The following is a 57,671-nucleotide window of genomic DNA, read 5'->3' on the forward strand; positions in this document are numbered from 1 at the left end:
TGCAGCGCTGAATATGCTGTATATCGATCCGCAGAACAGCAGCCAGATTATTGCTGAGCAGGTGATCCCGGAAAATGAGGGCGGGTGGTGGATTCGTGAAGTCGGCCTGTTTGATGAAACAGGTGCGCTGATTGCTGTGGGAAACTGCCCGGAGAGCTATAAGCCGAAGCTGGCGGAGGGCAGCGGACGCACGCAGACCGTGCGTATGATACTGATTACCAGCAGCACCGATAACATCACCCTGAAAATTGACCCTGCAGTGGTTCTGGCAACCCGCAAATATGTGGATGATAAGGTGCTGGAGCTTAAGGTGTATGTGGATGACCTGATGGCAAAACATCTTGCTGCTGTTGATCCTCATTCGCAGTATGCACCAAAGGCCAGTCCATCATTCACGGGGACGCCGAAAGCGCCGACGGCGGTGGCAGGAAATAATTCCACCCAGATTGCCAACACTGCCTTTGTGCAGGCGGCAATTGCCGCGCTTGTTGATTCCTCTCCAGGAGCGCTGGATACACTGAACGAACTGGCTAAAGCGTTAGGCAACGATCCTAACTTTGCTACTACCGTAACTAATGCGCTTGCCGGGAAAATGGATAAATCGGCTAACGGTGCAGATATTGCTGATGTTGCTGTATTCCTTAACAACCTTGGCCTGGGGGCCGGTTCTGCTTTGCCTGTGGGTGTGCCAATTCCATGGCCACTTGCTGCAGCACCTGCAGGATGGCTCAAGTGCAACGGGGCGGCCTTTACCGCTGTGCAGTACCCAAAGCTGGCCCAGGCCTACCCTGGCCTGAAATTGCCCGACTTACGTGGGGAATTTTTGCGTGGCTGGGATGACGGACGTGGGGTTGATTCTGGCCGTGGAGTATTTACCAGTCAGACTGAGGATTTCAAAGCGCACCGCCATGAGTCCTATTTCTATGCAGGGGTGAATCGAACGGAAATTCCTTTAATTAACCTTAGCAACTCGGACGAAATGTTAACCCTGAGTTCATCAGTAAATGCACTCAATCCGACTGATATTGACAACACAGGAACGCTTATCGGGCAGGATGATTACAACTGCGTGCAGGAAGGAACAAAAAACACCAGGCGAACAGCTACTTCGTTAAGTTCAAGCATTGTGGGGGGAGCAGAAACGCGTCCGCGCAACATTGCCTTTAATTACATCGTGAGGGCCGCATAATGCAGACTGCAATAATAGAAAATGGTTTTGCCATCGTGGCAGGTGAGATTGTTGTATTCAATTACGACAGTCAAACGCGGGTTCATTTATCTCAGTCTACCGAATACCTGCCGGTAGGTGTCAGCATTCCCGCAAATTCCTGCACTGACAAACCTCTAACCGCAAAGGATGGATACGTGGTCTGCCGAAACAGAAAGCTGACCGGGTGGGAGTACCTGGCTGATCATCGCGGTGAAATTGTCTGGAGTATCGAAACAGGCGAACCCCTACAAATTACTGTGCCGGGCGATTATCCCGCAGATATCACGCTTTACGAACCCGCTACACCATACGATAAATGGAACGGTGAACGCTGGGTTACAGACAAGACTGCGCAGCAGGAGGCGGAAATTTCGGCAGCTAACGCCACCAAGGCCGCGCTTGTTAAAATCGCCAGCGAGCATATCGAACCCTTGCAGGATGCGGTTGATCTGGGTATGGCGACGGACGACGAAAAAGCCAGGTTTAACGCATGGCGAAAATACCGTGTTTTGTTGGCCCGAGTAGATACCAGTACCGCTCCCGCCATCATTTGGCCTGGTATTCCGGGATAAATCGAACGCCCTTTATCAATAAGGGCGTTTTTATGGATTTAAAAAATAATAACTGGTTGAAAGTTGGGGTGCTTATAGGAATATAAAGAGAGCAATAAATGCCGAGGTGTAAATGAACTTAATTCCTGCGTGTGAGGTGACGCGATTGAAAATAAGGGGTTTGTCTCTTCTCAGGAAGTAATAAATGTTCAAAGTGATGTATGTTAGTAGTCCGATGCAAAATATTGAATATAGAGTAAGGAAGAAATCTTTCAAGGTTGCATCTGACTCACTTATAAGTAGCGCAGGTAAGGATACTGAAAGTACCAATAAAAGAGATACTGATAGACCACCGACCCATAGCAGTAGCTCACAGGTGATCTTCCTTACTATCATACCCATTTTTGAAAAAAATGTGTCTCCATCCCATCTATCTGGTTTCGAGTGTTTAATTTCTTTGAGGAAAAAGGCTAATAAGACTACGTAAAGTAAAAATTCCCAAACAAAATTTAATTTATCTAGTTCATTGTGAATTAAAGGAATAGCGTAATTTTTGAGAGCAAAAGATGGATTATTAAAACTGATATAGAAAACCAAAACTGTGAATGTCGACCATGCTCCTACGCGAAACAACATTTCTCTTTTCACAGATTCTTTCAGCCAGCTATCAACAAAGTTGTCTTCTGCTTTCATGAATTAAACGAAACCTCTACATGCATTGTGTGGATGACAGGACAATTCGAATCAAATGCTTCCTCAACTTCCAACATGCAGCATAACAGCACCCCTGTAAACCGGAGAATTGCCTTATGGCTCAGGATTACCACCACGGGGTGCGCGTTGTTGAAGTCAACGAGGGCACCCGATCTATCACCACGGTGAGCACCGCTATCGTGGGCATGGTCTGCACCGGCGATGATGCTGATGCGTCCGTATTCCCTCTCAATAAGCCGGTTCTGCTGACGGATGTGCTGGAGGCCAGCGGTAAAGCAGGCGAGTCCGGCACGCTGGCCCGTTCGCTGGATGCGATTGCCGACCAGTCAAAGCCCGTAACGGTTGTTGTGCGCGTGGCGCAGGGCGAAACCGAAGCGGAAACCACCTCCAATATTATCGGTGGCGTCACCTCCGACGGTAAAAAAACGGGGATGAAAGCGCTGCTTTCTGCGCAGTCGCAGCTGAAAGTTAAGCCGCGCATTCTCGGTGTGCCGGGGCACGACACGCAGGCGGTAGCCACTGAGCTGATGAGTATTGCGCAGAGCCTGCGTGGATTTGCCTACCTGTCTGCCTATGGCTGCAAGACGGTGGAGGAAGCCATTGCTTACCGGGACAATTTCAGCCAGCGAGAAGGGATGCTGATCTGGCCTGATTTCATCAACTTTGACACCGTTCTTAAAGCCGATGCGACGGCTTACGCCTCCGCACGTGCGCTCGGTCTGCGCGCCAAAATCGACGAACAGACCGGATGGCACAAAACCCTGTCCAACGTGGGTGTGAATGGCGTCACCGGTCTTTCCGCTGATGTGTTCTGGGATCTGCAGGACCCGGCAACGGACGCGGGACTGCTGAACCAGAATGACGTCACCACGTTGATCTGCAAAGACGGCTTCCGCTTCTGGGGTTCCCGCTGCCTCAGTGACGATCCATTGTTTGCGTTTGAGAACTACACCCGCACGGCGCAGGTGCTGGCTGACACGATTGCAGAGGGGCATATGTGGGCGGTGGATAAGCCACTGAATCCGTCACTGGCCCGCGACATTATCGAAGGTATTCGCGCCAAATTACGCAGCCTGGTAAATCAGGGATACCTCATCGGGGCTGACTGCTGGCTGGATGAGTCAGTGAACGATAAAGACTCTCTGAAAGCCGGGAAGCTCACCATCGACTACGACTACACGCCTGTGCCGCCGCTTGAAAATCTGATGCTGCGCCAGCGCATCACCGATCGCTACCTGGTCGATTTTGCCAGCCGTGTCAGTGCATAAGGGGGATACATGGCATTACCACGCAAGTTAAAACACCTGAATCTGTTCAACGACGGGAACAACTGGCAGGGGATCGTTGAGTCCCTGACTCTGCCGAAATTCACCCGCAAGTTTGAGAAGTATCGCGGCGGCGGTATGCCGGGCGCGGTAGATGTGGATATGGGGCTGGATGACGGCGCACTGGACACGGAATTTTCAATCGGCGGCACCGAACTGTTGTTATTCAAGCAGATGGGCAAGGCAACCGTTGATGGCATCCAGTTGCGTTTCACCGGCTCTATTCAGCGTGACGATACCGGCGAAGTTCAGGCCATTGAGCTGGTTGTGCGCGGGCGTCATAAAGAAGTGGATTCCGGCGAGTGGAAAACCGGCGAGAGCAGCACCACCAAAGTCAGCAGCACCAACAGCTACGCGAAGCTGACCATTAACGGCGAAGTGCTCTATGAGGTTGATCTGGTCAACATGATTGAAATCGTTGACGGCGTGGACCTGATGGAAGCACACCGTAACGCCCTTGGCCTCTGATTTAACTTAACGGCGCGGTGATCCGCGCCAGTATCTGATTAACAGGAAACGAACATGAGCGACAAGCTGACTGAAAAAACCGTACAACTGGATACGCCAGTCATGCGCGGTAAAACCCAAATCACCGAAATTGTGCTGCGTAAGCCGCAGTCCGGTGCGCTGCGCGGCACCCGCCTGCAGGCCATTATGGATATGGACGTGGGGGCCATGATGACAGTGATCCCGCGTATTTCCACCCCAACGCTGACCGCACAGGAAATGGCTGAACTGGACCCCGCCGATCTCACCGCGCTGTCGGTCGAGGTGGTGACTTTTTTGTTGAAGAAGTCGGTGCTTGCCGGTTTACCGACAGCCTGACGATTGATGACCTGGTGGCGGATATCGCCACCATCTTTCACTGGTCGCCGTCCATCACTGACGTTATGCCGCTGACAGAGGTGCTGGAGTGGCGGCATAAAGCGATTCAGAGAAGCGGGGCCAGCGATGAGTGACAATAACCTGCGTCTGCAGGTGATTCTGAATGCGGTTGACAAGCTCACCCGCCCATTTCGATCCGCGCAGGCCAGCTCAAAAGAGCTGGCTGCCGCCATTCAGCAAAGCCGCGCCCGGCTGAAAGAGTTAGATTCTCAGGCGGGCAGAATTGATGGCTTCCGTAAGGCCAGCGCGCAGCTGGCAGTCACAGGTAACAGCCTTAAAGCCGCCCGCGAAGAAGCGGCAAAACTCGCCACGCAGTTTACTGCGACCAACCGCCCGACGGCAGCTCAGGCCAGGCTGCTTGAGCAGGCTAAAAATCGCGTCACCGATTTACAGGGAAAATATAACGGGCTGCGTCAGTCAGTGCAGCGTCAGCGCCTTGCGCTGAATGAGGCAGGGCTTGATACAAAGAAACTGAGCAGCGCACAGCGTGAGCTACGGCAGAACGCCGATGAAACCCGACTGGCACTGGAACGACAGCAAAAATCCCTGAAACGCCTGGGTGAACAGCAGGCGAGAATGAATGCGGTTCGTGATCAGTATTCGCGCCGTCTTGAGGTTCGGGATCGTATAGCCGGAGCCGGAGCCACCACCACCGCTGCCGGGCTGGCAATGGGTGCGCCGGTTATGGCTGCAGTGAAAAGCTACGCCAGCATGGAAGATGCCATGAAAGGCGTGGCAAAGCAGGTAAACGGGCTGCGGGACGATAACGGCAACCGTACAAAACAGTTTTATGACATGCAGGATGCCATTAAGGCTGCCAGTGAGCAGCTGCCGATGGAGAATGGCGCTATAGACTATGCCGCGCTGGTTGAAGGGGGCGCGCGCATGGGCGTGACCAACCAGGACGATCCTTACGAAGACCAGAAACGTGACCTGCTGGCCTTTGCATCCACGGCGGCAAAAGCTGCAACGGCCTTTGAGCTGCCCGCCGATGAGCTGGCGGAAGGATTGGGGAAAATCGCGCAGCTCTATAAAGTGCCGACGCGCAATATTGAACAACTGGGCGATGCGCTGAACTACCTGGACGATAACGCCATGTCAAAGGGTGGGGACATTATCAACGTCCTGCAGCGTATGGGGGGCGTGGCTGACCGCCTTGACTTCCGAAAGGCTGCTGCGCTGGGTTCAACATTCCTTTCTCTTGGGGCTGCCCCGGAAATTGCCGCCAGCGCCTCTAATGCCATGGTGCGTGAACTGTCCATTGCCACCATGCAAAGTAAGCGCTTCTTTGAAGGTATGAACCTGCTGAAACTCAATCCTGCGGAGATTGAAAAGCAGATGACTACCGATGCCATGGGCACCATTCAGCGGGTTCTGGAGAAGGTCAACAATCTGCCGCAGGATAAACGCCTGTCAGCCATGACAATGATTTTTGGTAAAGAGTTTGGCGATGATGCGGCAAAGCTGGCTAACAACCTGCCGGAGCTGCAGCGTCAGCTGAAACTCACATCAGGCAGTGGTGCTAATGGCTCGATGCAGAAAGAATCCGACATTAACAAGGATTCATTGTCTGCGCAGTGGTTGCTGGTTAAGACTGGCGCGCAAAACGCTTTCAGCAGTCTGGGGGAAACGTTGCGCCAGCCGCTGATGGATATTATGGGCATGGTTAAGGGCGTGACCGGGGCGCTGCGTCGCTGGGTGGAGCAGAATCCCGTGCTGGCTGGCACGCTGATGAAAGTGGCGGCGGCTACGGCGGCTGTCACTGTCGGGCTGGGTACACTTGCCGTGGCAGTGGCTGCTGTGCTGGGGCCGATTGCGGTGATTCGGTTTGGCCTGTCTGTGCTGGGTGTCAAAACATTACCTTCCGTTGCTGCAGCGGTAACACGTACTGGCGGTGCCCTGTCATGGCTGGCAGGTGCGCCACTTTCCCTGTTGCGTCGGGGTATGGCGTCATCCGGTGGCAGTGTCGGGTTGCTGAGTGCCCCGCTTAATTCCCTGCGTCGCTCAGCCGGAATAGCGGGTAATGCACTGAAAACGGTGGCAGGTGCGCCGCTAGCCGTGTTCCGTGCCGGTACGTCAGGCATCCGTAATATTATCGGTATGGTGATGAACCCGCTGGCGGCGTTGCGGGGTGGGCTGACAGCTACCGGTGGCGTATTGCGTTTTCTTGTTTCTGGTCCGCTGGCATTACTTCGCGGCGCGCTATTTGGTATTTCCGGCTTGCTGGGTGCGCTGCTCAGCCCGATAGGGCTGGTTGTGGCTGCGCTGGCTGGTGTGGCGCTGGTTGTGTGGAAATACTGGCAGCCCATCAGTGCATTTCTGGGGGGCGTGGTGGAAGGGTTCAAAGCCGCTGCTGCACCCATCAGCGCCGCCTTTGAGCCGCTCAGACCCGTGTTTCAGTGGATTGGTGACAGGGTGCAGGCATTGTGGGGCTGGTTCAGTGATTTGCTGACCCCGGTTAAATCCACTTCCGAAGAACTGAACAGCGCAGCTGCAATGGGGCGCCGGTTTGGTGAGGCGCTGGCGGAAGGTCTGAATAGGGTGATGCACCCGCTGGAGTCTCTTAAATCCGGTGTGTCATGGCTACTGGAAAAGCTCGGTATTGTCAGTAAGGAGGCGGCAAAGGCGAAACTGCCTGCGCAGGTCACGCAGCCGCAATCCGCCACGGTGAACAGTGACGGCAAAGTGGTGCTGCCGCCAGGCGGGTTCCCGGCTTACGCAGGGATGTACGACACGGGCGGGATCATTCCACGCGGGCAGTTTGGCATTGTTGGAGAAAATGGCCCTGAAATTGTGAACGGACCGGCAAATGTCACCAGCAGGCGGCGTACTGCTGCGCTTGCCTCTGTCGTTGCTGGCGTGATGGGGGGAGCTGCGACACCTGCAGAAGCGGCTCCGCTTCATCCGTTCAGTCTGCCTGCGAGGGCATACCAGACGCAGCCAGTGAAGGCTGACAGCCCGCCGTCAGTTATTCGTTATGAGATAAATGCGCCCATTCATATCGTCGCTCAGCCGGGACAGAGTGCGCAGGATATTGCCCGTGAAGTGGCACGCCAGCTTGACGAGCGGGAACGCAGGGCCAGGGCAAAAGCGCGCAGCAATTTCAGCGATCAGGGGGGATATGAATCATGATGATGGTGCTGGGCTTATATGTATTTATGCTGCGTACTGTCCCTTATCAGGAACTGCAGTATCAGCGCAGCTGGCGACATGCCGCCAACAGCCGGGTGAATCGCCGCCCGTCAACGCAGTTTCTTGGCCCGGATATTGATTCACTGACACTGTCCGGGGTTCTGCTGCCGGAAGTGACCGGAGGCAGGCTGTCATTACTGGCGCTGGAGTTGATGGCAGAGCAGGGTAAAGCCTGGCCTTTGATTGAAGGCAGCGGAACCATTTACGGCATGTTTGTTATTGAGAGTCTGAGCCAGACAAAGACGGAGTTTTTTGCCAGCGGTATGCCCAGGCGCATTGAGTTTACGATCACCCTTAAACGGGTTGATGAATCGCTGTCTGACATGTTCGGGAGCCTGAGTGACCAGCTCAGCAACCTGCAGGACTCTGCTGCCTCTGCGATTGGGGGGATTAAGAACACCGTAGGAGGATTGCTGCAGTGAACGTTAATTCTGATCTTCTGAATCTGAACAGCAAAAGCCCGGCTTTCAGTATCGTCATTGAAGGTAAGGACGTGACGACCGTGCTGGATACCCGCCTGATGAGTCTGACGCTGACCGATAACCGGGGCTTTGAAGCGGACCAGCTTGATCTGGAGCTGGACGACGCCGACGGGCTGATCGCCCTGCCGCGACGTGGGGCAGTGATTCAGCTGGCGCTGGGCTGGAAAGGCCAGCCGCTTTTCCCTAAAGGGGCTTTTACTGTGGATGAAATTGAACACAGCGGTGCCCCTGACCGGCTGACCATCCGGGCGCGTAGCGCAGATTTCCGTGAAACCCTCAATACACGGCGCGAAAAATCATGGCATCAGACAACGGTGGGGGAGGTGGTAAAGGAAATAGCCGCCCGGCATAACCTCAAAATGGCGCTGGGTAAAGACCTGACGGATAAGGCGCTGGATCATCTGGACCAGACCAATGAAAGCGATGCAAGTTTTCTGATGAAACTGGCGAGACAGTATGGGGCGATTGCTTCCGTTAAGGACGGGAATCTGCTGTTTATCCGGCAGGGACAGGGAAGAACGGCGAGCGGCAAGCCGCTGCCGGTTATCACCATCACGCGCAAAGCCGGTGACGGTCATCGGTTCACCCTTGCTGATCGTGGTGCCTATACCGGTGTTATTGCCAGCTGGTTGCATACGCGTGAACCCAGGAAAAAAGAGACAACCAGTGTTAAGCGTCGTCGAAAGAAAACCACCACACCCAAAGAGCCGGAAGCAAAACAGGGCGATTATCTGGTGGGAACGGATGAAAACGTGCTGGTTCTTAATCGTACCTACGCCAACCGGAGCAATGCAGAGCGCGCAGCAAAAATGCAGTGGGAACGTCTGCAGCGTGGGGTTGCTTCATTTTCCCTGCAGCTCGCTGAGGGGCGGGCTGATCTCTATACGGAAATGCCGGTGAAGGTGACGGGGTTTAAGCAGCCGATCGATGATGCAGAATGGACCATTACCACCCTGACGCATTCTGTCAGCCCGGATAATGGATTTACGACCAGCATGGAGCTTGAAGTAAAAATAGATGAGTTCGCAATGGAATGATTAGTTCCAAATTGCGAACAATGATGTATCATTATTGCGAACTGGTTAATAATGAGGGCTGATTATTATGATGAATTGTCCTATGTGCGGGCAGGCTGCACATACCCGAAGCAGCTTCCAGGTTTCCAATGAAACCAAAGAACGCTACAACCAGTGCACTAACATCGAGTGCGGGCATACTTTCGTGACGCATGAGACTTTTGTGCGATCAGTATGCCGGCCGCAAAAAATCAGCGCCGCACCGCCACATCCGCAAGGAATGCAGGAACAATTAGCCTACTGATATTGACCCGCCGCTGGCGGGTTTTTTATTGATTGCTGTCGCCATAACAAAAGCGCTGCCGCCACTTTGTCGCCACACATGAAGAAGAAGTTATCTAAGTGGTTGATTGGAAAGGGGATGAATTTCAGGCAACAAAAAACCCATCAACCTTGAACCAAAATGGCGGGGTTGATGGGCTCCACAAATTGGGGACATCAAAGAAAAGCAGTGGCAATAGTTATGACTGACGCCTTGAAGAAAAGTTCTGCTTACCTGCAAAAATTTTTCAATTAAGGGAAAATTTCAGCGCTAACCAAGGCCAGGCCAGACAATGACGATGAGTGTCCCCGCTAATGTCAGAAGAACGTTAGCAATCGCGTAAGTCCCGGCATAGCCTAACGCAGGGATGTTGCTGCGTGCGGTGTCGCTGATGATTTCCATTGCTGGAGCACAGGTACGTGCGCCCATCATGGCACCAAACAGCAGGGCACGGTTCATGCGCAATACGTAAGCACCAAACAAGAAACAGATGACAACCGGAACCAGGCTGACTACCAGACCGGCAATCAACATTTGACCACCGACGGCACCCAAGCCATTACCAATGCCACTGCCTGCGCTTAAACCGACGCCTGCCATGAATACCATCAGGCCAAACTCTTTCACCATATTCAGCGCACCCTGTGGGATATAGCCAAATGTGGGGTGGTTGGCTCGCAGGAAGCCCAGCATGATCCCAGCGAACAGCAGTCCAGCCGCATTCCCGATGCCGAAGCTGAAATTACTGAACTGGAAGGTGATCATCCCGATCATCAGACCGATGATAAAGAAGGCGCAGAAGGCCAGCAGATCGGTCACCTGACTGTGAATGGAAATGAAGCCGATACGATCGGCAATGGTTTTCACGCGACGAGCATCACCGCTGACCTGCAACACGTCGCCTTTATTGAGTACGACGTTGTCATCAATAGGCATTTCAATCTGGCTGCGGATCACGCGGTTCAGGAAACAACCGTGGTCGGTCAGTTTCAACTGGGCCAGGCGACGACCAACGGCATTGTGGTTTTTCACCACAATTTCTTCAGTGACGATGCGCATATCGAGCAGATCGCGATCGAACACCTCTTTACCGTTACGGAAGCTGGGATCGAGGCGAGCATGGGCGTCCGGATAACCCACCAGGGCTATCTCATCGCCCATTTGCAACACCGCATCACCATCCGGGTTGGCCAGAATGCCGTTGCGACGGATGCGTTCAATGTAACAACCGGTCTGGCGATAAATACCCAGTTCGCGCAGATTCTTACCATCAGCCCATGCCACCAGCTCCGGGCCCACGCGGTACGCGCGGATCACCGGCAGATAAACCTTACGGTTGGCGTCAGTGTCCAGACCACGCTCACGTGCAATTTGTTGGGCGCTGGTTTGCAGGTCCTGATGCTGAAGTTTCGGCAGGTAGCGCGCACCGACAATCAGACTGACCAGTCCAATCAAATAGGTGAGGGCGTAACCCAGGCTCAGGTTATCGAGAGCGCTTGAAAGTTGTGTCCCTGTCATTCCTGAATGGCGCAAGGTATCACCCGCGCCGACCAGCACCGGCGTTGAGGTCATCGAGCCAGCCAGCATACCCGCCGTCAGGCCGATATCCCAGCCAAATAGCTTACCCAGCCCCAGCGCGATCAGCATTGCGCTACCGACCATCACCAGGGCAAGCATTAGATAATTTTTCCCATCGCGAAAAAAAATCGAAAAAAAGTTGGGACCGGCTTCGACGCCGACGCAAAAAATAAACAGCATAAAGCCGAGATTTAATGCATCGGTGTTAATACTAAAGTGCTGCTGACCTAATAATAGGGAGACCACTAAAACGCCAATGGAATTACCGAGTTGGACTGAACCCAGACGTAATTTGCCCAGACACAGGCCCAGAGCCAGGACCACAAATAATAACAGGATGTAATTCCCATTTAACAAATCTGCGACGTTTATATTCACGGAGACTAACTTCTTGTTTACTAGTAAGCTATTGAAAGAAATGGCAATTTACGCTAATGTTTTTGCCAGAAATTAAGGGGCGATAGCATCGTACACAGCCCCGAATAATGCAGCATAACAATATATGCGGTTAGTTTAATCTCATTACGTATCAACGGCTATAAGAATCGTGTGGGTGTGTTTTTGGCATGGAATGCCGAGTTACTTTATCTGACTGGACGCCTGCGGGCGAAAAGAGTGTTCGATAGAGAATGTGTCAGGAGGAACGATTGAAACATAAGCAAAGTTGGGCGAGTGCGGTCTGCTGCTTTGTGCTCTTTATTGTGGTGTGTCTTTCATTAACGCTGAACGTGAAAGGGGCATTCAGAGCGGCAGGGCATCCTGAGGTCGGATTGTTGTTTTTTATCTTACCTGGTGCAGCAGCAAGCTTTTTTTCCCATCGTCGGGAAGTGCTCAAACCCCTGCTTGGTGCAATGTTGGCGGCGCCGTGCTGCCTGTTACTGATGCGGTTCGTTTTTATGCCGACGCGTTCATTGTGGCAAGAGCTGGCGTGGTTGTTTAGTGCGGTGTTTTGGTGCGCGCTTGGCGCATTATGTTTTTTATTTATCAGTAGCTTATTCAATCAGCATCAACGGCGGAAAAAGAACTGATGACGCCCTCAAGGTGAGGGCGTAGAAACCGCTATCAGGCGAACAGATTCATGTTCTCTTTTGCCCAAGCTTCAAAATCCGTGCAGCCGCCGATGTGTTTTTGATCGACAAAAATCTGCGGAACGGTTTCAACTGGCTTACCTACCGTCTTTTCCAGATCTGCTTTGGTAATTCCTTCAGCATGGATATCAATGTAGCGGAAGTTAAAATCTTCATGCTCACTGCTTAATTTTTCTGCTAATTCTTTTGCGCGCACGCAATACGGGCACCCTGGGCGACCAAAAATAACGGCAAACATCTCTTTCTCCTCGAACTTATCAGGCCGGATGGCAATACTTGTTATGATGCCGCGATTTGTGACGGATGGAAAGCAGGTTCAGCCTGTTGCTTTGATATCCTCAAGCTATATCTGTTAAACACGGCAAGCCGGAACGTTTTATAATGGAAGCCATTTCGCCGGGAGGCCGCGTATGCGCACAATTGGTGTATTACCCAAAAGCGTATTGATGCTGGAAATAATTGGGATGGTTTTGTTATCGCTGGCGCTGCTATCGCTTAACGATTACCTCACCTTGCCCGCACCGCTTAACAGCCCGTTAGCCTGCGTGGTGATGATATTTCTGGGCATACTGCTGATGCTCCCTGCTGCGGTGGCGTTGATGTGGCGTGTTGCTCAATTGCTGGCACCGCAACTGATGTCTCGCGCACCCGGTGATTCAACTGATTCAGACAGAGACAAAAGAGATGACTCCAACCATTGATTTACTTCGCAGCCACCGTTCCATTCGCCATTTTACTGATGATGCCATTTCGGATGCACAGCGTGAGGCGATTATTGCCGCCGCTCAGGGAACGTCAAGCTCCAGTTTTCTACAGTGCACGACGATCGTTCGCATAACGGATAAATCCCTGCGTGAATCACTGGCTACCTTATCTGGCGGCCAAAAGCATGTGGCTCAGGCCGCTGAGTTCTGGGTGTTTTGCGCTGATTTTAACCGTCATATGCAGATTTGCCCTGACGCGCAACTTGGGCTGGCGGAACAGCTGCTGCTGGGCGTGGTTGATACTGCAATGATGGCGCAAAATGCATTGACGGCGGCAGAGTCGCTGGGACTTGGCGGCGTGTTTATTGGCGGTTTGCGTAACAATATTGAGCCGGTCACCGAACTGCTGAAGCTTCCGCAACATGTTCTGCCGCTCTTTGGATTGTGCCTCGGCTGGCCTGCGGATAACCCGGATATCAAGCCGCGGCTGCCCGCGTCGCTTGTGGTGCATGAAAACCAATACCAGCCACTCAACAGCGATGTTTTGGCGCAATATGATGAGCAGCTCGCGCAGTACTATCTGACCCGAGGAAGCAATACCCGTCGCGACACCTGGAGCGATCATATTCGCCGTACCATCATTAAAGAAAGTCGCCCCTTTATCCTGGAATATTTGCATAAACAGGGATGGGCCACGCGCTAAAGATTTTAACCCAGTGTATGATACGCCAGCTTTTACCAGGTCATTCAGAGAGGTGCAGGGTGAAAATTGCCATTTTGTCCCGGGACGGAACGCTCTATTCTTGTAAACGCCTGCGTGAAGCGGCGATGCAGCGCGGTCACCTGGTTGAAGTTATCGATCCCCTTTCTTGCTATATGAACATCAGCCCGGCGGCATCCTCTATTCATTACAAGGGCCGTCAGCTTCCCCATTTCGACGCGGTGATCCCGCGGATTGGTTCCGCGATTACCTTTTATGGGACGGCGGCGCTGCGCCAGTTTGAGATGCTGGGTAGCTATCCGTTGAATGAATCGGTAGCGATTACGCGAGCGCGCGATAAGCTGCGTTCGCTACAACTGCTGGCGCGTCAGGGAATTGATTTACCCATCACCGGAATTGCTCACTCTCCGGACGATACCAGCGACATGATTGACATGGTTGGCGGTGCGCCGTTGGTGGTGAAACTGGTTGAAGGCACCCAGGGGATCGGCGTGGTGCTGGCGGAAACGCGGCAGGCTGCAGAAAGCGTGGTAGATGCCTTTCGTGGGGTGAATGCCCATATCCTGGTTCAGGAATATATCAAAGAAGCGAAGGGGCGGGATATCCGCTGTTTCGTGGTGGGCGATGAAGTAGTGGCCGCCATTGAACGACGTGCTAAAGAGGGCGATTTTCGATCTAATCTCCATCGCGGTGGGGTGGCGACTATTGCGAATATCACGCCGCGCGAAAGAAAAATTGCGCTCAAAGCCGCTCAGACCATGGGGCTGGATGTTGCAGGTGTTGATATTCTGCGTGCAGAACGTGGGCCGCTGGTCATGGAGGTTAACGCATCTCCGGGTCTGGAAGGGGTCGAGAAAACCACCGGGATAGACATTGCCGGCAAGATGATCCAGTGGATCGAGCGCCATGCTACGCCTGAATTTTGTCTTAAAATCGGCGGCTAAACACAATATCGATTGCGATCGTGGTATGACACGCTCTTTTTGCGTAAGCTGTGCCGGTATTTTTTTCATCAATAGAGGTCGCACATTATTATGACATCACTGGTCGTTCCCACTCTGGATACGTTGCGTCAATGGCTCGACGACCTGGGCATGAGTTTTTTTGAATGCGATACCTGTCAGGCGCTGCACTTGCCACACATGCAGAATTTTGACGGCATCTTTGATGCAAAAGTTGATTTGGTCGATAACGTCATTCTGTTTTCTGCGATGGCGGAAGTCAGACCTTCTGCATTGCTGCCACTGGCAGCCGATCTGTCTGCGATCAATGCCAGTTCACTGACTGTGAAAGCGTTTCTGGATATGCAGGATGATAATCTGCCAAAGCTGGTGGTTTGCCAGTCTTTATCCGTTACGCCGGGCGTAACGTTTGAGCAGTTTGAATGTTTTGTTCGCCAGAGCGAAGAGCAAATATCGATGGTGATCCTCGAAGCCGGAGCGCATCAGCTGTTATTTAATGCTGAAGAAGATGCGCAAAACAGCACCGCTGAAATTCATTTCCTCCATTAATTCTTCCTGAATCTGGACATATATTGCGCAGCCGCTGCCAGAGCGGTTGCGTATTGCCTGTTTTTATTCTGCATTTAACCTTTCATTAAAGAATTATTCACCTCGATTCAGCGCCTTCCGCTTTATGTCATAGACAATTCTTGCATAAAAAATTGATAAAAGACGTTTTTTAATCTGGGCTATATCCACAATTCCTGGCTAAAGTTATTCTTGCGAAGCTTACCAACGTCATCATTTAAACAACCCCTTGTGACCTGACCTGTGGCCACAATGTGTGTTGAATGCATCGGCGGATGCCAGCGAGCAACAGCGGCATGAGGAGAGGTCTCTCTTTTCATCGGTGCCGCATGAAAGAATATGCACGTTTCTTGCATATCATTAGAGTGTGACATTTTTGTTCGTTTGTTAACGAACTTTCAGAAGGAAAGAGATTATGACCGCCTTAAATAAAAAATGGTTATCAGGCCTGGTTGCGGGCGCTCTGATGGCTATCTCTGCCGGTACGCTCGCTGCTGAACAAAAAACGCTGCATATTTATAACTGGTCTGATTATATTGCCCCGGATACGGTGGCTAATTTTGAAAAAGAGACCGGAATTAAGGTTATCTATGACGTATTTGATTCCAATGAAGTGCTGGAAGGTAAGCTCATGGCTGGCAGTACCGGCTTTGACCTTGTTGTTCCATCCGCCAGTTTCCTTGAGCGTCAACTGACTGCAGGCGTCTTTCAGCCGCTGGATAAGAGCAAATTGCCGGGCTGGAAAAACCTCGATCCTGAACTGCTAAAGCTGGTGGGTAAACACGATCCGGACAACAAGTTTGCGATGCCGTACATGTGGGCCACGACCGGCATTGGCTATAACGTGGATAAAGTCAAAGCGGTGCTGGGGCCGGATGCGCCGGTTGATAGCTGGGATTTGATCCTTAAGCCAGAGAATCTGGAAAAACTCAAAAGCTGCGGCGTCTCTTTCCTTGATGCTCCCGAAGAGGTGTTCGCCACGGTGCTGAATTATTTGGGTAAAGACCCAAACAGTACCAAAGCGGATGATTACACCGGGCCGGCAACGGATCTGCTGCTAAAACTGCGTCCGAATATTCGCTATTTCCACTCCTCGCAGTACATCAACGACCTGGCAAACGGTGATACCTGCGTCGCGATCGGCTGGGCCGGGGACGTATGGCAGGCAGCAAACCGTGCGAAAGAAGCGAAAAATGGCGTCAATATCTCATTCTCCATTCCTAAAGAAGGTGCAATGGCGTTCTTTGACGTGTTCGCGATGCCAGCCGATGCGAAAAACAAAGATGAAGCCTATCAGTTCCTCAATTACCTGCTGCGCCCTGATGTGATTGCGCATATCTCCGACCACGTGTTTTATGCCAATGCCAACAAAGAAGCGACGGCTCTGGTCAGCCCTGAAGTTCGTGACAACCCGGGTATCTACCCGCCTGCAGATGTTCGCGCCAAGCTGTTCACACTGAAAGTACAGGATCCGAAGATCGATCGTGTACGTACCCGCGCATGGACGAAGGTAAAAAGCGGGAAATAAACCGATGTTTGGGACATGACCCGGCAGGATTTTTGCCTGCCGGGCAGCGTTGAACCCGGACACATATAACCCGGCAATACGCACCGTTATGGTGCGTTATTTGCACCGTTTCTTTGTTTTATGCCGGAGAGCACCTGAGTGAATGATGCAACCCCACGCCCACAAGCGAAAATCCGCAAGGCGCTGACCCCGCTGCTTGAAATTCGCAATCTGACCAAGTCATTTGACGGTCAGCACGCCGTTGATGACGTCAATCTTACTATCTACAAAGGTGAAATATTTGCTCTGCTCGGCGCGTCCGGCTGTGGCAAATCGACTCTGCTACGGATGCTGGCGGGATTTGAACTGCCGACTACCGGGCAAATCATGCTGGATGGCGTCGATTTAGCGCATGTCCCGCCTTATCTGCGTCCGATTAATATGATGTTTCAGTCCTATGCCCTGTTTCCGCACATGACGGTGGAGCAGAACATTGCCTTTGGCCTCAAGCAGGACAAGCTGCCGAAGGCTGAAATCGCCAGTCGGGTGAATGAGATGCTGGGACTCGTGCATATGCAGGAGTTCTCCAAACGCAAACCGCACCAGCTTTCCGGCGGTCAGCGTCAGCGTGTGGCACTGGCGCGCAGCCTGGCAAAACGTCCAAAACTGCTGCTGCTGGATGAGCCGATGGGAGCGCTGGATAAAAAACTCCGAGACCGCATGCAACTGGAAGTGGTGGATATCCTCGAACGCGTCGGGGTGACCTGCGTGATGGTGACACACGATCAGGAAGAAGCCATGACGATGGCGGGACGTATTGCGATCATGAACCGTGGCAAATTTGTCCAGATCGGCGAGCCGGAAGAGATCTACGAACACCCGACTACGCGCTACAGCGCAGAGTTTATCGGTTCGGTAAACGTTTTTGAGGGACTGCTAAAAGAACGCCAGGAAGATGGCCTGGTGATTGAGTCTCCTGGACTGGTGCATCCGCTGAAAGTGGACGCCGATGCGTCTATTGTCGATAACGTCCCGGTATACGTTGCGCTGCGCCCGGAGAAAATCATGCTCTGCGAAGCCCCTCCGCCAGAGGGTTATAACTTCGCGGTAGGCGAAGTGGTACACATTGCCTATTTGGGCGATTTGTCGGTGTACCACGTACGTTTGAAAAGCGGCCAGATGTTGAGCGCCCAGCTACAAAATGAGCATCGTTATCGCAAGGGATTACCAACCTGGGGTGACGAAGTCCGTTTATGTTGGGATGCGGACAGCTGTGTGGTGTTGACGGTTTAAGGAGCGAAGATGAGTACACTTGAACCTCCGGCACGCGTGGATAAAGCAGGGCGATTCACGCTGTTTATGTCGCGGCTGCAAATGAAGCACGGGCGCAAGCTGGTGATCGCGCTGCCGTATGTGTGGCTGCTGCTCCTGTTTCTGCTGCCTTTTCTGATCGTCTTCAAAATCAGTTTGGCTGAAATGGCGCGCGCTATTCCTCCCTATACGGACCTCGTTTCATGGGCTGACGATCAGCTATCCATCACGCTCAACTTAGCCAACTTCCTGCAGTTAACGGACGATCCGCTCTATTTCGATGCCTACCTGCAATCGTTACAGGTGGCGGGAATTTCGACAATCTGTTGCCTGCTGCTGGGATACCCGCTGGCATGGGCCGTCGCGCACAGTAAACCCTCAACGCGTAATATTCTGCTGTTGCTGGTGATCCTGCCGTCCTGGACCTCGTTTTTAATTCGCGTATATGCCTGGATGGGGATCCTAAAAAACAACGGCGTGCTGAACAACTTCCTGATGTGGTTGGGCGTCATCGACCAACCGTTGACGATTTTGCACACCAATCTGGCGGTCTACATCGGTATTGTTTACGCCTATTTGCCCTTTATGGTGCTGCCGATTTATACCGCGCTGACCCGTATCGATTACTCGCTGGTGGAAGCGGCGCTGGATTTAGGTGCCCGGCCGCTGAAGACCTTCTTTAGCGTGATTGTGCCGTTGACCAAGGGCGGGATTATCGCCGGGTCAATGCTGGTATTTATTCCGGCTGTTGGCGAGTTTGTGATCCCGGAACTGTTGGGCGGCCCGGATAGCATCATGATTGGTCGCGTGCTGTGGCAGGAATTTTTCAATAACCGAGACTGGCCGGTGGCTTCTGCTGTCGCGATTATTATGCTGCTGCTACTGATTGTGCCGATCATGTGGTTCCACAAATATCAGCAAAAAAGCGTGGGGGAACACGGATGAATAACTTACCGGTCGTTCGCTCGCCGTGGCGTATTTTTATCCTGGTAGTGGGCTTTACCTTCCTGTACGCGCCGATGCTGATGTTGGTTATCTATTCGTTTAACAGCTCGAAGCTGGTGACGGTCTGGGCGGGGTGGTCAACACGTTGGTATGGCGAGCTTTTTCACGATAGCGCGATGATAAGCGCCGTCGGCATGAGTTTAACGATTGCTGCGGGTGCTGCGACGATGGCGGCAATCCTTGGCACCATCGCCGCCGTGGTAATGGTGCGCTTTGGTCGTTTTCGTGGTTCGAATGGTTTCGCTTTTATGATCACCGCGCCGCTGGTTATGCCAGATGTCATTACCGGTTTGTCGCTGCTGCTGCTGTTTGTAGCGTTGGCTCACGCCATCGGCTGGCCAGCGGATCGCGGTATGTTGACCATATGGCTGGCGCACGTCACTTTCTGTACGGCATATGTGGCGGTGGTGATTTCTTCACGTTTGCGCGAACTGGATCACTCCATTGAGGAAGCGGCGATGGATCTCGGCGCCACGCCGCTGAAGGTCTTTTTCGTCATCACCCTGCCGATGATTATGCCGGCCGTGATTTCCGGTTGGTTATTAGCCTTCACGCTGTCACTCGATGATCTGGTTATTGCCAGCTTTGTCTCTGGTCCTGGCGCCACAACGTTACCGATGTTGGTGTTCTCCAGCGTACGTATGGGGGTGAATCCGGAGATCAACGCCCTGGCGACGCTGATCCTTGGTGTGGTAGGAATTATCGGATTTATCGCGTGGTATCTGATGGCGCGAACAGAAAAACAACGGATCCGCGATATCCAACGTGCAAGACGCGGCTGAAAAAACTAAAATCTGCCAACCTGTCTATACGGCGCAGCTGTGGTGGCTGCGCCGTTTTCATGGAAGACGACGCGTTGGGATTTTTTAAGAAATCATCCACATCACATGCTCGCTTAAACGTCCCTGCTTTGGTGCAGGTGGCGGCGCTGGCTATTATCATGATCCGCTGTCTCGATCTGTTGATGATTTTTAATACGCTTGGGTTTCGTGGAACCAGTGAGTTTATTCATCGCAGTGTGCAGACCTGGAATTTGACGCTGGTGTTTCTGGGCAGTCTGGTGCTGCTATTTATCGAAATTTACTGCGCATTTTCGCTGGTAAAAGGACGGAACTGGGCACGCTGGATCTATCTGTTGACCCAGATTATCGCCAGCGTCTATCTGTGGGCTGCTTCGTTGGGCTACGGATATCCAGAATTGTTCAGCATTGCGGGGGAGTCCAGACGCGAAATCCTGCATACGCTGGTGATGCAAAAACTGCCGGATATGCTGGTATTGCTGCTGCTGTTTGTTCCTGCGTCCAGCAGGCGGTTCTTCCGTTTGCAATAACGTGTATAATCTTGGCCCCCGGTTAATTTGTAGGTCTTTGTATGCAGTGCGCACTATATGACGCCGAACGCTGCCGCTCCTGTCAGTGGATAACACAGCCTGTCGCCGATCAACTCTTCGAAAAAACAGCCGATCTGCAGAATCTGCTGGCCGAGTATCCGGTCGGAGAATGGTGCGCGCCGGTCAGTGGTCCGGAAAGCGCGTTTCGTAATAAAGCCAAAATGGTAGTCAGCGGCAGCGTGGAAAAACCGCTGCTGGGGATGCTGCATCGTGACGGTACGCCTGAGGATTTGTGCGACTGTCCGCTTTATCCTGAGTCTTTTGCGCCCGTATTTTCCGCGCTTAAGCCGTTTATCGCTCGGGCGGGGCTGACGCCCTATAACGTAGCGCGCAAACGCGGGGAACTGAAGTATCTGCTGTTAACGGAAAGTCGGTTTGACGGCGGTATGATGCTGCGTTTTGTCCTGCGTTCTGAAGCAAAATTAGCACAGCTGCGCGCGGCGCTCCCCTGGTTGCAGGCACAACTCCCACAGTTAAAAGTGATCACTGCCAATATTCAACCGGTGCATATGGCGATTATGGAAGGGGAGACAGAAATCTTCCTGACGGAACAACAGGCGCTGGCGGAACGCTTTAACGATGTGCCGTTGTGGATCCGCCCGCAGAGCTTCTTCCAGACTAACCCGGTGGTGGCGGGACAATTATATGCCACGGCGCGCGACTGGGTGCGCCAGCTTCCGGTTAATCACATGTGGGATCTGTTTTGCGGCGTAGGGGGTTTTGGTCTGCATTGCGCTACGCCGCAGATGAAACTGACGGGTATTGAAATCGCGCCAGAGGCGATTACCTGCGCGAAGCAGTCAGCGCAGGAGCTTGGGTTGCAGAATCTGCATTTTCAGGCGCTGGATTCAACTCAGTTTGCTACCGCTCAGGGCGAAGTACCGGACCTGGTGCTGGTGAATCCGCCGCGTCGCGGGATTGGAAAGCCGCTATGCGATTTTCTCTCCCGCATGGCACCGCGTTTTATCGTTTATTCCAGCTGTAATGCGCAAACCATGGCGAAGGATATTCGTGAGTTGCCTGGGTATCGCATTGAACGCGTCCAACTTTTCGATATGTTCCCACACACCGCGCACTATGAAGTGCTAACGCTGCTCAGCCGACAATAACTGCCATGCCTGATGGTGCTTCGCTTATCAGGCCTACAGAGATATGCAGGGCTGTAGGCAGGATGACAAATCAATAAATATATTAACGCATTACATTTTTCTGGTGCTCGCGCGAACTTGTAACGTTGATGGTAATTCAATGAATTTATCCGTCGAATTGCCAGCAAGGAGATCAAGTAACGTTTTTCCTGCGCGAGTTCCTGTTTCACTCCACGGGAACTCGACAGCAGTCAGAGAAGGTGAGCAAACTGCGGCAAGAGTACCACCACTCAAGCTTGCCAATGCCAGGGAGTTGGGCACTTTTTGTCCTGCACCGTGGCAGGCCATAATGCAGCCGCAGGCAATTTCATCAGATGTACAAATCAGCGCATCCAGCTCTGGCCAGGTGATACGAATATCTCCCAGCAGGTTTAAACCGGTCGTTATGCCTGCTGGTAGGTGAGAGGTCACCACGCGATGTGGGGAGTGGTTAACCGAGAGCATGGCGCTGTTCCAGCCGCTCAGCACCTGGCGAAACATAATGTTATTGGAGGCGGTGCAGAGCAAGCCGATATTTTTATATCCGCTCTGCGCAAGGGAGGTGACCAGCTTTTTAATGGCCGCAGCGTAGTCAACGCCGATACTGACCCAGCTAGCATCGCGATTAATAGCACCAATCTCAACCACCGGCACGCCGGTATTACTTATCATCTGCGAACAACTGCTGATGTTATCAATATTGAACTGAACAATCGCCGCCGGATTATAGGCGAGCATTTGTGCAAAGGCTTTTTCTTCGCTTTGTCCACCCTGGCCGGACTCGATAAACATCATGCTGTAGCCCTGGGTCGCGATCACCGTCTGTAGCGTTTCGGAGACGGCAAGAAATCCAGGGGAGGAAAAAGAAGGCACCACACCCATTACGAGACTGGAGTCAGCAGAGGCGAGGCTGCGGGCCTGCAGGTTTGGCACATAGCCCAACTCGTTCACCGCTGCTTCGATGCGGGTGCGTAGTTCAGGATTCACTTTTTCAGGCATACGTAATGCGCGCGACACGGTCATCGTGCTAACGCCGACAAGTTTTGCCACTTCGGCGAGCGTAATTTTGCCAGTGTTTTTCCTGCGTTTTTCTCGCGCGCTATCGTCCGCTTGTAACGTCTGCACTGATGTCCTCCTTTAGCCTGTCTGGGCTCCTATTGTAAATGATGTTTAGCGTTTTGCGCATTGCCCAACTGCAAAGTAATAATAAGTATGGTTAATGAAGTTAGCGGTAACAAGAATTTTAACATCACCATCGTGTTAGCGCTAACTTTGCGAGGAAGATCACGGTAAGGCATGAAGGCATTCCTCTATAGTAGGCTCAATTTCAACGCTATCGGGGTATTTATGATTACGACCTGGTTACCTACGGAAAATATCCAAATTGTGGATTCAGTCTGTGACTGGAAACAGGCCATTACGTTAGCGGCACAACCTTTATTGGATAAAGAGTCGATAACTCAGGCTTATATTAAAGCCATTTTAAATAGCCATCAGGAACTCGGTCCTTATTATATTTTAGCACCTGGTCTGGCGATGCCCCATGCTCGTCCGGAACAGGGTGGGATTAAAAATGGCTTATCGCTTTTGCATATTAAACAAGGCATTTCTTTTGACTCGGATGACAATGATCCTATTTATGTGGTGATTATGTTATGTGCGATTTCGGGAGATGAACACATTAATATGATCACATCCCTTGCGGATACTTTTAGCGATGATGAAAGACTTTCAGCATTGTTAAAAGCATCCTCATTGGAGAAAATTCAATCCGTTATCAACGGATAGTGAGGTAAAGATGAAAAAAATTCTGATTGTGTGTGGTAACGGTTTAGGCAGCAGTTTTATCGTTGAAATGAACGTGAAAAAAATTATTAAAGAGCTAAATAAAGAAGCAATTGTTTCTCATACTGATCTGGCGTCGGCAAAAAGTGAAACTGCAGATATTATTCTTAGTGCTAAAGATATTGCTGAACATCTATCCAGCCATGCTGCACAGGTCTTTGGCTTATCTAATTTACTGGATAACAATAGAATCAAAGAAATTCTTTCCGAGAATCTCTGACTAATTTTTTGCGGCCCTACGGAGTCATTCTATGCTGCAGTTTATTATTCATGATGTATTGGGTACACCAGCAATACTGGTCGGTCTGTTTTCCTTGATCGGTTTATTATTGCAAAAAAAAGCAGTCTCCGAGGTTATTTCCGGAACTCTTAAAACTATAATGGGTTTTGTAATACTAACATCCGGTGCGGCGATTGTTGCCACTACGTTAACAACGTTTAGCCAGTTGTTTGAGTACTCATTCCATATTCAGGGCGTTGTGCCAAATACTGACGCCATGGCGGCGTTGGCGCAGAAAAACTACGGTACCGCGACGGCAATGATCATGGTGCTGGGGATGCTGTTTAACATTGTACTTGCCCGCATTACACCGCTGAAATACATCTTTCTGACGGGGCACCACACGCTGTATATGGCGGCGATGCTGGCTGTCATTCTCTCCGTCGGCGGCCTGTCACCATTTTGGGTGATACTGGTCGGGGCGGTGATCCTCGGCATCATGATGGTGGTCTCTCCGGCCATTCTGCAGCCGTTCACTCGCAAAATAACCGGTACTGATGATCTGGCACTAGGTCATTTTGGTTCAACTGGCTATCTGCTGTCGGCGCTGGTGGGAAAAGCGGTCGGTAAAGGTAGCCCGTCAATTGAAGAAATGCAGGTGCCGAAATCACTGAATTTCCTGCGGGACTCCTCGGTTGCTATATCTCTGACGATGATGATCCTGTTTGTCATTCTGGTGCTGGTTGCAGGTAAGGAATTTGTTGAGAGCAGCGTCAGTGGTGGTCAGAACTTTATCATCTTCGCCGTTATCCAGTCGCTGACCTTTGCGGCAGGCGTGTGGATCATCCTTGCGGGTGTACGCATGATTATTGCCGAAATTGTTCCAGCCTTTAAAGGTATCGCCGACAAGTTGGTGAAAGACGCCAAACCGGCGCTCGACTGCCCAACCGTCTTTCCGTTCGCCCCGAATGCCGTAATCGTCGGTTTTCTGTCAAGTTTTGCCGCCGGTCTGGTGAGCATGTTCCTATGCCCTCTGTTTGGTTTAAGCGTCATTGTTCCGGGTTTGGTACCGCACTTCTTCTGCGGTGCGACGGCGGGCGTCTACGGCAACATCTGCGGCGGTCGCCGAGGTGCGGTGGTGGGGGCCTTCGCTCACGGTCTGCTGATTTCGTTTTTGCCTGCAATCTTGCTGCCTCTAATGGGCGACCTTGGTTTTGCATCCACCACCTTTGGGGATGCGGACTTCGGCGTTGTTGGCATCATACTTGGGCATGTCGTTTCATTATTTAACTAATTGATTCTTATGGAGGTAAGGTATGGCAGCTAAATTTTCGCCCTCGTTAATGTGTATGGATTTAACGCGGTTCAGAGAACAAATTACGGCAATGAACGGCCGGGCTGATTTTTATCACGTCGATATTATGGACGGTAGCTACGTGAAGAACATTACGCTATCACCATTCTTTATCGAAAACCTGAAGAAAATTACCGATGTACCAATAGATGTGCATTTGATGGTGAATCACCCGGAAGATATTATTCCAATGTGTATTGATGCGGGAGCCGATATTATCAGTTTCCATCCGGAAACGGCGAATAACAAAATATTCCGCCTGCTGAACCAGATTAAAGATGCTGGTCGCCGCTGTGGCGTGGTGTTGAATCCGGCAACTCCAGCGGATGCTATTAAAGAGTACGCACATCTGCTGGATAAAGTGACCGTTATGTCGGTTGACCCCGGCTACGCAGGGCAGAAGTTTATTCCGGAATCACTCACCAAAATCAAAGAACTGATTGCGATGCGTGAAAATAAAGGTTACCACTACTTGACTGAGATTGATGGATCCTGCAACGAGAAAACCTTTAATGTGATCTCCCGGTCCGGTGTTGACGTCTTTATTGTGGGAACCTCGGGCCTGTTCTCCTTAGCGGATAATGTCAGTGATGCCTGGGATAAAATGCTCGATATCTACCAGCGCGAAGTCGCTGCCTAAAATTACAGCGCGCTCAACCGTATTAAGCCATTACTTGGGGTAAAGAGTCTATTTAACCGATCTGTCTCTTTACTCTCGCTCTTGATTTATTCGGTTGAGGGCGCTGTAACCCTATTGTATTAATGAAGGTGAGTTATGAATATTTCGGATGTGCTTAATGCAAAGAACATTAAGCTAAATATGATGGCTAAAACAAAAGAAGAAGCCATTGAAGAATTAACCGACTTATTAGTACTTGATGGAGTTGTCATCAGTAAAAATGATTTTCTAAAAGATGTCTGGCTACGCGAGGAACAAGGATCCACTGGGTTCGAGAATCATGTTGCGATCCCACATGGGAAATCCTCAGGCGTAGCCCGTACTGCATTGGCTATTGGACGAACCCAGCATCAAATACCCTGGGAAACAATGGATGGTAGTGATGTTCGTTGTATTATTTTATTTGCTGTTTGTCTGGTGGATCAAAATGCAACTCATATCCGTTTACTATCACAAGTCTCTGGCTCATTAGCAGATGAAGAAATAATAGAAAAATTGCTGAAAGAAAATGATCCTCAGAAAATCATCGAACTTTTGATCCCTGAAGATGAAGGCATCAACGCTTGATTTAATCAACACCTCTGCCATAGCATAGCAAATAATTAAATCCTGGAGAATAGTTATGAATATTGTTGGCGTTACAGCCTGTACTGTAGGTATTGCACATACATATATTGCGCAAAAGAAAATTGAAATAGCTGCGAAAAAAGCAGGGCATAATGTCAAAATTGAAACACAAGGTACTATAGGTATCGAGAATACCTTAACCGCTGATGAGATCATACAAGCCGACATTGTCCTGTTAGCCGCCGATGTTAAGGTTTCTGGTGAAGAAAGGTTCGCTGGAAAGAAAGTAGTCAGAGTGCCAACTGAAATGGCAGTTAAATCTCCCAATAAGCTTATTGAAAAACTCAGTGAATTAGTAAATTCATAACTTTTACCTATGCGTATCCTATATAAATTAAAGGGCGTAATTTATGAATATTAAAGAAGTATGGAAAGCAGCAAACCCTAAGGGTCATCTGCTTACTGCCATCTCATTCTTGATTCCCATTGTTTGTGGTGCTGGATTTATTATTGCAATTGGTATGGGCCTTGGGGGGACGGTTCAGGACACTTTAGTACCGGGTCAATTTGATCTGTGGCAGGCCTTCGCGACTATGGGGGCCAAGGCGCTTGGACTATTACCCGTCGTTATAGCTATCGGGATTTCCGGTTCTATCGCAGGTAAGCCCGGTATTGCCCCTGGTTTTGTCGTTGGTTTGGCGGCTAATGCTATTGGTGCGGGCTTCATTGGTGGCATGATCGGCGGCTACATTTCCGGGTATATTGCTCTTGCTATTATTAAAAATATGAAGGTGCCTGACTGGGCTAGGGGGTTAATGCCCACATTGGTTGTACCATTTTTTGCATCCGTTCTCAGTGCCCTGATTATGGTTTATATCATCGGTACGCCTATTGGTATTTTTACAGACGCTCTGACATCGTTCCTGAGAAGTATGGGAACTTCATCTAATTTACTATTAGGTGCTGTTATAGGAGCGTTGTGTATCGTTGACTTTGGCGGTCCGATAAATAAAACATGTTTTGCATTTGTCTTAACACTCCAGGCACAGGGTATAAATGAACCAATTACGGCCCTGCAGTTAGTTAACACGGCAACACCTATTGGTTTTGGGCTTGCATTCTTTATTGCCAAACTTCTTCGCAAAAATATTTATAATAACGAAGAAATTGAAATGTTAAAATCGGCTGTTCCTATGGGGGTGGTGAATATTGTCGAAGGATCTATACCCATAGTTATGAATGATATCGTTCGTGGTATTGCTGCTGCAGCAATCGGCGGTGCTTGTGGTGGTGCAATCACCATGGTTTATGGCGCAGATGCAACAGTACCTTTTGGTGGTGTTTTGATGATTCCTACAATGTCACATCCAATGGCCGGTATTATGGCATTGATAGTTAATATATTTGTCACGGCTACTGTCTATGCCGTTATCAAAAAAGATGTTCCTCGGGATGTAATTATAAATAATGTTCAAGAAGAGGAAGATATCGATTGGGATGATATTAAAATAAGCTAAGTACGCAATAAAAGCACTCCGAACATATCGGAAAGCGTTCATCATACAGTGGGGGATTTACCCCCCCACTGGCGCGCAACATGCGAAAAAAAAGCCCGTACTTGCGTACGAGCTCTTCTTAAAATATGGCGGTGAGGGGGGGGATTGACTCGCTTTGCTCGCCCCTGCGGGGCAGCCCGTTCGCTGCGCTCCCGGTCTGTCCAACTGGCTGCGCCAGTAGTCGAACCCCGGTCGGGGCTTCTCATCCCCCCGTAGATGTGCAACATGCGAAAAAAAAGCCCGTACTTTCGTACGAGCTCTTCTTAAAATATGGCGGTGAGGGGGGATTGACTCGCTTTGCTCGCCCCTTCGGGGCAGCCCGTTCGCGATGCTCCCGGTCTGTCCAGCTGGCTGCGCCAGCAGTCGAACCCCGGTCGGGGCTTCTCATCCCCCCGCTGGTATGCAACATGCGAAAAAAAAGCCCGTACTTTCGTACGAGCTCTTCTTAAAATATGGCGGTGAGGGGGGGATTCGAACCCCCGATACGTTGCCGTATACACACTTTCCAGGCGTGCTCCTTCAGCCACTCGGACACCTCACCATATTGTATTGCTGCCTGACCGCTTGGGGGGCAACGGGGCGCTACTATAGGGAGTTGCGCTAAAACGGTCAAGCAGAATTTACGTGTTAACTCTCGTTTGGTTACGCAATATACATATTCCTCCGCCCAGGCAGGCGCGGAGGAAAGGATTAGCGCTGAGAGTCCAGTTTTTCGCCGCTGGTCACGACTTCCTGAGCTTTGCTGTAGCTTTCGATCAGCAACTGATAAGCCGGGAAGACTTTGGTATACACTTCCGCCCATTCGGCGGCGTCTTCACGGTTCCATGTACCCTGAATTTCAGAAGCGACGGCGGCGGTATCCATCGGCACGACGCCAGCCTGAACAACACGAGCCAGGGTGATTTCCTGCGCCATTTTGCTGTAAGTACCGGAAGCGTCGATCACTGCGAAGACCTTATAGCCTTCCGCAACCGCGCTGATAGCCGGGAAAGCCATGCACACGCTGGTAATCGTACCGGCGATAATCAGCGTTTTACGACCCGTTGCTTTGACCGCTTTCACGAAATCTTCGTTATCCCAGGCGTTGATTTCGCCTTTACGCGCCACGTATTGGGCATGCGGCGCATTGGCGTGGATCTCAGGGATCAGCGGGCCGTTAGGTCCCTGCGGTACGGATGCCGTGGTAATCACCGGCATCTTCGCCAGAGTCGCCATTTTAGCCAGCGCGGCGGCACGCGCACGCAGTTCTGGCATTGGCATGTCGCCGACGGTCTGGAACAGCCCGCTCTGATGATCGATAAGCAGCATGACGGAATCATTCACATCGATGACCGGACGTGAACCATTAAAGTTTGCAGGACTGGACATATTCTTCTCCTTCGATTCAGATTTGGCCAAAGCGGCCGGAGTTAAAATCGCGTACGGCTTCAGCGATTTCTTGTTTCGTGTTCATTACAAACGGACCGTAACCTACAATCGGCTCGTTCAACGGTTCTCCAGAAAGCAGCAGCACGCTGGCGTCGCTGGAGGCTTCAATATGCAGCGTTTTCCCCTGCTGGCTCAGCACCACCAGTTGCGCTTCGCTGGCAGACGTAGTGCCGTTTACGGTGATATTTCCTTTCAATACCACCAGGGCAGTGCTCCATCCTTCCGGCTGGGACAACGTGAGCTGATGATTACGTTGCAAACGCATATCCCAGACGTTCAGCGGCGAGAAGGTATGTGCCGGGCCTTTTGTATCCTGATAGCTGCCCGCAATCACACGAACGCTCCCTGCTTCATCAGGCAGGGCGACAGTGGGGATCACATCGCTGCTGATGCCCTGGTAACCCGGAACGGCCATTTTGTCTTTTGCTGGCAGATTGACCCACAGCTGTACCATTTCCAGTTCGCCACCCTGACGGGTAAATTCAGGTGAATGGAACTCTTCGTGTAATATTCCTGCTCCTGCGGTCATCCACTGCACGTCGCCGGGGCCGATAATGCCGCCGCGACCGGTTGAATCACGGTGTTCAACTTCGCCGCTGTAAACGATGGTCACCGTCTCAAAACCACGGTGAGGGTGTTCGCCTACGCCGCGTTTTTCGTTACCCGGCGTAAACGTATGTGGGCCGGCGTAATCCAGCAGCAGGAACGGACTTAGTTGCTCAGCATGAGACTGGTAAGAAAACATCGAGCGAACCGGAAATCCATCGCCAACCCAGTGTGGGCGAGGTGCGGTGTAGACGCCTGTTACTTGTTTCATATGTGTCTCCTCTGTGGCGTTATCTTGATGTGAATAAGCTTATATTCATGACAGCGAGCTGAGTAGTAGCTAAAATAGTCCTCACTGTCTCATAAATAGGACAATTAGATGACAAAGCCGGATCTCAATGATTTTGCATGGTTTGTGCATGTTGTAGAGGAAGGGGGATTCGCGGCGGCGGGTCGGGCGCTTGATGAACCGAAATCAAAACTAAGCCGACGGATAGCGCAACTGGAAGAGACGCTGGGAGTTCGACTGATTCAGCGAACCACCCGCCAGTTTAACGTGACGGAAGTTGGGCAAACCTTTTACGAGCACTGTAAGGCGATGCTGGTGGAAGCGCAGGCAGCGCAGGATGCGATTGCCGCGTTACAGGTTGAACCGCGTGGCGTGGTGAAGTTGACGTGTCCGGTCACGCTGCTGCATGTGCATATCGGGCCAATGCTTGCCCGTTTTATGGCGCGTTATCCTGACGTATCAGTGCAACTGGAGGCCACTAACCGCCGCGTGGACGTTGTTGGAGAGGGCCTGGACGTGGCGATTCGCGTCAGGCCCCGACCATTTGAGGATAGCGACCTGGTGATGCGTGTGCTGGCGGACAGGGGACATCGTTTGTATGCCAGCCCGCAGTTAATAGAGCAAATGGGAACGCTACATTCTCCGGCGGAGTTGACGCGTTGGCCGGGCCTGAGTCTGGCGACGGGTAAACATGTGCATCGTTGGGAGTTATTCGGGCCGCAGGGTGCACGTGCGGAGGTGCATTTCACGCCGCGTATGATCACCACCGATATGCTGGCGTTACGTGAAGCCGCAGTTGCCGGTGTTGGGGTAGTTCAACTTCCACAGCTGATGGTAAAAGATCAAGTAGCCGCGGGTGAACTGGTGGCATTGCTCGACGGCTGGGAACCGAAGCGAGAAATAATTCACGCAGTCTTTCCATCACGCAGGGGATTATTGCCGTCAGTACGCACATTAGTGGATTTCTTAACGGAAGAATATGCGCGGATGATTGAGGATTAAATACCTGACCTTGGCCCACAAAAAAGGCCGGTTAAACCGACCTTTTATTATCTGGACGCCATTCGGGCGTTAAAAACAATCAGCGACTACGGAAGACAATGCGGCCTTTGCTCAGGTCGTACGGGGTCAGCTCAACAGTCACTTTGTCGCCCGTCAGGATGCGGATATAGTTTTTACGCATTTTACCGGAGATGTGTGCAGTAACCACGTGACCGTTTTCTAACTCTACGCGGAACATGGTATTAGGTAACGTATCGAGAACGGTACCCTGCATTTCAATATTGTCTTCTTTGGCCATCTAATCCTCTGGGGTATCACTACCGTAATTTGAACCGGCAAGATAATGCCGAAGTTCTTTTAATAAGTAAAGATTTGTGCGTTTAAAACACAGCAAATCGGGTTTGGCGCATTACTCTAACCACACACGGCAAAGCCGCACTTAAAGCGCAACGTGTAAGGGAACGAGGAGATAAACGATAGGCGTTGCCTGACGCGAACTGTTCCTTAACGGCGGCGGGGTAATGGGCTAAACCAACTCTGCGCGACAATTATAACACCCCGACAAAAAATGTGCCGAAAACATTCACCCCTGAGGCGAAAATAACGTCCTGGGAACCCAGAAATGGCTCGGTAGCCGCTGCTGGCGCAGTCTGCTCAGGTGTTCAAGGTACTCCCGACGTGGGGTTTCGACGGCGCCTAGCGAAGCTGTGTGGCTATTTAATACCTGGCAATCGATTAATTTTCCGCCCTGACGGATAAATTCAGCGCAAAAAACAAGCAGTGCGGTTTTGGACGCATTTTCCTGACGGCTGAACATTGATTCGCCACAAAATAGCGTACCTTGCGCCACGCCATACATACCGCCCACTAATTCATTTTGTCGCCATACTTCAATGGAGTGCGCATGGCCCAGCTCGTGCAGGCGATGGTAGGCGTCCACTACATCATGCGTTATCCAGGTACCTTCTTCCCGGTCGTTGGCGCAGCCTTCAATCACCTGACCGAACGCGTAATTGAGCGTCACGCGATAAGGCGAGTTTTTATGAAAACGTTTCATGCTGCGGCTGAGATGAAATTTCTCGGGCCAAAGAATGGCGCGTGGATCGGGCGACCACCAAAGGATTGGGTCGCCAGGTGAAAACCACGGGAAAATTCCGCGCTGGTAGGCCATTAACAGTCGGGCTGGACTGAGATCACCGCCAAGCGCCAACAAACCGTTAGGCTCGCGTAAAGCGCCTTCCGGTGAAGGGAAGGCTATAGAATGGCGGGACAATTGCACCAGGCGCATGACAGCGAAACTCCACTACGCGAGTTTGATCGTTCAATAATAGCTTACAGACGTTGCTTAAACTGGTAATAACGCCCCTGCCGGGCTAACAAATCTGCGTGATTACCTTGCTCAATAATGTGTCCGTTGTCCATCACTATTATTTGATCAAAACGTGACAAGCCGCGCAGACGATGTGTCACCATCAGTACGGTTTTATCGCGCATGACATCGCCAATTAATTCAAGCATTTGGCTTTCTGTTGTGGCATCAAGCCCTTCGGTCGGTTCATCCAGCAGCATCAGTGGGGCATCGTGCAATAAGGCGCGAGCGATAGCCAGACGACGGAGTTCGCCGCCAGAAAGCTGACGACCGCCTTCGCCTAACCAGGCATTGAGTCCATCACCCTCTAGCAGTTTGTCCAGACCGACGCGGCACAGCATTGCGGATAATGTGTCATCACTGGCGTGCGGTGCTGCCAGCAGCAGGTTATCGCGAAGCGTCGCGCTGAACAGGTGCACGCGCTGTGGCACGACGCTGATGCTCTGGCGCAGCGTGGCTTCACTGAGGGCTGAAATCGGCTGCTCATTAATCAGAATTTCGCCATGCTGCGGATCCCATGCGCGGGTCAGCAATTGTAGTAACGTTGACTTACCGCAGCCAGTGCGACCGAGAATCGCAATGTGTTCACCGGGCTGAGCCTGCAGTGAAAGGGTGTCGAGCGCTTTTTGTGTTTGCCCCGGATAGCTGAATGAAACATCGCGTAGCGTGAGAGTGACCTGCTCAGAAACTGGAGAACCGGCATCCGGGAAGGTGACTTCTGGCTGCTGTTCGGTCAGTTCGGTGATGCGCAGCGCAGAGGCAATAACCTGTCCGAGATGCTGAAATGCCCCGGTGACGGGGGCCAAAGCTTCAAACGCGGCCAGCGCACAGAAGACAAACAGTGCGATCAGCGCGCCAGGCTGGGTATTGCCACCCACGCCGCCGGAGGCCATCCATAACATCACAACCACTGCCAGTGCGCCGACTAACAGCATGACCGCCTGTGATAGCGCCGTTAATTCAGACTGACGTCGTTGGGCTTCATGCCACTGCAACTCGGTGGCTTCCATTTGGGCGCGGTAACGTTCACTGGCGCCAAAGATGGTCAGTTCAGCCTGGCCCTGCAGCCAGGATGTTAACTGCTGACGATACTGCCCACGTAAATGCGTCAAACTTTGCCCGGTGCTTTTACCTGCCTGATAAAAGAGTGGGGGCAGGATAAATAAGGTCAGCAGCATAATACCGCCGAGAGTGATAGCCAGCGTGAAATCGAGAACGCTTAGCCCGAGCGTGACCACCATGATGACGACAAAAGCGCCCACAAGCGGGGAGAGCACGCGCAAATAGAGATGATCGAGCGTGTCGACATCCGCCACCACGCGGTTAAGCAATTCACCTTGTCCATAACGGGACAGGCCAGCAGGGGAGAGCGGCAGCAGTTTGCTGAAGGTATAAATACGCAAATGTTGCAGCACGCGGAACGTCGCGTCGTGACTGACCAATCGCTCGAAATAGCGGCCCGCGGTTCGGGTGATTGCCGCACCGCGCACCCCGGCAGCAGGGAGCATATAGTTAAAACTGTAAATCCCGGTGACACCCACCACAGCAGAAGCCGACAGGAACCAGCCGGAAAGCGTCAGCAAACCAATACTTGCCAGCAGTGTGACGATCGCCAGAACGATCCCCAGGGTTAACATCCATTTGTGACGTTTATACAGCGTCAGATAAGGTAGCAAAGCGCGCATTTAAATGTCCTCCTGACGATGAGCCAGTAATGTCGCAAACGCCCCGTTGGCTGCGCTAAGTTCGGCATAAGTGCCTTGTTCAACGATCTGTCCGTCCTGCATCACCCAGATAACGTCCCAGTCGGCAAGATCTTCAAGTTGGTGTGTCACCATCAGCGTGGTCTGGCGGCGTGACGCTGCTTTCAACGCCTGCATCACGCGTTGTTCGCTGTGTGCATCAAGGCTGGCGGCGGGCTCGTCAAGCAACAACAACTGACATGGATTGAGTAAGGCGCGAGCCACGGCAACGCGTTGCGCTTGTCCGACAGAAAGTCGAGCAGCCTGATCGCCTACTGGTGTATCCACACCCTGTGGCAGAAGTGGTAAAAACTCACTGACCCAGGCGCTGTCGAGTGCGGCTTGCAGCTGTTCTTCGCTGGCATCGGGGCGAGCGAGCAGCACGTTATCGCGTAACGTGGCGGCAGGGAGCTGCGGGTTTTGTCCAACCCAGGACAGCTGTTTGCGCCAGCAATCAGGCGACAGGTCGCGCAGCTCAAAGCCGTTAATCCGCAGCGAACCCTGATAAGAGAGAAAACCGGACAGGACATTGAGCAACGAACTTTTGCCGGAGCCGCTGCGGCCAACCAGCACCGCGCGTTGGCCCGCTGGCAGGGTAAAGTTGAGCGGACCTGCAAGCACTTTACCTTCCGGCGAGGTGATGACCAGATCTTCTGCTTCAATTGTAACTGCGTCTTTTGTTGTCAGCTCAATATCGCCACGCTCAGGATGTGCAAGCGGGGTTTCCATGAAGGTTTTCAGACTGTCTGCAGCACCAACGGCTTGTGCTTTGGCGTGATAGAACGTACCCAGATCGCGCAGGGGCTGGAAAAATTCCGGCGCCAGAATGAGCGCGAGGAAGCCAGCCGCCAATGTGACGCCCGTCCCGTAGTGGCCAAAATCGAGTTCACCGAGGTAGGAAAAACCGAAGTAAACCGCGACCAGTGCAATGGATAGGGAGGTAAAGAACTCAAGGACACCGGATGACAGAAACGCCAGGCGCAGGACTTCCATGGTGCGCTGGCGGAAATCCTGTGACGCTGCGCGGATGCTTTCTGTTTCGGCTTCACCGCGGCCAAAGATTCTTAGCGTCTCCATGCCCCGCAGGCGATCGAGAAAATGGCCGCTGAGGCGGGCAAGAGCCTGAAAGTTGCGGCGGTTAGCATCGGCTGCACCCATACCAACCATCGCCATAAACAACGGGATCAGCGGGGCAGTTCCAAGCAGAATAAGGGCGGCTACCCAGTTTGACGGGAATACCGCCGCCACGATCAATAAGGGGACGCATACGGCCAGCGCCATTTGCGGCAGATAACGTGCATAGTAATCATGCATGTCATCAATCTGTTCCAGGATTAGCGTAGCCCAGCTCCCGGCTGGTTTGCCTTGTATCCAGGCGGGACCTGCTTGTTGCAGACGGTCAAGCACCTGGCGACGAATCTCAAAGCGGATATGTTGGCCAGCATGAAACCCGACGCGTTCGCGTAACCAGACGACCCATGCCCGCAGGATGAAAATCAATACCAGCACAATGAAAGGGAGCAGAAGCGCCTCTCTGGGGATATTGTCCATGATCATATGGTCGAGAATTCGGGCCATGAGCCAGGCCTGAGCGACAATTAACAGGCCGCTCACGAAACCCAACAGGCGTGAAATGTTCAGCCATCGTTGGGAAATTACACTTTGCTGTTTTAACCAGCGGGTCAGCTCTTTTTGACGGGTTTTATTCATTGCACGCTTAGCAGGTGAGTTATTGGAATTTTTGGGCAGGACAATGTTACAACGAGGCAAAAATAAAGGCGACTTATAGTCGCCTTTTTTACTTTTGTTACTGATTTGTAAAACTTATTTGCAAGCGTCTGCCAGACCGTCGAGATAACGCTCTGCGTCAAGCGCAGCCATACAACCGGTGCCTGCTGAAGTGATCGCCTGGCGATAAATATGGTCCATCACATCACCGGCGGCGAATACACCCGGGATGCTGGTTTGGGTGGCGTTACCATGAATACCGGACTGAACTTTGATGTAGCCATTTTCCAGTTCAAGCTGACCGTCAAAAATGGCGGTATTCGGGCTGTGACCGATAGCGACAAACAACCCTGCAACGTCAAGTGACTCGACGTTGTCAGTGTTTTGCGTATCGCGCAGGCGCAGTCCGGTTACGCCCATTTGATCGCCGGTCACTTCTTCCAGTGTGCGGTGGGTATGCAGCACGATGTTGCCGTTTTCGACTTTATCCATCAAACGCTTGATCAGGATTTTTTCGGCGCGGAAGCTGTCGCGACGGTGAATCAAATGCACTTCAGATGCGATATTCGCCAGGTACAGCGCTTCTTCAACAGCAGTGTTGCCGCCGCCGATCACCGCAACTTTTTGGTTACGGTAGAAGAAACCGTCGCAGGTCGCGCAGGCGGAAACGCCACGGCCTTTGAAGGCTTCTTCTGAAGGCAGACCCAGGTAGCGTGCTGACGCACCGGTGGCGATGATCAGTGCGTCACAGGTGTATTCACCGCTGTCGCCGGTCAGACGGAAAGGGCGGTTTTGCAGATCAACTTTGCTGATATGATCAAAAATAATTTCAGTTTCAAATTTGGTCGCATGTTCGTGCATGCGTTCCATCAGCAATGGGCCTGTAAGATCGTGCGGATCGCCAGGCCAGTTCTCCACTTCTGTTGTTGTGGTCAACTGACCACCTTTTTCCATACCGGTAATCAGTACCGGTTGCAGGTTCGCGCGTGCAGCGTAGACCGCAGCGGTATACCCCGCAGGGCCAGAGCCCAGAATAAGAAGTTTACTGTGTTTGGTTGCGCCCATGAGATCCCCATAGTTGTTAGCAGGCAATGAGCAGGATTGTAGGGAATTTACAGGCGTAAAAAAAGAGTATGGCGATTTTGTTAACAATATGTGTAATAGCGAGAACCGATGAACGGCAGAATTAGTCGTAATACTATAACGATTTCTACTTAAAATCGGTCAGTTATAAGGTGATAAAATGACGATTTTCCATCACTGCGAATGAATAACTGGCATGTTGTACTAAAAATCGATGTTTTGCTTTGACAATCCCCTGCTGTTTTGCGAAAACATTCAAGGAAGAAAAAAACTGTGTCATGTATGTGCTGCATAATCATGCATGTAGATACCATGTTTACCGTGTTAGCGAAATCTACGCATGGTGTGGACAGATGCCATTCGTGATGTCGATAGCCGCCGACAGGCAACGGTCTTCTCACCATAAACCCAGGCATTGCGAACCGAAAATCCCTCTGGGTTGCGGTTTATTTTGATGGGTAGCGACTCTGAACAGTGATGTTGGTAGAGTCAGGCAGGAGTAGGGAAGGAATACAGAGAGACAATAATAATGGTAGATAGTAAGAAGCGCCCTGGCAAAGATCTCGACCGTATCGATCGTAACATTCTTAATGAGCTGCAAAAGGATGGGCGTATTTCTAACGTCGAGCTTTCTAAACGTGTGGGACTTTCACCAACGCCCTGCCTTGAGCGTGTGCGTCGGTTGGAAAGACAGGGTTTTATTCAGGGCTATACAGCGCTGTTAAACCCGCATTATCTGGATGCATCACTTCTGGTTTTTGTTGAGATTACTCTGAATCGTGGCGCCCCGGATGTGTTTGAGCAATTTAACTCTGCAGTACAAAAACTTGAAGAAATTCAAGAGTGTCATTTGGTTTCCGGTGATTTCGACTATTTGCTGAAAACACGCGTACCGGATATGTCGGCATACCGTAAGCTGTTGGGGGAAACCCTGCTGCGTCTGCCTGGCGTGAATGACACACGTACTTATGTAGTAATGGAAGAAGTCAAACAGAGCAATCGTCTGGTAATTAAGACGCGCTAACACGGAACAGGTGCAAAATCGACGCAGTTTGATTACACTCCTGTTAATCCATACAGCAACAGTGCCGGGGCAACCCGGTGCTGTTGTCCGTTTTAGCATCGGGCAGGAAAAGCCCGAAACCTGGAGAGCCGTTTTTGAGCCAGGAATACACTGAAGACAAAGACGTCACATTGACGAAGTTAAGCAGCGGGCGCCGACTTCTGGAAGCGCTACTGATCCTTATTGCCCTTTTTGCCGTCTGGTTGATGGCTGCCTTACTCAGCTTTAACCCTTCGGATCCCAGTTGGTCGCAAACCGCGTGGCATGAGCCTATCCATAATCTGGGTGGAATACCTGGAGCATGGCTGGCGGACACGCTGTTCTTTATTTTTGGCGTCATGGCCTACACCATCCCCGTCATCATTGTCGGTGGCTGCTGGTTTGCCTGGCGACATCAGGCCAGCGACGAATACGTCGATTATTTTGCCGTCTCGCTACGCATTATTGGCGTTCTGGCGCTGATTCTCACTTCCTGCGGGCTGGCCGCAATTAACGCCGATGACATCTGGTATTTCGCCTCTGGCGGCGTGATCGGCAGTCTGCTCAGCACCACGCTACAACCATTGCTGCACAGCAGCGGCGGCACGCTGACGTTGTTGTGCATTTGGGCAGCGGGATTAACGCTGTTCACCGGTTGGTCATGGGTGAGCATTGCGGAAAAACTGGGTGGCTGGTTACTCAATATCCTGACGTTTGCCAGCAACCGTACCCGCCGCGACGATACCTGGGTCGATGACGAAGAGTATGAAGACGAAGAAGAGTCTGTCGACGCCGCTGATGGCAAACCCCATGAATCGCGCCGAGCTCGTATCCTGCGCGGTGCGTTAGCGCGCCGTAAACGTCTGGCGGAGAAATTTACCAACCCGCTTGGTCGTCATACCGATGCGGCGCTGTTCTCCGGCAAACGCATGGATGATGAAGACGAAATTGAATACAGCGCCCGTGGCGTGGTTGCCGATCCTAATGATGTGCTGTTTTCCGGTAATCGCGCGACGCTGCCTGAATATGACGAACTTGATCCACTGCTTAACGGCCACTCGGTGACCGAGCCTGTAGCTGCAGCAGCTGCAGCTACAACAGCCGCTCAGGCCTGGAGCGCACCGGTCGATCCGTTACTGCAAACGTCACCCGTGACCAACACTGTTATGGAGCAACCGGTCCCAACCGTGGCCTGGCAACCCGTGCTTGGCCCGCAAACCGGTGATGCCGCGATTGCACCAGCGCCTGAAGGTTATCCGCAGCCAGCCCAGTACGCGCAACCTCCGGTGCAGCAGCCTTATGAGCCATGGCAACAACCGGTTGTGGAGCAGAGTCCGCAGCCGCAATATTACGCACAGCAGCCCGTTGAACCTGTTTATACGCAGCCTGTCGCGCCGCAGCCGGAACCTGTTTATCAGCCGGAGCCCGTGCTGCAACCTGTCTATCAACAGGATCCGACCTCTCAACAGAACGCCGCATTCCAGCAGCCTGGTTATCAGCCGGAGCCTGTGCAGCAACCTGTTTATCAGCAGGATCCAACTTTTCAACAGAGCACTACGTTCCAGCAGCCTGTGGTTGAACAACCAACAGTGGTGGAACCTGAGCCGGTGGTTGAAGAAGTTAAACCGACTCGTCCGCCGCTCTATTACTTTGAAGAAGTCGAAGAGAAACGTGCGCGTGAGCGTGAGCAACTGGCCGCATGGTATCAGCCGATTCCAGAACCTGCTCAGGAACCTGAGCGTGTTAAGCCGTCTACGCCGTCTATGCCGACGACTGCATCCATACCGCCCGTTGAGTCTGTTGCTGCCGTTGCACCGCTGGCCGCTGGCGTAAAAAGCGCCGCGTTAGGGGCGAGTGCCGCTGCCGCAGCACCTGTCTTTAGCCTTGCAGGCAGCGGTACGCCGCGTCCGCAGGTGAAAGAGGGCATTGGCCCGCAGTTGCCGCGTCCGAATCGTGTGCGCGTGCCTACTCGTCGTGAGCTGGCTTCATATGGCATAAAACTGCCGTCACAGCGTATGGCTGAAGAGAAAGCGCGCGAAGAGCAGCTTGATACAGATGCGTACAGTGACGATGAAATGGATGCAATGCAGCAGGACGAGCTGGCACGTCAGTTCGCTCAGTCGCAGCAGCATCGTTATGGCGAAGAGTATCAGGACGATACCCACCAGACTGATGACGAAGATTCAGCCGCAGAAGCGGAGCTTGCTCGCCAGTTTGCGTCTTCTCAGCAGCAGCGTTATTCCGGTGAACAGCCTGCCGGAGCGAATCCATTCTCCCTCGATGACTTTGAATTTTCGCCAATGAAAACGCTGGTGGATGAGGGGCCGCATGAGCCGCTGTTTACGCCTGGCGTAATGCCGGAGCCCGCGCCGCAGTACCAGGAACCCGTTGCGCCGCAGCAGCATTATCAGCAACCGGCGCAGCCAGTTGCACCGCAGCAGCACTATCAGCAACCGGCGCAGCCAGTTGCACCGCAGCAGCACTATCAGCAACCGACACAGCCAGTTGCACCACAGCAGCATTATCAGCAACCAGCGCAGCCAGTTGCATCGCAGCAGCATTATCAGCAGCCAACGCAGCCAGTTGCATCGCAGCAGCATTATCAGCAGCCAACGCAGCCTGTTACACCGCCGCCGCAGGATAGTCTGATCCATCCGCTGCTAATGCGTAATGGCGACAGTCGTCCGGCGCACCGTCCAAGTACGCCTCTGCCATCGTTAGATCTGCTCACGCCGCCGCCGAGCGAAGTTGAGCCGATAGATACGTTCGCGCTGGAGCAAATGGCACGTCTGGTGGAAGCGCGTCTGGCGGATTTCCGCATTAAAGCCGATGTGGTGAACTACTCTCCAGGTCCGGTGATTACACGCTTTGAGCTTAATCTGGCTCCAGGGGTTAAAGCGGCGCGTATTTCCAACCTGTCACGAGATCTGGCGCGTTCATTGTCGACCGCGGCGGTACGTGTGGTCGAGGTTATTCCAGGCAAACCGTATGTCGGACTGGAGTTACCGAATAAAAAACGTCAAACCGTTTATCTGCGTGAAGTGCTGGATAACGCTAAATTCCGTGATAACTCATCTCCGCTGACCGTGGTGCTGGGTAAAGATATTGCGGGCGAACCGGTGGTTGCCGATCTGGCGAAAATGCCGCACCTGCTGGTGGCAGGGACAACCGGTTCCGGTAAGTCTGTTGGGGTGAACGCCATGATCCTCAGCATGCTGTACAAAGCGCAGCCGGAAGACGTTCGCTTTATCATGATTGACCCAAAAATGCTGGAACTTTCTGTTTATGAAGGTATTCCGCATCTGCTTACTGAAGTTGTGACCGACATGAAAGATGCCGCCAATGCCTTGCGTTGGAGCGTCAATGAAATGGAACGTCGCTACAAACTGATGTCGGCGCTTGGCGTGCGTAACCTTGCCGGTTATAACGATAAGATTGCTGAAGCCGCCCGTATGGGACGTCCGATTCCGGACCCATACTGGAAGCCGGGCGACAGCATGGATGTTCAACATCCGGTGCTGGAAAAACTGCCGTATATCGTGGTGCTGGTGGATGAATTCGCAGACCTGATGATGACCGTTGGCAAAAAGGTGGAAGAACTGATTGCTCGTCTGGCGCAAAAAGCGCGTGCGGCGGGTATTCACCTGGTGCTGGCAACCCAGCGACCGTCAGTTGACGTTATCACCGGTCTGATTAAAGCGAACATCCCGACGCGTATCGCCTTTACAGTGTCCAGTAAAATTGACTCGCGTACCATCCTTGACCAGGGCGGCGCGGAATCGCTGTTGGGTATGGGTGACATGCTTTATTCTGCACCAAACTCGACGATCCCTGTGCGTGTACACGGCGCCTTTGTACGCGATGAAGAAGTTCACGCGGTAGTTCAGGACTGGAAAGCGCGCGGCCGTCCACAATACGTTGATGGCATTACCTCTGACAGCGAAAGCGAAGGCGGCGGTGGCGGCTTTGATGGTGGTGAAGAACTGGATCCGCTGTTCGATCAGGCGGTGAACTTTGTTACTCAGAAACGCAAAGCCTCAATCTCCGGCGTCCAACGTCAGTTCCGTATCGGTTACAACCGAGCGGCGCGCATCATCGAACAGATGGAAGCGCAGGGAATAGTCAGCGAACAAGGGCATAATGGTAATCGTGAAGTGCTGGCTCCGCCGCCCTTCGAATGATTGCAAAGTTAAGTAATTCAGTATTTTCTACTTTCCTCATGCTGATTTTTGGCCTGAAATGGATAGCAGAGGGATCTCCCCGTTGGGAGTGACGTATTTTGAGGAATAACGATGAAAAGAATCGCAATCACCTGTGCATTACTGTCTAGCTTTGTGGTGAGCAGCGTCTGGGCTGACGCTGCCAGCGACCTGAAAAGCCGTCTGGATAAAGTCAGCAGCTTCCATGCCAGCTTTACTCAGAAGGTCACGGACGGTAGCGGCGCTGCGGTGCAGGAGGGTCAGGGCGACTTATGGGTTAAACGCCCTAATCTTTTTAACTGGCATATGACGCAGCCTGACGAGAGCATCCTGGTTTCCGATGGTAAAACGCTGTGGTTCTTTAACCCGTTTGTTGAGCAGGCGACTGCGACCTGGTTGAAAGACGCCACGGGCAACACGCCGTTCATGCTGATTGCGCGTAACCAGGCCAGCGACTGGCAACAGTACAACATTAAGCAAAACGGCGACGATTTCGTGCTGACGCCAAAAACCAGCAGCGGTAACCTGAAGCAGTTTACTATCAATGTTGGGCGGGACGGGACGATCCATCAGTTCAGTGCCGTTGAGCAAGACGATCAGCGCAGCAGCTATCAGCTGAAATCTCAGCAGAATGGTGCGATTGAACCTTCGAAATTCACCTTTACCCCGCCGCAAGGTGTAACGGTTGACGATCAACGTAAGTAGAGGCGTGTGAGTGAGCAATCTGTCGCTCGACTTTTCTGATAATACCTTTCAGCCACTGGCCGCACGTATGCGGCCAGAAAATTTAGCGCAGTACATCGGCCAGCAGCATCTGCTGGCTGCGGGTAAACCCTTGCCGCGCGCCATCGAGGCCGGGCACCTGCACTCTATGATTTTATGGGGTCCGCCGGGGACGGGGAAAACCACGCTAGCCGAAGTTATTGCCCGTTACGCTAACGCCGATGTTGAACGAATTTCGGCGGTCACGTCTGGTGTAAAAGAAATTCGTGAAGCGATTGAGCGGGCGCGTCAGAATCGTAACGCGGGTCGACGTACGATCCTGTTCGTGGACGAAGTTCACCGTTTTAATAAAAGCCAACAGGATGCGTTTTTACCGCATATTGAAGACGGTACCATCACGTTTATTGGCGCCACCACTGAAAATCCCTCGTTTGAACTGAACTCGGCACTGTTGTCGCGGGCGCGTGTTTATTTACTGAAATCGTTAACCACCGACGATATTGAACAGGTGCTGGACCAGGCGATGTCAGATAATGCCCGTGGTTACGGTGGTCAGGATATCGTACTGCCACCAGAGACGCGTCGGGCGATTGCCGAACTGGTGAATGGCGACGCGCGGCGAGCGCTGAATACGCTGGAAATGATGGCCGATATGGCCGAAGTTGATGATTCCGGTAAGCGCGTATTGAAACCAGAATTGCTCACTGAAATTGCCGGTGAACGCAGCGCACGCTTCGATAATAAAGGCGATCGTTTTTACGATCTCATCTCCGCATTACACAAATCGGTTCGCGGCAGCGCCCCGGATGCGGCACTTTATTGGTATGCGCGCATCATTAGTGCAGGCGGTGACCCGCTGTATGTAGCCCGTCGCTGTCTGGCAATTGCCTCTGAAGATGTGGGCAATGCCGATCCTCGCGCCATGCAGGTGGCAATTTCCGCATGGGACTGCTTTACCCGCGTGGGACCCGCGGAAGGTGAACGAGCGATTGCTCAGGCGATTGTATATCTGGCCTGCGCGCCGAAAAGTAATGCGGTTTACACCGCCTTCAAAGCCGCGCTGGCTGATGCCCGTGAACGTCCGGATTACGACGTGCCGGTCCACCTGCGCAATGCGCCAACTAAGCTGATGAAAGAAATGGGCTATGGTCAGGAGTATCGTTACGCCCATGATGAACCAAATGCCTATGCCGCCGGAGAAGAGTACTTCCCGCAGGAAATGGCACAAACGCGCTATTATCACCCCACAAACAGAGGTCTTGAAGGCAAGATTGGCGAAAAGCTCGCCTGGCTCGCCGGACAGGATCAAAATAGCCCTATAAAACGCTACCGTTAGTGTTATCGTTGCGGTAATGTTGTCTCTGTATCCCTGTGACCGCAGGCTGTGGTCACTTTCTCCTATTTTAATTCGATAAGCACAGGATAAGCATGCTCGATCCCAATCTGCTGCGTAATGAGCCAGACGCAGTCGCAGAAAAACTGGCAAGCCGGGGCTTTAAGCTGGATGTAGATAAGCTGCGCGCTCTTGAAGAGCGTCGTAAAGTTCTGCAGGTACAAACTGAAAACCTGCAGGCAGAGCGTAACTCTCGATCGAAATCCATCGGCCAGGCAAAAGCGCGCGGGGAAGATATCGAGTCTTTACGTCTGGAAGTGAACAAACTGGGCGAAGAGCTGGATGCCGCGAAAGCTGAACTTGATACCTTACAGGCCGAGATCCGCGACATTGCGCTGACCATTCCTAACCTGCCAGCGGACGACGTTCCGGTGGGTAAAGATGAAAATGACAACGTTGAAGTCAGCCGTTGGGGTACGCCGCGTGAGTTTGATTTCGAAGTGCGCGATCACGTTACCCTGGGTGAAATGCACACGGGTCTTGATTTTGCCGCTGCGGTTAAGCTGACCGGCTCTCGTTTCGTCGTGATGAAAGGGCAGATCGCGCGCATGCACCGTGCGCTGTCTCAGTTCATGCTGGATCTGCATACCGAACAGCATGGTTACAGCGAAAACTACGTTCCGTATCTGGTTAACCATGACACGCTGTACGGAACAGGGCAACTGCCGAAATTTGCTGGCGATCTGTTCCACACCCGTCCGCTGGATGAAGAAGCTGACAGCAGCAACTATGCGCTGATCCCAACGGCAGAAGTTCCGCTGACCAACCTGGTTCGCGACGAAATCATTGACGAAGATGCGCTGCCGATCAAAATGACCGCGCATACGCCGTGCTTCCGTTCTGAAGCAGGTTCTTACGGTCGTGATACCCGTGGTCTGATCCGTATGCACCAGTTCGATAAAGTTGAAATGGTGCAGATCGTTCGCCCAGAAGACTCTATGGACGCGCTGGAAGAGATGACCGGCCATGCCGAGAAGGTTCTTCAGCTGCTGGGCCTGCCGTACCGTAAGATCATTCTGTGCACAGGCGACATGGGCTTCGGCGCATGCAAAACGTACGATCTGGAAGTGTGGATCCCGGCGCAGAACACCTATCGCGAAATCTCCTCTTGCTCCAACGTGTGGGATTTCCAGGCTCGTCGTATGCAGGCGCGTTGCCGCAGCAAATCCGACAAAAAGACCCGTTTAGTACATACGCTGAACGGTTCTGGTCTGGCGGTTGGACGTACGCTGGTTGCGGTGATGGAAAACTATCAGCAGGCTGATGGCCGTATTCAGGTTCCGGAAGTGTTACGTCCGTACATGAATGGCCTGGAGTTTATCGGCTAAGCTACCTTTCTTTGCTAAAAAAGCGCCTCAGGGCGCTTTTTTTATGCCCGTTTGACGTCGGACAATAACGCCTACCTCCATAGGAGTAATACTGCCTTCGAATGAAAGTCAGTATTTATCTCTGTCTTTTCGCAAATTCGATATCTACCAGTCTGTATATCGATATTAACGCTATATAAAAATCTATATAACGAATATTTCTCTTTTGTTTATTGTGAGCAGCAGAGTGAGCCACTATGAAAACTAAGATCCCCGATGCCATGCTGGCAGCTGAGGTTAGTCGCCGAGGTTTGGTGAAAACGACGGCGATAGGCGGACTGGCGGTGGCCAGTAGCGCGTTTACCCTGCCATTTAACCGTATTGCAAATGCTGCAGAAGCCCTTAATCCGACACAGGCCAATGAGAAAGTCATCTGGAGCGCGTGTACGGTGAACTGTGGTAGCCGCTGTCCTCTGCGTATGCACGTGGTAGACGGTGAAATAAAGTATGTTGAAACCGACAACACCGGTGATGACAACTATGACGGCTTGCACCAGGTACGCGCCTGTCTGCGTGGTCGCTCCATGCGTCGTCGCGTTTATAATCCCGACCGTCTGAAATACCCGATGAAACGTGTCGGTAAACGTGGCGAAGGGAAATTTGAGCGTATCAGCTGGGATGAAGCCTACGACATCATTGCCAGCAATATGCAGCGTCTTATCAAAGACTACGGCAACGAGTCTATCTACCTGAACTACGGCACAGGTACGCTGGGCGGCACCCTGACACGCTCCTGGCCGCCAGGCAAAACGCTGGTAGCACGTCTGATGAACTGCTGTGGCGGCTACCTGAACCACTACGGTGACTACTCTTCAGCACAAATCGCTGCCGGGTTGAACTACACCTACGGCGGCTGGGCAGACGGTAACAGCCCGTCCGACATTGAAAACAGCAAGCTGGTGGTTCTGTTCGGGAATAACCCAGGTGAAACCCGTATGAGCGGGGGTGGGGTAACCTATTACCTTGAGCAGGCGCGACAGAAATCCAATGCCCGCATGATCATTATCGATCCTCGCTACACGGATACCGGCGCGGGTCGTGAAGATGAATGGATCCCGATCCGCCCAGGTACCGATGCGGCGCTGGTTAATGGTCTGGCGTATGTGCTGATCACCGAAAACATGGTCGATCAACCGTTCCTTGATAAATACTGCGTGGGTTACGACGAGAAAACCTTACCGGCCGACGCACCGAAAAACGGTCACTATAAGGCGTATATTCTTGGGCAGGGCAAAGACGGTATCGCCAAGACCCCGGAATGGGCAGCGCAAATTACCGGTATTCCTGCTGATCGAATCGTCAAACTGGCACGTGAAATCGGTAGCGCTAAACCGGCATTTATCAGTCAGGGGTGGGGACCGCAGCGCCATGCTAACGGTGAAATAGCGACTCGTGCCATTTCTATGCTGGCAATCCTTACCGGTAACGTTGGGATTAACGGCGGCAACAGCGGGGCGCGTGAGGGCTCATACAGTTTGCCGTTTGAACGTATGCCTACGCTGGAAAACCCAGTCGAAACCAGCATCTCTATGTTTATGTGGACGGACGCCATTGAGCGAGGTCCGGAGATGACGGCGCTGCGTGACGGTGTTCGTGGCAAAGATAAGCTCGATGTTCCGATTAAGATGATCTGGAACTATGCCGGTAACTGTCTGATTAACCAGCACTCTGATATCAACCGCACACATGAAATCCTACAGGATGATAAGAAGTGCGAGATGATCGTTGTCATCGACTGTCATATGACCTCCTCGGCGAAATACGCGGATATTTTGCTGCCGGACTGCACCGCTTCGGAGCAGATGGACTTCGCACTGGATGCCTCCTGCGGAAATATGTCGTATGTGATTTTCACCGATCAGGCGATCAAACCACGCTTCGAATGCAAGACTATCTACCAGATGACCAGCGAGCTGGCGAAACGCCTTGGTGTTGAGCAGCAGTTTACAGAAGGTCGTACTCAGGAAGAGTGGATGCGTCATCTGTACGAGCAGTCGCGCAAAGCCATTCCTGAACTGCCAACGTTTGAAGAATTCCGCAAGCAGGGGATCTTTAAACAGCGCGACCCACAGGGACATCACGTGGCCTACAAGGCGTTCCGTGAGGATCCTAACGGCAATCCGCTGACCACGCCGTCAGGTAAGATCGAAATTTATTCGCAGCAGCTTGCCGAGATCGCGTCAACCTGGGAACTGCCGGAAGGTGATGTGATTGATCCACTGCCGATTTATACCCCAGGTTTTGAGAGCTTAAACGATCCGCTGGTGGAGAAATTCCCTCTGCAGTTGACCGGCTTCCACTATAAGTCTCGCGTCCACTCGACCTATGGCAACGTGGATGTTCTGAAAGCATCCTGCCGCCAGGAAATGTGGATCAACCCGATGGATGCCCAGCGACGCGGCATTAACAACGGCGACAAGGTGCGCATCTTTAACGATCGTGGTGAAGTGCACATCGAGGCGAAAGTAACGCCGCGTATGATGCCTGGCGTGGTGGCATTGGGCGAAGGGGCGTGGTATGACCCGGACGCAAAACGCGTGGACCAGGGCGGTTGTATTAACGTCCTGACGACCCAGCGTCCGTCTCCTCTCGCGAAGGGGAACCCATCACACACGAACCTTGTTCAGGTTGAAAAGGTGTAAGGAGTAACCGATGACAACCCAGTATGGATTTTTTATTGATTCCAGCCGTTGCACCGGTTGCAAAACCTGCGAACTGGCGTGCAAAGATTTCAAAAATTTAACCCCTGAAGTCAGCTTCCGCCGCATTTATGAGTACGCGGGAGGTGACTGGCAGGAAGACAACGGCGTCTGGCATCAGAACGTCTTTGCCTATTACCTCTCCATTGCGTGTAACCACTGTGAAGACCCGGCCTGTACCAAGGTGTGTCCGAGCGGTGCGATGCACAAACGTGAAGATGGTTTTGTCGTTGTCGATGAAGATGTGTGCATCGGCTGCCGCTATTGCCACATGGCCTGTCCTTACGGCGCACCACAGTATAATGCTGACAAAGGGCACATGACCAAATGCGATGGCTGCCATGAGCGCGTCGCTGAAGGTAAGAAACCTATTTGCGTCGAGTCCTGTCCACTGCGTGCGCTGGATTTTGGCCCAATTGATGAACTGCGCAAAAAACACGGTACTTTGGCTGCGGTTGCGCCACTGCCGGGCGCGCACTTTACCAAACCGAGCATTGTCATCAAACCTAACGCCAATAGCCGCCCGACCGGGGATACCACAGGTTATCTGGCTAATCCGAAGGAGGTGTAAGATGGGAAGTGGATGGCATGAATGGCCGCTGATGATCTTCACGGTCTTTGGACAGTGTGTGGTTGGCGGTTTTATTGTTCTGGCGCTGGCGTTGATGAAAGGGGGCTTACGCCCAGAATCGCAGCAACGCGTAATTACCTGCATGTTTGGGCTTTGGGTATTAATGGGCATTGGTTTTATTGCCTCTATGCTCCACCTGGGCTCACCGATGCGCGCCTTTAACTCACTCAATCGCGTTGGGTCATCTGCGTTGAGTAACGAAATTGCCAGCGGCTCACTCTTCTTTGCCGTTGGCGGTATCGGCTGGCTGCTGGCTATGTTGAAGAAAATGTCGCCCGCATTACGCAATCTGTGGTTAGTTGTCACCATGGTGCTGGGTGTGGTTTTTGTCTGGATGATGGTGCGCGTGTATAACACCATCGATACCGTACCGACCTGGTACAGCGTCTGGACACCGCTGGGCTTCTTCCTGACGATGTTTATGGGCGGTCCGCTGCTGGGATATCTGTTACTGAGAATTGCTGGCGTGGATGGTTGGGCGATGCGCCTGCTGCCGGCTATATCAGTGCTTGCTCTGGTCGTGAGCGCTATCATGTCGGTAATGCAAGGGACTGAACTGGCGACGATCCACAGTTCGATTCAACAGGCCTCTGCGCTGGTTCCGGATTACGGTTCGCTGATGGCGTGGCGGATTGTGGCACTGGCGTTAGCGCTGTGCTGCTGGATAGTACCGCAAGTGAAGGGTTACCAGCCTGCCGTTCCGTTGCTTTCCGTCGCGTTTATTCTGCTGTTAGTCGGCGAGCTGATTGGTCGTGGCGTGTTCTACGGGCTGCATATGACCGTCGGTATGGCGGTGGCGAGTTAATTCATAATATGCCGGATGGCGGCTCGTGCTTTATCAAACCTACAATATCCGTAGGCCTTAAAGCTGCGCGCTATCCGGCTACATGTCAGGCCAGGGTTTTGCCCCAGTCTTTACTTCTGCTTAGTTAACGTGTCATAGCTGGTCATCAGATTGCGATAATCCGGAATGTGATTAGAGAACAACGTCGCCAGACCTTCGATATCGTTGCGCCAGTCGCGGTGCAGTTCGCATGCTACTCCGAACCATGTCATCAATTGAGCGCCTGCTTGAGACATCCGATCCCATGCTGAATGGCGGGTAATTTCATTAAACGTGCCTGAAGCATCGGTGACAACAAAGACGTCAAAACCTTCTTCAATAGCCGAGAGCGCTGGGAAAGCGACGCAAACCTCCGTCACGACACCAGCGATAATCAGCTGCTTTTTGCCGGTCGCTTTTACTGCTTTCACGAAATCTTCGTTATCCCATGCGTTAATGTTTCCTGGGCGAGCAATGTAGGGCGCATCGGGAAATTGAGCTTTCAGTTCCGGTACCAGCGGTCCGTTTGGTCCTGTCTCAAAACTGGTTGTCAGAATGGTTGGGAGGTTGAAGTATTTTGCTAAGTCACCGAGCGCAAGCACGTTGTTTTTAAATTTATCGGGATCGATATCCCGAACCAGAGAGAGCAGGCCAGCCTGATGGTCGACCAGCAGTACTGCCGCATTGTCTTTATCAAGTCTTACGTAAGGTTTAGTCATGGTATTTCTCCTGTTCAGTATCAGTGGGGGAAATTTGATGAGTTTAAGTCTACGAAAAGAACGATATTTGGATTAGATAGATAAATAAGAACTCACTGTTCTATTTTGAAGACAATGCAGCTCAGCATCCCGAATACAGTTTAGTAAGAAATAAAAGTAAGGGGAGTCCATGAAATTTTTCGACTGAACGTAACGCGAGATTTTTGTTTTAGATCAATAAAAACAAGCAGATGTGTTTTTGTGTTTTTTATCTATTCACATTAAGAATCAGTAATGCAAATCGATCGACCAGAAAGCGCCTCAGCCCTCTGATTCCGCCGATTGACAATGTTTTTAGCAGTGGCATGATGCGCATGAAATTTGAACTTCCTCACGGTTTTTATTCATGTCCACCTATACCCGTCCCGTCATGCTATTGCTGTGCGGGCTACTTCTGTTGACCCTGGCGATCGCCGTGTTAAACACGCTCGTCCCGCTTTGGCTCGCCCATGAAAATCTGCCTACCTGGCAGGTAGGCGTGGTGAGCTCGTCTTACTTTACCGGTAATCTGGTAGGGACGTTGCTGACAGGGTATTTAATAAAACACCTTGGTTTTAACCGCAGCTATTACATCGCCTCGCTTATTTTTGCCGCGGGCTGTGTCGGGTTGGGGATTATGGTGGGATTCTGGAGCTGGATGACATGGCGTTTTATCGCCGGTGTTGGCTGCGCCATGATCTGGGTGGTCGTGGAAAGCGCGCTGATGTGCAGCGGGACGTCCCGTAATCGCGGACGGTTACTTGCCGCCTATATGATGATCTATTATGTGGGAACGTTTTTAGGCCAATTGCTGGTTAGTAAAGTATCAACAGAATTGATGAACGTCCTGCCGTGGGTGACGGGTACTATCCTGGCGGGTGTTTTGCCACTGCTCTTTACGCGCATTGCTAATCAGCAGGGCGATGAACAGCAGTCTACGCCTATTGTCTCCATGCTGAGGTTGCGTCAGGCGCGCCTGGGCGTTAATGGCTGCATTATTTCCGGGATCGTGCTGGGATCTTTGTATGGCCTGATGCCGCTGTATCTCAACCATCAGGGGGTGAGCAACGCCAGCATTGGTTTCTGGATGGCGGTTCTGGTAAGTGCCGGTATTCTGGGGCAATGGCCGATTGGCCGTCTGGCGGATAAGCTGGGACGTCTGCTGGTTTTACGCGTCCAGGTCTTCGTGGTGATCGTCGGGAGTATCGCCATGCTGAATCAGGCGGCGATGGCGCCCGCGTTGTTTATGTTGGGTGCGGCAGGCTTTACCCTCTATCCGGTCGCGATGGCCTGGGCCTGTGAAAAGGTGGAACATCATCAGCTGGTCGCCATGAATCAGGCATTGTTATTGAGCTATACCGTGGGTAGCCTGCTGGGACCTTCGTTTACTGCGATGCTGATGCAGAATTATTCAGACAGCTTGCTGTTTATCATGATCGCCAGCGTATCGTTTATTTATTTACTGATGCTGTTGCGTAAGACTGGCCATACGCCCAATTCTATTGCGCACATTTGACCTGATTTAACAGAATATGAACAGGTTCCCATACATACTGTTTATGTATGCTTTATGGGAACCTGCATTATTTAATCGCACACGTCTGTCCTGAAAATAAAGTGTGCAGAAGGTTATAGTTTTACATCCTTCCGTTTCCGCTCGCTCATTTTACCGCGCATAATCCCACGCCTCATATATTGATAATCAAAAAGCTTCCACAAAGGATTGCGTATGGCTGGTGTGCAGGAAAAACAATTGCGATGGTACAACATTGCATTGATGTCATTTATTACCGTCTGGGGTTTTGGTAACGTCGTTAACAACTATGCTAATCAGGGATTGGTTGTTGTCTCCTCCTGGATATTTATTTTCGCGCTCTATTTTATTCCTTATGCGTTGATCGTCGGGCAGCTTGGCTCAACCTTTAAAGAGGGTAAAGGCGGAGTCAGTACCTGGATTAAACATACCATGGGGCCAGGGTTGGCCTATCTTGCTGCCTGGACCTATTGGGTTGTGCATATACCTTATCTGGCGCAAAAACCGCAGGCTATTCTGATTGCGCTGGGATGGGCGCTGAAGGGCGATGGTTCGTTGATTAAAGAGTACACCGTCGTGGCGTTGCAGGGGCTGACGCTGGCGCTGTTTGTCTTTTTCATGTGGGTTGCGTCCCGTGGCATGAAGTCACTGAAAATTGTTGGGTCAGTTGCTGGCATCGCGATGTTTGTGATGTCCATTTTGTATGTCGTGATGGCGGTAACCGCGCCTGCAATTACGGATGTGCAAATAGCGACAACCAATATCACCTGGGAATCGTTTATCCCACACATCGATTTTACCTACATTACCACGATCTCCATGCTGGTCTTTGCCGTGGGCGGTGCGGAGAAAATTTCGCCATATGTTAATCAGACCCGTAATCCGGGCAAAGAATTTCCAAAAGGCATGCTCGTTCTGGCTGTTATGGTAGCGGTATGCGCGATTCTCGGGTCGCTGGCTATGGGAATGATGTTTGACTCCCGGCATATTCCAGATGACCTGATGACGAATGGTCAATATTACGCCTTCCAGAAATTGGGTGAGTATTATGGTATGGGTAATTGGCTGATGGTTATTTACGCGATTGCCAATACGCTGGGACAGATTGCGGCATTGGTATTTTCTATTGATGCACCGCTTAAAGTTCTGCTGGGTGATGCTGATCGTAAATATATTCCCGAGAGCCTGTGTAAAACCAACGCTTCCGGTACGCCGGTAAATGGTTATATTCTGACGCTGGTGCTGGTGGCGATTTTGATTATGTTGCCAACGCTGGGAATTGGCGACATGAACAACCTGTATAAATGGCTATTGAATCTTAACTCTGTCGTGATGCCATTGCGTTATTTATGGGTGTTTGTGGCGTTCATTGCCGTTATTCGCCTGGCGCAAAAATATAAATCGGAATATGTCTTTATTCGCAACCGCTCGCTTGCGATGACCGTGGGGATCTGGTGCTTTGCCTTTACCGCATTTGCCTGTCTGACCGGGATCTTCCCGAAAATGGAAGCCTTTACCCCTGAATGGACATTCCAGCTCACGCTGAATATTGTGACGCCATTTGTGCTGGTTGGACTGGGATTGATTTTCCCGCTACTGGCGAGAAGAGGACGCTAAAGACAAGTGTGGCAGAAGAGCAGGAGATAGTGATGCTATCTCCTGCTTTGCTTCTCAAAACAACGGGGACAGTTCTTTTGGGATGGCATACTGTTTGCCATCATAACGCAGCACCCAACTGGCTTTCCCCGGTTTATCCTTTGATGCGCACTGCTCGTTGGCGTCTGTATAGGCCGTTGATTCCACGTTTTTCTCGTTTACCCGAATATCGGTGTACCCATTATGTGAATCAGGCGCAAGGGCAAGGGTACGTTTAATATCGTGGAATGTTCCCACACAGTTTCCGTCCCATTCACCGGTGCTATTCTCAAGTACGATTCCGTTTAATACCGCCCGTAGTTGATTATTTTCAATAACAAACAGCGATAGCGCATCTTCACTATAAGGATTTACACGGGAACTGCCGGTGCGGGTGACTCGCAACCCAAATGCGGTCTGATCTGGGGTAACTTTCCAGCGCGCAGTATCCAGCGCCAGACCGGTAATTTGAATGGCATCGTCATTCATACGTTCGGGCAGGCGTAGCCGCTGTTTTACGTCGAGGCTTGTGGAATCCAGTACCAGAAGCTCCAGATCGCCAATGCGATCGTAATCGCTATATTGTTGTGCCATCAGCGGGATCGCCGCTAAGGTCAGTTCCGGGTGGGCTGGCCAGACACGGCAAATTGCGCTTTGCGGTGAGTTACCTGTGATTTCGATAACCTGATTATGCTGTGTGAGTAGCTTGCCTTCCGCTGTCGGTTTTGCATCCGGCCACGCATGTTGCACAATGGCGTTGATATCACAGTTGCTGGTGGCATTTACGTATTGGGCAGATAACAGCAACATGCCAGAAATGAATAACCGCATGGCGTCCTTTCCTTTAATTCGAGTGGTTGTCGCTTAGATAGCAAAACGGCTGCCGTTCAGGGCAGCCGTTTCGTGGTGGCTAAAACTCAATACATCACTTTATGTCCATATTGCTCGAGAATGCCCTTCACGCGCTCCATGGTCTCTTTCTTCGGTGGTTTGACGCCATCCAGTTTGTATTCTTCGCCCATTGCCACCCATTTGTGTTTGCCCAGCTCGTGGTAAGGCAGCAGCTCAATTTTTTCAACGTTACTCATATCGCGGGTAAATTCGCCGAGGCGGTGTGCGGAGTCATCGTCATCAGACCAGCCAGGTACGACAACATAGCGGATCCACACTTTGATGTCTTTGTTTGACAGGTAACGCGCAAACTCCAGCGTACGATGGTTAGATACGCCGACCAGATTCTGATGTATTTCATCGTTCATCTGTTTGAGGTCGAGCATGACCAGGTCGGTGACTTCCAGTAGCTCATCGATCACCGGATCGTAGCGGCGAACAAAACCGTTGGTATCCAGACAGGTATGAATACCTTCTTTTTTACAGGCGCGGAACCAGTCACGTACGAATTCAGCTTGCAGGATAGCTTCGCCGCCAGATGCCGTCACGCCGCCGCCGGATGCGTTCATAAAGTGGCGATAGGTCACCACCTCTTTCATTAATTCGTCGACGGTGACTTCTTTACCGCCGTGTGTATCCCACGTGTCGCGGTTATGGCAATACAGGCAGCGCATCAGGCAGCCCTGAAAGAAGGTAATAAAGCGGATGCCCGGGCCATCAACAGTGCCACAGGATTCAAAGGAGTGAATGCGACCAATAACTGACATTGCGGTGTTTCTCCAGGTGTGGCCCATCCGGGGCCAGTGTTAGTGCACAGTTATTAACTGTGTCGAGTCTGTTTTGGCTGCTATCCATACTTTTCGTCTTTCAAGCTGCATCTTTGTTAGCTTCCTTCGCTCACCCCAGTCACGTACTTCTGTACGCTCCAGGGGATTCACTCCGTTGCCGCCTCAATGCAACTCGAAATCCATCGAGTATATAAGTATAGATAGCTGACAAAGCAGGCTATTAAAAAGGCCCCACTTACGTGGAGCCTTTATTGTACGCTTTTTAAAGTACGATTTCAGTCAAAACCAATTACATGGTCTGAGTGAAGGTACGAGTAATAACGTCCTGCTGCTGTTCTTTAGTCAGGGAGTTAAAACGTACTGCGTAGCCAGAAACGCGGATGGTCAGCTGCGGATATTTTTCCGGATGTTCCATCGCATCCAGCAGCATTTCGCGGTTCATGACGTTCACGTTCAGGTGCTGACCACCTTCGATGGACGCTTCGTGGTGGAAGTAACCATCCATCAGACCAGCCAGGTTGGTCTTACGAACTTCGTCGTCTTTACCCAGAGCGTTCGGAACGATAGAGAAGGTGTAAGAAATACCATCTTTAGCGTAAGCAAACGGCAGTTTAGCAACGGAGGTCAGAGAGGCAACAGCACCTTTCTGGTCACGACCGTGCATTGGGTTAGCTCCCGGTCCGAACGGCGCGCCAGCACGACGACCATCTGGGGTATTACCAGTTTTCTTACCATAAACCACGTTAGAGGTGATGGTCAGAACAGACTGAGTCGGGATAGCGTTACGATAAGTAGTCAGTTTCTGAATTTTCTTCATGAAACGTTCTACCAGGTCAACCGCCATGTCATCAACGCGAGAGTCGTTGTTACCAAACTGCGGGTATTCGCCTTCGATTTCGAAGTCGATAGCCAGACCGTCTTCGTCACGAATCGGTTTAACTTTCGCATATTTGATTGCAGACAGGGAGTCAGCAGCAACGGACAGACCAGCGATACCACACGCCATGGTGCGGATAACGTCACGGTCGTGCAGCGCCATCAGAGAGGCTTCGTAGCTGTACTTGTCGTGCATGTAGTGGATAACGTTCAGCGCGGTGACGTACTGTTTAGCCAGCCAATCCATGAAGTGATCCATGCGGTCCATAACTTCGTCGAAGTTCAGAACGTCGCCTTTGATCGGTTCAGATTTAGGACCAACCTGCATTTTCAGTTTTTCATCAACGCCACCGTTGATTGCGTACAGCATGGTTTTCGCCAGGTTTGCACGCGCACCGAAGAACTGCATTTGTTTACCAACAACCATCGGGCTTACGCAGCAAGCGATAGCGTAGTCGTCGTTGTTGAAGTCCGGACGCATCAGGTCATCGTTCTCGTACTGCAGAGAAGAGGTGTCGATGGACACTTTAGCGGCGAATTTCTTGAAGTTCAGAGGCAGTTTTTCAGACCACAGAACAGTGATGTTCGGCTCCGGAGAAGGACCCATGGTGTACAGGGTGTTCAGGAAGCGGAAGCTGTTTTTGGTAACCAGAGTACGGCCATCAACGCCCATACCACCGATTGATTCAGTTGCCCAAATCGGGTCACCGGAGAACAGTTCATCATATTCAGGAGTACGCAGGAAACGAACCATACGCAGTTTCATGACCAGGTGGTCGATCATTTCCTGTGCGTCTTGCTCGGTGATTTTGCCTGCTTTCAGGTCACGTTCGATGTAAGCATCCAGGAAGGTGGATACGCGACCGAAGGACATTGCTGCACCGTTCTGAGATTTAACTGCGGCCAGGTAGCCGAAGTAAGTCCACTGGATAGCTTCCTGAGCGTTGGTAGCCGGACCAGAGATATCGCAGCCATATTTAGCAGCCATTTCTTTGATCTGACCCAGAGCGCGGTGCTGTTCAGCGATTTCTTCACGCAGACGGATAGTTGCTTCTAGGTTTACGCCGTTTTCCAGATCGGACTGCAGAGAGACGAACTGAGCGTATTTGTCTTTCATCAGGTAGTCGATACCGTACAGCGCAACGCGACGGTAGTCACCGATGATACGGCCACGGCCATACGCATCTGGCAGACCAGTCAGAACACCGGATTTACGGCAGTTCAGAATGTCTTTGGTGTAAACATCGAATACGCCCTGGTTGTGGGTT

54 protein-coding genes, 1 tRNA gene and 1 other RNA gene (2 of these 56 only partly in view) are annotated in these 57,671 nt (G+C 51.8%); 39 read left to right on the forward strand and 17 right to left on the reverse strand.

The genetic code is table 11. The annotated features are described in order from the left end of the window. Both OGX86_RS17915 and OGX86_RS17920 read left to right on the forward strand, forming a co-directional pair. Positions 1 to 1,189: the 3' portion of a phage tail protein gene (locus OGX86_RS17915; RefSeq protein ID WP_286640341.1), read on the forward strand. The gene continues 170 nt to the left of window position 1, outside the view; only the last 1,189 of its 1,359 coding nucleotides appear in the window; its start codon lies off the left edge, out of view; the stop codon is at positions 1,187 to 1,189. Then, complete coding sequence (locus OGX86_RS17920) at positions 1,189 to 1,782, forward strand: tail fiber assembly protein (protein WP_286640342.1); 594 nt, start codon at positions 1,189 to 1,191, stop codon at positions 1,780 to 1,782. Before OGX86_RS17915 ends, OGX86_RS17920 begins: the two co-directional genes overlap by 1 nt. 72 nt (positions 1,783 to 1,854) lie before the next feature. Here the strand turns inward: OGX86_RS17920 and OGX86_RS17925 are convergent, their stop codons facing one another. Then, positions 1,855 to 2,454 carry a hypothetical protein gene (locus OGX86_RS17925; RefSeq protein WP_286640343.1) on the reverse strand — a complete coding sequence of 200 codons (600 nt, stop codon included), beginning with the start codon at positions 2,452 to 2,454 and terminating at the stop codon, positions 1,855 to 1,857. 116 nt (positions 2,455 to 2,570) lie between these two features. On the opposite strand from OGX86_RS17925, the gene OGX86_RS17930 reads away from it, so the two are divergent. The 8 genes from OGX86_RS17930 (at position 2,571) to OGX86_RS17965 (ending at position 9,679) form a co-directional block, all read left to right on the forward strand. Further along, complete coding sequence (locus OGX86_RS17930) at positions 2,571 to 3,743, forward strand: phage tail sheath protein (RefSeq protein ID WP_053264364.1); 1,173 nt, start codon at positions 2,571 to 2,573, stop codon at positions 3,741 to 3,743. A 9-nt stretch (positions 3,744 to 3,752) separates the two neighbouring features. Next, on the forward strand, positions 3,753 to 4,268 hold the full coding sequence (locus OGX86_RS17935; protein WP_016150797.1) for a phage major tail tube protein: 516 nt from the start codon (positions 3,753 to 3,755) through the stop codon (positions 4,266 to 4,268). Between the two features lie 54 nt (positions 4,269 to 4,322). Further along, positions 4,323 to 4,625, forward strand: a complete 303-nt coding sequence (locus OGX86_RS17940; RefSeq protein ID WP_019077474.1) for a phage tail assembly protein — start codon at positions 4,323 to 4,325, stop codon at positions 4,623 to 4,625. A gap of 14 nt (positions 4,626 to 4,639) precedes the next feature. Beyond that, positions 4,640 to 4,759, forward strand: coding sequence for a GpE family phage tail protein (locus OGX86_RS17945; protein ID WP_001397628.1), 120 nt, complete (start codon positions 4,640 to 4,642; stop codon positions 4,757 to 4,759). Next, complete coding sequence (locus tag OGX86_RS17950; RefSeq protein ID WP_046669937.1) at positions 4,752 to 7,817, forward strand: phage tail tape measure protein; 3,066 nt, start codon at positions 4,752 to 4,754, stop codon at positions 7,815 to 7,817. The genes OGX86_RS17945 and OGX86_RS17950 overlap by 8 nt, the downstream gene beginning before the upstream one ends. After that, positions 7,814 to 8,299, forward strand: coding sequence for a phage tail protein (locus OGX86_RS17955; RefSeq protein ID WP_046669938.1), 486 nt, complete (start codon positions 7,814 to 7,816; stop codon positions 8,297 to 8,299). Before OGX86_RS17950 ends, OGX86_RS17955 begins: the two co-directional genes overlap by 4 nt. Next, the gene (locus OGX86_RS17960; RefSeq protein WP_046669939.1) at positions 8,296 to 9,396 is read left to right on the forward strand and encodes a phage late control D family protein; all 1,101 of its coding nucleotides are present in this window, start codon (positions 8,296 to 8,298) and stop codon (positions 9,394 to 9,396) included. The genes OGX86_RS17955 and OGX86_RS17960 overlap by 4 nt, the downstream gene beginning before the upstream one ends. Before the next feature lie 67 nt (positions 9,397 to 9,463). After that, entirely contained in the window at positions 9,464 to 9,679 is a 216-nt protein-coding gene (locus OGX86_RS17965) for an ogr/Delta-like zinc finger family protein (RefSeq protein WP_072053662.1), read from the forward strand. A gap of 288 nt (positions 9,680 to 9,967) precedes the next feature. Here OGX86_RS17965 and OGX86_RS17970 read toward each other — a convergent pair whose 3' ends face one another. After that, the gene (locus OGX86_RS17970; RefSeq protein WP_003831652.1) at positions 9,968 to 11,653 is read right to left on the reverse strand and encodes an aspartate:alanine antiporter; all 1,686 of its coding nucleotides are present in this window, start codon (positions 11,651 to 11,653) and stop codon (positions 9,968 to 9,970) included. Between the two features lie 269 nt (positions 11,654 to 11,922). On the opposite strand from OGX86_RS17970, the gene OGX86_RS17975 reads away from it, so the two are divergent. Next, positions 11,923 to 12,303 (forward strand): inner membrane protein YbjM, encoded by a 381-nt coding sequence (locus OGX86_RS17975; protein ID WP_003035356.1) that lies wholly within the window; start codon positions 11,923 to 11,925, stop codon positions 12,301 to 12,303. Positions 12,304 to 12,337: 34 nt separating this feature from the next. Here the strand turns inward: OGX86_RS17975 and OGX86_RS17980 are convergent, their stop codons facing one another. After that, positions 12,338 to 12,601, reverse strand: coding sequence for a GrxA family glutaredoxin (locus tag OGX86_RS17980; RefSeq protein ID WP_008784241.1), 264 nt, complete (start codon positions 12,599 to 12,601; stop codon positions 12,338 to 12,340). Between the two features lie 172 nt (positions 12,602 to 12,773). On the opposite strand from OGX86_RS17980, the gene OGX86_RS17985 reads away from it, so the two are divergent. From OGX86_RS17985 to rlmC, 10 genes are all read left to right on the forward strand, one after another. Continuing rightward, positions 12,774 to 13,064: a DUF1418 family protein gene (locus OGX86_RS17985; RefSeq protein WP_048214588.1), complete on the forward strand. Its 291-nt coding sequence runs from the start codon at positions 12,774 to 12,776 to the stop codon at positions 13,062 to 13,064. Then, positions 13,048 to 13,770 carry a nitroreductase NfsA gene (gene nfsA / locus OGX86_RS17990; protein WP_286640344.1) on the forward strand — a complete coding sequence of 241 codons (723 nt, stop codon included), beginning with the start codon at positions 13,048 to 13,050 and terminating at the stop codon, positions 13,768 to 13,770. The genes OGX86_RS17985 and nfsA overlap by 17 nt, the downstream gene beginning before the upstream one ends. Positions 13,771 to 13,829: 59 nt before the next feature. Further along, positions 13,830 to 14,732: a 30S ribosomal protein S6--L-glutamate ligase gene (gene rimK / locus OGX86_RS17995; RefSeq protein ID WP_048225909.1), complete on the forward strand. Its 903-nt coding sequence runs from the start codon at positions 13,830 to 13,832 to the stop codon at positions 14,730 to 14,732. 90 nt (positions 14,733 to 14,822) lie between these two features. Then, complete coding sequence (locus OGX86_RS18000) at positions 14,823 to 15,299, forward strand: type III secretion system chaperone family protein (RefSeq protein ID WP_003831662.1); 477 nt, start codon at positions 14,823 to 14,825, stop codon at positions 15,297 to 15,299. Between the two features lie 433 nt (positions 15,300 to 15,732). Next, complete coding sequence (gene potF, locus OGX86_RS18005) at positions 15,733 to 16,845, forward strand: spermidine/putrescine ABC transporter substrate-binding protein PotF (protein WP_136391668.1); 1,113 nt, start codon at positions 15,733 to 15,735, stop codon at positions 16,843 to 16,845. 138 nt (positions 16,846 to 16,983) lie between these two features. Beyond that, complete coding sequence (gene potG / locus OGX86_RS18010) at positions 16,984 to 18,117, forward strand: putrescine ABC transporter ATP-binding subunit PotG (protein WP_286640345.1); 1,134 nt, start codon at positions 16,984 to 16,986, stop codon at positions 18,115 to 18,117. Between the two features lie 9 nt (positions 18,118 to 18,126). Further along, on the forward strand, positions 18,127 to 19,080 hold the full coding sequence (gene potH / locus OGX86_RS18015) for a putrescine ABC transporter permease PotH (protein WP_003831667.1): 954 nt from the start codon (positions 18,127 to 18,129) through the stop codon (positions 19,078 to 19,080). Then, positions 19,077 to 19,922, forward strand: coding sequence for a putrescine ABC transporter permease PotI (gene potI / locus OGX86_RS18020; protein ID WP_008784246.1), 846 nt, complete (start codon positions 19,077 to 19,079; stop codon positions 19,920 to 19,922). Before potH ends, potI begins: the two co-directional genes overlap by 4 nt. Positions 19,923 to 19,981: 59 nt before the next feature. Continuing rightward, on the forward strand, positions 19,982 to 20,470 hold the full coding sequence (locus OGX86_RS18025; protein WP_003035378.1) for a YbjO family protein: 489 nt from the start codon (positions 19,982 to 19,984) through the stop codon (positions 20,468 to 20,470). A gap of 41 nt (positions 20,471 to 20,511) precedes the next feature. Further along, positions 20,512 to 21,639 (forward strand): 23S rRNA (uracil(747)-C(5))-methyltransferase RlmC, encoded by a 1,128-nt coding sequence (gene rlmC / locus OGX86_RS18030; protein WP_191213037.1) that lies wholly within the window; start codon positions 20,512 to 20,514, stop codon positions 21,637 to 21,639. A gap of 90 nt (positions 21,640 to 21,729) precedes the next feature. On the opposite strand, the gene OGX86_RS18035 is transcribed toward rlmC, so the two are convergent. Further along, positions 21,730 to 22,782, reverse strand: coding sequence for a LacI family DNA-binding transcriptional regulator (locus tag OGX86_RS18035; protein WP_136391671.1), 1,053 nt, complete (start codon positions 22,780 to 22,782; stop codon positions 21,730 to 21,732). Positions 22,783 to 23,004: 222 nt separating this feature from the next. On the opposite strand from OGX86_RS18035, the gene OGX86_RS18040 reads away from it, so the two are divergent. The 7 genes from OGX86_RS18040 to OGX86_RS18070 all read left to right on the forward strand — a co-directional run bounded on the left by OGX86_RS18040 (position 23,005) and on the right by OGX86_RS18070 (position 27,839). Next, on the forward strand, positions 23,005 to 23,445 hold the full coding sequence (locus OGX86_RS18040; protein ID WP_286640346.1) for a PTS sugar transporter subunit IIA: 441 nt from the start codon (positions 23,005 to 23,007) through the stop codon (positions 23,443 to 23,445). A 10-nt stretch (positions 23,446 to 23,455) separates the two neighbouring features. After that, entirely contained in the window at positions 23,456 to 23,722 is a 267-nt protein-coding gene (locus tag OGX86_RS18045; protein WP_136391673.1) for a PTS sugar transporter subunit IIB, read from the forward strand. Between the two features lie 31 nt (positions 23,723 to 23,753). Beyond that, positions 23,754 to 25,016, forward strand: a complete 1,263-nt coding sequence (gene ulaA / locus OGX86_RS18050; protein WP_267451510.1) for a PTS ascorbate transporter subunit IIC — start codon at positions 23,754 to 23,756, stop codon at positions 25,014 to 25,016. Positions 25,017 to 25,038: 22 nt separating this feature from the next. Further along, the gene (gene alsE, locus OGX86_RS18055) at positions 25,039 to 25,716 is read left to right on the forward strand and encodes a D-allulose 6-phosphate 3-epimerase (RefSeq protein ID WP_136391675.1); all 678 of its coding nucleotides are present in this window, start codon (positions 25,039 to 25,041) and stop codon (positions 25,714 to 25,716) included. A 135-nt stretch (positions 25,717 to 25,851) separates the two neighbouring features. After that, on the forward strand, positions 25,852 to 26,322 hold the full coding sequence (locus OGX86_RS18060) for a PTS sugar transporter subunit IIA (RefSeq protein ID WP_063940633.1): 471 nt from the start codon (positions 25,852 to 25,854) through the stop codon (positions 26,320 to 26,322). A 55-nt stretch (positions 26,323 to 26,377) separates the two neighbouring features. Continuing rightward, positions 26,378 to 26,689, forward strand: a complete 312-nt coding sequence (locus OGX86_RS18065; RefSeq protein WP_136391676.1) for a PTS fructose transporter subunit IIB — start codon at positions 26,378 to 26,380, stop codon at positions 26,687 to 26,689. Between the two features lie 43 nt (positions 26,690 to 26,732). Then, positions 26,733 to 27,839 (forward strand): PTS fructose transporter subunit IIC, encoded by a 1,107-nt coding sequence (locus tag OGX86_RS18070; RefSeq protein WP_191238696.1) that lies wholly within the window; start codon positions 26,733 to 26,735, stop codon positions 27,837 to 27,839. A gap of 310 nt (positions 27,840 to 28,149) precedes the next feature. Here OGX86_RS18070 and OGX86_RS18075 read toward each other — a convergent pair. From OGX86_RS18075 to OGX86_RS18090, 4 genes are all read right to left on the reverse strand, one after another. Beyond that, positions 28,150 to 28,287: non-coding RNA, RtT sRNA (locus tag OGX86_RS18075), on the reverse strand. Positions 28,288 to 28,331: 44 nt separating this feature from the next. After that, positions 28,332 to 28,419: transfer RNA gene (locus OGX86_RS18080), tRNA-Ser, on the reverse strand. Between the two features lie 149 nt (positions 28,420 to 28,568). Continuing rightward, positions 28,569 to 29,246: an isochorismatase family protein gene (locus tag OGX86_RS18085; protein WP_003831673.1), complete on the reverse strand. Its 678-nt coding sequence runs from the start codon at positions 29,244 to 29,246 to the stop codon at positions 28,569 to 28,571. Between the two features lie 16 nt (positions 29,247 to 29,262). Then, on the reverse strand, positions 29,263 to 30,123 hold the full coding sequence (locus OGX86_RS18090; RefSeq protein ID WP_003831674.1) for a pirin family protein: 861 nt from the start codon (positions 30,121 to 30,123) through the stop codon (positions 29,263 to 29,265). A 108-nt stretch (positions 30,124 to 30,231) separates the two neighbouring features. On the opposite strand from OGX86_RS18090, the gene OGX86_RS18095 reads away from it, so the two are divergent. Continuing rightward, the gene (locus OGX86_RS18095) at positions 30,232 to 31,143 is read left to right on the forward strand and encodes a LysR family transcriptional regulator (protein WP_003831675.1); all 912 of its coding nucleotides are present in this window, start codon (positions 30,232 to 30,234) and stop codon (positions 31,141 to 31,143) included. A 79-nt stretch (positions 31,144 to 31,222) separates the two neighbouring features. On the opposite strand, the gene infA is transcribed toward OGX86_RS18095, so the two are convergent. The 5 genes from infA to trxB all read right to left on the reverse strand — a co-directional run bounded on the left by infA (position 31,223) and on the right by trxB (position 37,047). After that, positions 31,223 to 31,441 (reverse strand): translation initiation factor IF-1, encoded by a 219-nt coding sequence (gene infA, locus OGX86_RS18100; protein ID WP_002211347.1) that lies wholly within the window; start codon positions 31,439 to 31,441, stop codon positions 31,223 to 31,225. A 285-nt stretch (positions 31,442 to 31,726) separates the two neighbouring features. Then, the gene (gene aat, locus OGX86_RS18110) at positions 31,727 to 32,431 is read right to left on the reverse strand and encodes a leucyl/phenylalanyl-tRNA--protein transferase (protein WP_032948928.1); all 705 of its coding nucleotides are present in this window, start codon (positions 32,429 to 32,431) and stop codon (positions 31,727 to 31,729) included. Between the two features lie 44 nt (positions 32,432 to 32,475). Continuing rightward, entirely contained in the window at positions 32,476 to 34,197 is a 1,722-nt protein-coding gene (gene cydC, locus OGX86_RS18115) for a heme ABC transporter ATP-binding protein/permease CydC (RefSeq protein ID WP_284105731.1), read from the reverse strand. Continuing rightward, entirely contained in the window at positions 34,198 to 35,964 is a 1,767-nt protein-coding gene (gene cydD / locus OGX86_RS18120) for a heme ABC transporter permease/ATP-binding protein CydD (protein WP_079934667.1), read from the reverse strand. Positions 35,965 to 36,078: 114 nt separating this feature from the next. Beyond that, positions 36,079 to 37,047 (reverse strand): thioredoxin-disulfide reductase, encoded by a 969-nt coding sequence (gene trxB / locus OGX86_RS18125; RefSeq protein WP_003831889.1) that lies wholly within the window; start codon positions 37,045 to 37,047, stop codon positions 36,079 to 36,081. A gap of 547 nt (positions 37,048 to 37,594) precedes the next feature. On the opposite strand from trxB, the gene lrp reads away from it, so the two are divergent. The 8 genes from lrp to OGX86_RS18165 all read left to right on the forward strand — a co-directional run bounded on the left by lrp (position 37,595) and on the right by OGX86_RS18165 (position 49,924). Beyond that, the gene (lrp, locus tag OGX86_RS18130; RefSeq protein WP_002439523.1) at positions 37,595 to 38,089 is read left to right on the forward strand and encodes a leucine-responsive transcriptional regulator Lrp; all 495 of its coding nucleotides are present in this window, start codon (positions 37,595 to 37,597) and stop codon (positions 38,087 to 38,089) included. A 134-nt stretch (positions 38,090 to 38,223) separates the two neighbouring features. Beyond that, positions 38,224 to 42,288: a DNA translocase FtsK gene (gene ftsK, locus OGX86_RS18135; RefSeq protein WP_286640347.1), complete on the forward strand. Its 4,065-nt coding sequence runs from the start codon at positions 38,224 to 38,226 to the stop codon at positions 42,286 to 42,288. A gap of 111 nt (positions 42,289 to 42,399) precedes the next feature. Further along, a complete protein-coding gene (lolA, locus tag OGX86_RS18140) occupies positions 42,400 to 43,011 on the forward strand; it encodes an outer membrane lipoprotein periplasmic chaperone LolA (RefSeq protein ID WP_003831898.1) in 612 nt (203 codons plus the stop codon). Positions 43,012 to 43,021: 10 nt separating this feature from the next. Beyond that, the gene (gene rarA, locus OGX86_RS18145) at positions 43,022 to 44,365 is read left to right on the forward strand and encodes a replication-associated recombination protein RarA (RefSeq protein ID WP_048214581.1); all 1,344 of its coding nucleotides are present in this window, start codon (positions 43,022 to 43,024) and stop codon (positions 44,363 to 44,365) included. A 92-nt stretch (positions 44,366 to 44,457) separates the two neighbouring features. After that, complete coding sequence (serS, locus tag OGX86_RS18150; RefSeq protein ID WP_003831902.1) at positions 44,458 to 45,750, forward strand: serine--tRNA ligase; 1,293 nt, start codon at positions 44,458 to 44,460, stop codon at positions 45,748 to 45,750. Between the two features lie 236 nt (positions 45,751 to 45,986). Then, positions 45,987 to 48,431 (forward strand): dimethylsulfoxide reductase subunit A, encoded by a 2,445-nt coding sequence (gene dmsA, locus OGX86_RS18155; protein ID WP_286640348.1) that lies wholly within the window; start codon positions 45,987 to 45,989, stop codon positions 48,429 to 48,431. A gap of 10 nt (positions 48,432 to 48,441) precedes the next feature. Further along, positions 48,442 to 49,059, forward strand: a complete 618-nt coding sequence (gene dmsB, locus OGX86_RS18160; protein ID WP_003831905.1) for a dimethylsulfoxide reductase iron-sulfur subunit DmsB — start codon at positions 48,442 to 48,444, stop codon at positions 49,057 to 49,059. A 1-nt stretch (position 49,060) separates the two neighbouring features. Continuing rightward, on the forward strand, positions 49,061 to 49,924 hold the full coding sequence (locus OGX86_RS18165) for a dimethyl sulfoxide reductase anchor subunit family protein (RefSeq protein WP_003831906.1): 864 nt from the start codon (positions 49,061 to 49,063) through the stop codon (positions 49,922 to 49,924). Between the two features lie 110 nt (positions 49,925 to 50,034). Here OGX86_RS18165 and ycaC read toward each other — a convergent pair whose 3' ends face one another. Next, positions 50,035 to 50,661, reverse strand: coding sequence for an isochorismate family cysteine hydrolase YcaC (ycaC, locus tag OGX86_RS18170; RefSeq protein WP_003035746.1), 627 nt, complete (start codon positions 50,659 to 50,661; stop codon positions 50,035 to 50,037). Positions 50,662 to 51,046: 385 nt separating this feature from the next. On the opposite strand from ycaC, the gene OGX86_RS18175 reads away from it, so the two are divergent. Next, a complete protein-coding gene (locus OGX86_RS18175; protein ID WP_003831907.1) occupies positions 51,047 to 52,195 on the forward strand; it encodes an MFS transporter in 1,149 nt (382 codons plus the stop codon). Between the two features lie 213 nt (positions 52,196 to 52,408). Next, entirely contained in the window at positions 52,409 to 53,830 is a 1,422-nt protein-coding gene (locus tag OGX86_RS18180) for an amino acid permease (protein WP_128316672.1), read from the forward strand. 54 nt (positions 53,831 to 53,884) lie between these two features. Here the strand turns inward: OGX86_RS18180 and OGX86_RS18185 are convergent, their stop codons facing one another. The 3 genes from OGX86_RS18185 to pflB all read right to left on the reverse strand — a co-directional run. Next, the gene (locus OGX86_RS18185; protein ID WP_248281658.1) at positions 53,885 to 54,679 is read right to left on the reverse strand and encodes a PA3715 family protein; all 795 of its coding nucleotides are present in this window, start codon (positions 54,677 to 54,679) and stop codon (positions 53,885 to 53,887) included. Positions 54,680 to 54,765: 86 nt separating this feature from the next. Beyond that, complete coding sequence (pflA, locus tag OGX86_RS18190; protein ID WP_286640349.1) at positions 54,766 to 55,506, reverse strand: pyruvate formate lyase 1-activating protein; 741 nt, start codon at positions 55,504 to 55,506, stop codon at positions 54,766 to 54,768. 310 nt (positions 55,507 to 55,816) lie between these two features. Continuing rightward, positions 55,817 to 57,671, reverse strand: partial view of a formate C-acetyltransferase gene (pflB, locus tag OGX86_RS18195; protein ID WP_003035753.1) — the 3' portion only. It continues 428 nt past the right edge of the window; only the last 1,855 of its 2,283 coding nucleotides appear in the window; its start codon lies off the right edge, out of view; the stop codon is at positions 55,817 to 55,819.

This window comes from Citrobacter sp. Cpo040, from assembly GCF_030332915.1.
Lineage (GTDB): Bacteria > Pseudomonadota > Gammaproteobacteria > Enterobacterales > Enterobacteriaceae > Citrobacter > Citrobacter portucalensis.

Bases quoted from the DNA above. Each gene is read 5' to 3' on its own strand.
- OGX86_RS17920 (WP_286640342.1), top strand. From the start codon at position 1,189: ATGCAGACTGCAATAATAGAAAATGGTTTTGCCATCGTGGCAGGTGAG.
- OGX86_RS17925 (WP_286640343.1), bottom strand. From the start codon at position 2,454: ATGAAAGCAGAAGACAACTTTGTTGATAGCTGGCTGAAAGAATCTGTG.
- OGX86_RS17930 (WP_053264364.1), top strand. From the start codon at position 2,571: ATGGCTCAGGATTACCACCACGGGGTGCGCGTTGTTGAAGTCAACGAG.
- OGX86_RS17935 (WP_016150797.1), top strand. From the start codon at position 3,753: ATGGCATTACCACGCAAGTTAAAACACCTGAATCTGTTCAACGACGGG.
- OGX86_RS17940 (WP_019077474.1), top strand. From the start codon at position 4,323: ATGAGCGACAAGCTGACTGAAAAAACCGTACAACTGGATACGCCAGTC.
- OGX86_RS17950 (WP_046669937.1), top strand. From the start codon at position 4,752: ATGAGTGACAATAACCTGCGTCTGCAGGTGATTCTGAATGCGGTTGAC.
- OGX86_RS17955 (WP_046669938.1), top strand. From the start codon at position 7,814: ATGATGATGGTGCTGGGCTTATATGTATTTATGCTGCGTACTGTCCCT.
- OGX86_RS17965 (WP_072053662.1), top strand. From the start codon at position 9,464: ATGATGAATTGTCCTATGTGCGGGCAGGCTGCACATACCCGAAGCAGC.
- OGX86_RS17980 (WP_008784241.1), bottom strand. From the start codon at position 12,601: ATGTTTGCCGTTATTTTTGGTCGCCCAGGGTGCCCGTATTGCGTGCGC.
- OGX86_RS17985 (WP_048214588.1), top strand. From the start codon at position 12,774: ATGCGCACAATTGGTGTATTACCCAAAAGCGTATTGATGCTGGAAATA.
- nfsA (WP_286640344.1), top strand. From the start codon at position 13,048: ATGACTCCAACCATTGATTTACTTCGCAGCCACCGTTCCATTCGCCAT.
- OGX86_RS18000 (WP_003831662.1), top strand. From the start codon at position 14,823: ATGACATCACTGGTCGTTCCCACTCTGGATACGTTGCGTCAATGGCTC.
- potF (WP_136391668.1), top strand. From the start codon at position 15,733: ATGACCGCCTTAAATAAAAAATGGTTATCAGGCCTGGTTGCGGGCGCT.
- potH (WP_003831667.1), top strand. From the start codon at position 18,127: ATGAGTACACTTGAACCTCCGGCACGCGTGGATAAAGCAGGGCGATTC.
- potI (WP_008784246.1), top strand. From the start codon at position 19,077: ATGAATAACTTACCGGTCGTTCGCTCGCCGTGGCGTATTTTTATCCTG.
- OGX86_RS18025 (WP_003035378.1), top strand. From the start codon at position 19,982: ATGGAAGACGACGCGTTGGGATTTTTTAAGAAATCATCCACATCACAT.
- rlmC (WP_191213037.1), top strand. From the start codon at position 20,512: ATGCAGTGCGCACTATATGACGCCGAACGCTGCCGCTCCTGTCAGTGG.
- OGX86_RS18040 (WP_286640346.1), top strand. From the start codon at position 23,005: ATGATTACGACCTGGTTACCTACGGAAAATATCCAAATTGTGGATTCA.
- OGX86_RS18045 (WP_136391673.1), top strand. From the start codon at position 23,456: ATGAAAAAAATTCTGATTGTGTGTGGTAACGGTTTAGGCAGCAGTTTT.
- ulaA (WP_267451510.1), top strand. From the start codon at position 23,754: ATGCTGCAGTTTATTATTCATGATGTATTGGGTACACCAGCAATACTG.
- alsE (WP_136391675.1), top strand. From the start codon at position 25,039: ATGGCAGCTAAATTTTCGCCCTCGTTAATGTGTATGGATTTAACGCGG.
- OGX86_RS18060 (WP_063940633.1), top strand. From the start codon at position 25,852: ATGAATATTTCGGATGTGCTTAATGCAAAGAACATTAAGCTAAATATG.
- OGX86_RS18065 (WP_136391676.1), top strand. From the start codon at position 26,378: ATGAATATTGTTGGCGTTACAGCCTGTACTGTAGGTATTGCACATACA.
- OGX86_RS18070 (WP_191238696.1), top strand. From the start codon at position 26,733: ATGAATATTAAAGAAGTATGGAAAGCAGCAAACCCTAAGGGTCATCTG.
- OGX86_RS18085 (WP_003831673.1), bottom strand. From the start codon at position 29,246: ATGTCCAGTCCTGCAAACTTTAATGGTTCACGTCCGGTCATCGATGTG.
- OGX86_RS18090 (WP_003831674.1), bottom strand. From the start codon at position 30,123: ATGAAACAAGTAACAGGCGTCTACACCGCACCTCGCCCACACTGGGTT.
- OGX86_RS18095 (WP_003831675.1), top strand. From the start codon at position 30,232: ATGACAAAGCCGGATCTCAATGATTTTGCATGGTTTGTGCATGTTGTA.
- infA (WP_002211347.1), bottom strand. From the start codon at position 31,441: ATGGCCAAAGAAGACAATATTGAAATGCAGGGTACCGTTCTCGATACG.
- aat (WP_032948928.1), bottom strand. From the start codon at position 32,431: ATGCGCCTGGTGCAATTGTCCCGCCATTCTATAGCCTTCCCTTCACCG.
- cydC (WP_284105731.1), bottom strand. From the start codon at position 34,197: ATGCGCGCTTTGCTACCTTATCTGACGCTGTATAAACGTCACAAATGG.
- cydD (WP_079934667.1), bottom strand. From the start codon at position 35,964: ATGAATAAAACCCGTCAAAAAGAGCTGACCCGCTGGTTAAAACAGCAA.
- trxB (WP_003831889.1), bottom strand. From the start codon at position 37,047: ATGGGCGCAACCAAACACAGTAAACTTCTTATTCTGGGCTCTGGCCCT.
- lrp (WP_002439523.1), top strand. From the start codon at position 37,595: ATGGTAGATAGTAAGAAGCGCCCTGGCAAAGATCTCGACCGTATCGAT.
- lolA (WP_003831898.1), top strand. From the start codon at position 42,400: ATGAAAAGAATCGCAATCACCTGTGCATTACTGTCTAGCTTTGTGGTG.
- serS (WP_003831902.1), top strand. From the start codon at position 44,458: ATGCTCGATCCCAATCTGCTGCGTAATGAGCCAGACGCAGTCGCAGAA.
- dmsA (WP_286640348.1), top strand. From the start codon at position 45,987: ATGAAAACTAAGATCCCCGATGCCATGCTGGCAGCTGAGGTTAGTCGC.
- dmsB (WP_003831905.1), top strand. From the start codon at position 48,442: ATGACAACCCAGTATGGATTTTTTATTGATTCCAGCCGTTGCACCGGT.
- OGX86_RS18165 (WP_003831906.1), top strand. From the start codon at position 49,061: ATGGGAAGTGGATGGCATGAATGGCCGCTGATGATCTTCACGGTCTTT.
- ycaC (WP_003035746.1), bottom strand. From the start codon at position 50,661: ATGACTAAACCTTACGTAAGACTTGATAAAGACAATGCGGCAGTACTG.
- OGX86_RS18175 (WP_003831907.1), top strand. From the start codon at position 51,047: ATGTCCACCTATACCCGTCCCGTCATGCTATTGCTGTGCGGGCTACTT.
- OGX86_RS18180 (WP_128316672.1), top strand. From the start codon at position 52,409: ATGGCTGGTGTGCAGGAAAAACAATTGCGATGGTACAACATTGCATTG.
- OGX86_RS18185 (WP_248281658.1), bottom strand. From the start codon at position 54,679: ATGCGGTTATTCATTTCTGGCATGTTGCTGTTATCTGCCCAATACGTA.
- pflA (WP_286640349.1), bottom strand. From the start codon at position 55,506: ATGTCAGTTATTGGTCGCATTCACTCCTTTGAATCCTGTGGCACTGTT.